Genomic DNA, 57,671 nt, shown 5'->3' with positions numbered 1-57,671 from the left:
CACCACCGCCCCGCCGCCCGGCTGGACCGTCGCGCCGGCCGACGCGGTGGACGGGCTCGTGGTCGCCCTGCGCGGCGGACCGGCCAACGGCGCGCCCGGCGATGCCTTCTGCGCCGTCACCACCTCGGGCAGCACCGGCAAACCCAAGATCGCGCTGCTGCCGCAGGAGGCGCTGGCCAACCTGGTCCGCTGGACCTGCGACCGGCTGGAGATCGGTCCCGGGTCCCGGGTGGGCCTCTTCGTCGGCACCACCTTCGACGCCCACCTCAAGGAGCTGTGGGAGGCGCTGTCGTCGGGCGCCACCCTGCACGTCGCGCCCGAGGACGCCCGCGGCTCGACGGCCGAACTGTTCCAGTGGTGGCGGGAGTCGGGCCTCACCCACTGCCTGCTGCCGACCCCGCTCGCCGACCTCGCCTTCACCCAGCCGTGGCCCGCCGGCCTCGCCCTGCGCCACATCCTGGTGGGCGGCGACCGGATGCGGGTGCGGCCGCCCGCGCAGTGCGCGGCGGTGGTGCACAACGTGTACGGTCCCGCCGAGGCCACCGTGCTCACCACCACCCACCGCCTGCAACCCGGGAGCGACGACCCGAACGCCGTCGTGCCGATCGGACGGCCGCTGACCGGCTACGCCGTCTTCGTCACCGACGAGGACGGCCGGATCCTGCCCAGGGGACACGCCGGAGAGGTCCGGATCGGCGGTGCGGGCCTGGCGCTCGGCTACCTGGACCCGCAGCGGACCGCCGAACACTTCGTGCCGGCCCCCGCAGGTCAGCCGTACGTGGACCGGGTCTACCGGACCGGCGACCGGGCGGTGATGCGCGCCGACGGGCCGCTGGAGTTCCTCGGCCGCATCGACGACCAGGTGAAGATCAGCGGCGCCCGGATCGAACCGGCCGAGGTCGAGGCCGCCCTGGAGACCCATGACTCGGTCCGGCGCGCCGTCGTGGTCCCGTACCAGGGCACCGGCGGCGGTCTCCGGCTGGCCGCCTTCCTCCTGCTCGCCGAAGGCGCGCGGGCCGACCGGGACGTTGTGCTGGCCGCCGCCCGCTCCCGGGTGCTGAAGCAGGCGGTGCCCGCCCTGGTCCGCTTCGTCGACGCCTTCCCGCTGAACGCCAACGGCAAGGTCGACCGCGCCCTGCTCGCCCGGCAGGCCGCCCCCTCGGCGTCCACCGCGCCCGGGGCAGCGCCGACCCCGCAGGCGGAGGACACCGAGGCGTTCCTGCTGGTGGCCTGCCGCCGGCTGCTCGACCAGCCCGACCTCACGCCCGCCGACAACTTCGCCGAATCGGGCGGGACTTCGCTGGCCGTCGCCCGTCTGATCGCGCTGATCGAGAGCACCTACCCGATCCGGGTCAGGGCCGCAGAGGTCATGCGCCAGCCCGACCTGGCGGCCCTGGGCGCCCTGGTCGCCACCCGCCGCGCGGAGTCGGCGCGCGGCTGAACCCGCCCGCCGCCACCGCCCACCCGTCCCCCGAGAGGACCTTCCGTGGACCGCCCCACCCTGACCGAGCGGTATCTGGCCGAACTGAGCGAGAGCACGGCCACCGCAACCGAACTGCTCGGTCGTGCGCAGCACGACGCCCTGCTCGGCATCGACTTCGAGAACCGCTTCCTGGCCCGCCCGCTCTTCCTCGGCCACCAGGAGCACGAGCAGCTGATGGCAGACCTGGACACGCTCCACGCCGCGCTGTTCAGCCTGCCCGACCGGCTCTTCGACGGCGACCTCGGCGCGTTCGCCCGGGCCGTCGGCATGACCGAGACCCAGATCGAGGTGATCCTGCGCAGCCAGGGCGCCGCCGCGGTCCGCCTGGCCCGTACGGATCTGTGCGTCGACGACAGCGGATTCAAGGTCGTGGAAGTCAACATGACCAGCTCGCTCGGCGGCCTGGGCAACGGCGTGATGGCCCGGGCCCTGCTGGAACACCCGCTCCTCGCCGACTTCGCCGCCCGGCACGGCCTCGGCTTCGCCGACACCGCCGCGGAACTGCTGCACACCATGTACGCCGCCACCGGGTTCGACCCGCGGTCCCGGCCGGTCATCGCGGTCGCCGACTGGCCGAGCAGCTACCTGACCGGCTGGGCCGCCTTCCTGGAGGAGTTCTGCGCCCTCCTGCGGACCCTGGGCGCCGACGCGCACCCCTGCCACATCGGCCAACTCGACTACCGCGACGGCCGGGTCTGGCTCGGTGACCGGGCCGTCGACATCATCCACCGGATCTTCCTCGCCGAGGACCTGCTCGAATCCCCCGAGGCCCCGGCGCTGATGGACCAGGTCGTCCGCGCGGCCGCGGCCGACCAGGTGAAGCTGTTCGTCCCGCTGGACGCCGAGCTCTACGCCAGCAAGACCACCCTCGCGATGCTCTCCGACGAGAACAACCGGCACCTGTTCAGCGCCGAGGAGTTGGCGGCGTTCGACCGCGTCCTGCCGTGGACCCGGACCGTCCGGCCCGGCACGGTGACGCTGGAGAACGGACACCGGGTGGAACTGCTCGAGTACGCCCGGGCCGACCGACACGACCTCGTCCTCAAACCGACGGTGCTGCACGGCGGCAGCGGGGTGATCCTCGGCGGGGACGTGACCGAGGAGAGCTGGGCCGCGCACCTCGACGCCGCGCTCGACAAGCCCTACGTGGTGCAGCGCCGGATCCGTCCGGTCACCGAACTGTTCCCGGACGAGAACGGGCAGTTGGAGCCATGGCTGACCGCCTGGGGCGTGTTCACCATGGCGCGCGGCTTCGCCGGCATCATGGCCCGCGGCACCCGCCTGGACGCCAACGTCGGCGTGGTCAACATCACCAACGGGGCACACGCCGGCACCGGACTGTACGAGCTGCCGCCCCGCGAGCGCACCGACGGGTGACCGACCCGGCCGAACTCCGGTCGGCTGTCCGGCAGTCGGCCGACTGCCGGACAGCTCCGCCCGGTCAGCTGATCGGGTTCGGGGAGTCTCCGTTCAGCAGCATCTGCGGGACCTGGCTGAACGTCCAGCCGCTGCCGTTCGCGGTCAGCACCCAGACCACGTCGAAGCGGTCGTCCGGCCAGGAGGCGGGCGGCGCCGGGGTGATCGGGCCGAGGCCCGCCAGGATCGCCGGGATCTTCTTGTGCTCCCAGGCGACCAGCTGCGGGCCGGTGGACGCGAGCAGCGCGGTCGCGAGGCCGGCCTCGTCGCCCTTGGCGTACTGCTCGTCGGGGGTCAGGCCGAGCGCGGCGGCCACCACGGAGATGGTCTCCGCCGGCCGCTTGCTGCCTCCGGTGGTCGGGTCGGCCGCGAAGACCCCGGCGGGCCGGGTGAGTCCGGCCGGCACCGGGGCGGGGTCGCCGGTGGCGGTCCGCGGCGCGAACAGCGCGACCAGCGCGCCGGCCCGGGTCCAACCCTGCACCGTCAGCGACTCGCTGTCCTTCTTCCCCTGGTCGGTCACGCCGTAGGGCGCCCCGGAGTCGGTCGGCTTCTCCGCGTGCCGGATGAGCATGATCACGTTCGGGCCGGCGGCCGACTCCCGCTCGGCGGACGCGTCGACCGCCCGGGCCGCCCCGGCCGGACCCTGCGGCGCCGCAGCCGCGCCCCAGGCGCCGACGACGGGCACCGCCGCCGCGGCGGCGAACGCGCCGAGGACGGACCGACGGCCCGGCTTGCTGTTCATCGTCATGATCCTGACATCCTGTCCGATAGAGGGATTCCGATAGCTGGACGGCGAGGGAGTCCGGCCACCGCGTGACCGGAGCGTCACGGTAACGGCCCGGTCTGTGTGCCGGATGAGCGTGGCGTGATGATCGTGCGGACATTCCGCGCAGAAAATCCTCCTCCCGGGATCCGGTCCCGCCACTGTGCCCCCACGCGGCCGTGCGCCACCGTGCGCAGCGCTGGAAGTGATCATCCCCACCCCCGCGCGACCGCTCATCCGGGCCGATCCACCGGTGCACCGGCGATAGGTTGACGGTGTCTCACCGGATTCCGCACCGGGACGAAACGGGCGGCCCCGCGCCGACCCCGTCGGCCCGTCGACACCGGCCCATCGACGCCGTCGACCCCGGCCGCAGGCGACGGAATGCGGCGGGACGCCGCCACGTCGGGCGGCGCGAAGGAGGAATGGGGAATCGTGCAGGATCAGACCGTGATCGACGTCACCGGCGCCGGGGCACCCGCGCCGGGCCACCGCCCCGAGGACGGGGGCACCGACTTCGACCAGCACGTCCGGGCCATGACGGCCTGGCACTTCAACGAGGCGACCGGCTCGCCGTTCTGGCTGGCCAAGCGCGCCGAGCTCGGCTTCGACCCGCTCACCGAGGTCACCGGCGCCGCCGACCTGCGCCGCTTCCCCGACGTCAGCGACGAACTCAGGACGGTACCGGCCGCCGAGCTGATACCCCGCGGGGCGGCCCCCGGCCAGGCCTTCCGGGTGTACGAGTCCGGTGGCACCACCGGCCTGCCCAAGCGGGTGGTCGACGGCGGCTACCGCAGCCGGATGGTCGACTGGGCCGTCGACCGGCTCCGGGCCAACGGCGTCCCGCAGCACGGCAACTGGCTCCACCTCGGCCCGGCCGGGCCGCATGTGATCGCCTTCGACGTCGCCGGATACGCGGCCCGTAGCGGCGGCCTGTGCTACACCGTCGACCTGGACCCCCGCTGGGTCAAGCGGCTGCTGTCCACCGGCCGGCGGCGCGAGGCCTCGGACTACCTCGACCACGTGCTGGACCAGGCCGAACTGGTGCTGCGCAGCCAGCCGGTGGCGGTCCTGAACACCACCCCGCCGCTGCTGGAGGCGATCTGCGCGCGCCCCGACCTCCGTGCCCTGGTGGCCGAGCGGGTCGGGGCGATCGTCTGGGGCGGCACGGCCTTCAGCCGGGAGAGCCTGCAGCTGGTCGAGCGGGAGATGTTCCCGGGCGTCCCGCTGGTCGGCGTCTACGGCAACAGCCTGATGGGCGTGGCCCCGCAGCGCCCGCGCCGGGACGACGACGTGCACCCCTGCGTCTTCGAGCCGTTCGCGGAGACCACCCGGCTGGAGCTGGTGGACGGCGACGGCCGCCCGGTCGGGTACGGCGAGCGCGGCCAGGTGCGGCTGCACCTGGTGAGCGAGGAGATGTTCCTGCCGAACATCGCGGAGCGGGACACCGCGATCCGGGTGGCGCCCGCCGCCGGCTCCGCGGTCGACGGCCTCGCGGAGGTCGCCAGCGTCGCCCGCTTCGAGGGCGCCGACGTGGTGGAAGGGGTGTACTAGTGGCCGCGACGGTCATCGACCCCCTGGTGGCGGGCGTGTCCGCGCCGAGCTCCGACCGGCAGCTGCTGACCGACGTGTTCGGTGCCGCGCTGGCCGATGTCGGGGTGGCCCCCAGGCTGGGCGCCCAGCTGGCCCTGGACCGGCTGCGGGCCGCGGCCGACGGGCTCCGGCCGGCTGCCCGGATCTTCCCCGAGGCGGCCCGGTTGTTCGCCACCGCGGAACTCGACGGGGAGGACCCCGAGGCCTACGTCGACCGGGTCGTCCGCAGTTCCGGTCTTCCGGTCCGCGCGGTCCGCCTCGCGGTGGCGGACGTCGTCGCCGAGATCGAGGCGCTGGACCGGACCGTCGCCGCGGAGCTGCCTCCCCCGCTGCCGGGCTCCACCCACCGGGTGGAATGGGTGCCCGGCGGGCGGGTGTTCGCGGCCGTGATGGCCGGCAACCACCCGCTGCCGCACGTCTCCTGGGTGCACGCGCTGTTCGTCGGCTACAGCGTGCTGGTGCGCCCGGGGAGCCGGGACCCGTTCACCCCGCGCCGCCTGGTCGCGGCACTCCTGGCCGCCGGACTGCCGCCGCACAAGCTCGCCCACCTGCCGTGCGACCACCGCGCGGCCGCCTTCCTGCTCGACTCGGCCGACCGCGGCATCGTCTTCGGCGGCGACCAGGCGGTGGCCTCCTGGCGGGACGCCCGGCACGTCGCCACCCGTGGCCCGGGGCGCTCCCGGGCCCTGCTCGACACCGCACCGACCCCGGAGCTGCTGGACCACCTGGCCACCGCGGCCGGCTACGACGGCGGAACCCGCTGCACCAACCTGTCCGCCGTCCTCACCACCGCCCCGGTCGCCCGGGTCGCCGACGAACTCGCCGCGAGACTGGCGCGGTTGCCGGTGCTGCCCGTCACCGACCCGGAGGCGACCCTGCTGGTGGTCGGGCGCGAGCGCGCCGAGGCGCTGCGCCGCCACGTCGCGACGCTGGCGGACGGGCTGACCGACCACAGCACCCCGCACTACGACGGGGACTTCGTGGTCGACCTCGGTGACGGCTCCTTCCTGCTCCGCCCGCTGGTGCTGTCCGCGGACCGCGCCGACCACCCGGCCGTGGGCACCGAGCTGGGCTTCCCGTTCGTCGTGGTCGCGCCGTGGTCGGCGGACCGCGACACCGGGGCGCTCGGCCCGGCGCTGGTGCTCAACCTGCTCACCGACGACGACGCGCTGGTGGCGCGGGCCGTCCGGGACCCGCGGATCCGCAAGGTGACGGTGGGCACCGCCCTCCCGTGGGACCTGGTGCCGGGGCTCCCGCACGACGGCAGCCTCACCCAGTTCCTCCTCGAACCCAAGGGCGTCGTCGTGCCGAGCGCCGTCGTGCCGGGCACCGACGGCCGGTAGCCGACCACCGGTAGCCGACCACCTTTCACCGACACCGCCCCCGGGAGACCGCTCCCGGGGGCGGTCCGGTTTCCGGGGGCGGCCGTCCGGTTTCCGGCCAGTGAGTGACAGGTTCACGACAGGGTTGTGATCTCTCCGTCACTGTCCGTACCAGGACCGCCATGCTGTTCCTGCCGGAACCGTACGTCCCCGAAGCGCAGCCGCGCCACGGTGGCCACCCCCACTCCGGCACCGACACCGCCCCGGCCGGGGCGGCCGTCGGCCCGTCCTGCCGTCGGGCGCCAGCAGGTCCGGCGCCGCACCGCCCGCCGCGACCGAGGCGCGCGAGAAGCCACCGCAGGGCTCAACCTCCCCATCCAGCAAGGAGATCGCTCAATGCTGCCCACCATGTCCCCGCGTGCCCGGGAGCTCTTCCTCGCCGAGCGCCGAGTCGGCGTGCTGAGCGTCGCCGACCCCAGAGAAGGCGACCGCGCACCCCTGAGCGTGCCGGTCTGGTACGACTACCGGCCCGGCGGCGAGATCCTCGTCCAGACCGGACGCGAGACGGTCAAGGGCCGACTGCTGCGCGCCGCCGGCCGGTTCAGCCTCTGCGTGCAGGACGAGCGGCGGCCCTACCGGTACGTCAGCGTCGAAGGGCCGGTCGCCACGATCGAGGACCCGGTGCCGCCCGCCGTCCGGGACGCCCTGGCGCACCGCTACCTCGATCCGGACGAGGCCCGCGGCTACCTCGACACCACCGCCGACCAGCTCAAGGACGACATCCTCTTCCGGCTGCGCCCGCAGCGCTGGCGCACCGCCGACTTCGCCGCCTTCGCGGCCGACTTCACCGAGCCCGCCGAGCCCGCCGAGCCGGCGCGGTCCACCGGACCCGCCCGGCCCACCGGCCCCGCCGAACCCGCCGCCGACAGCGCGGACTGACCCGACGCGCCGTCGGCACCGGTCCGCAGCCGCGGCCGACGGAGCCCCCTCCCGAGAAGGACCCATGACCGACATCGACGTCTCGTCACGCCCGCTCCACCTCCCTGCCCCCCGCGCCGCCCGCTCCGAGGACCGGCTGCAGCACCTCACCCTCCCGGAGCTCTTCGCCCGGCAGGCCGCCGCCCACCCCGACGCACCGGCCGTCCGGCACCGCGACCGCACCCTCGGCTACGGCCGGCTCGACACCCGCTCCACCGCCCTGGCCGCCCGGCTGCTCGCCGCCGGCCTCACCCCCGGCGAACCCGTCGGCGTGTGCGGCGGCCGCTCCCCCGAGGCGCTGATCGCCCTGCTGGGCATCCTCAAGGCCGGCTGCGCCTACGTACCGCTGGACGACGACCTGCCCCCGGCCCGCCTGCGCGCCATGGCCGAGGACGCCGGACTGCGCGCCGCCGTCACCCTGCCCGGCACCGAACGGCCGGTCCGCGGCCTGCGGGTGAGCATCCCGGTCACCGTCGACGACGCGGACACCGCTCCGGCGCCCACCGGCGCGTCGACAGCGCCCGCCGCCCCCGCCGACTGCGCCTACATCGCCTTCACCTCCGGCACCACCGGCCGCCCCAAGCCCGTGGCGATCCCGCACCGGGGCATCGTCCGGCTCGTCCTGGCCGACCGCGAACTGCCGCCGCCCGGGCCCGGCGACCGGATCCTGCACGGCTACGGCCTGTCCTCGGACGCCTCCACCATCGAGATCTGGAGCGCCCTGCTCACCGGCGCCTGCCTGGTGATCGCCGACCGCGAGGAACTCCTGTCGCCCACCGCCCTGGAGGACCTCCTCCGCACCCGGGGCGTCACCGTCGCCTACCTCACCACCAGCGTCTTCCACCTCCTCGCCCGGACCCGCCCGCAGGCCATGGCCGGCCTGCGGTTCGTCTCGGCCGGCGGCGAGGCGATGGACCCGCGGCTGGCCAACGCCGTCCTCGCGGCCTGCCCCGCCACCACCGTGGTCAACTTCTACGGCCCGACCGAGAATTCGGTGGTCTCCACCGCCCACCGGGTGCGCCCGCTGCCCGAGGACGCCACCCAGGTCCCGATCGGCCGCCCGTACGCGGCGACCACCTGCCACGTCCTGCGCCCCGACGGCACCCCCGCGGCGCCCGGCGAGGAGGGCGAACTGTACGTCGGCGGCGACGGGTTGGCCCTCGGCTACCCCGGCGACGACCAGCTGACCGCGCAGCGGTTCGTCCGTCCGCCGCGGGCCGACCCGGGCGCCCGCCTCTACCGCACCGGCGACCGGGTCGTCCGCGACGCCGACGGCCTGCTGGAGTACCGCGGCCGCGCGGACCGCCAGGTGAAGCTGCGCGGGGCGCGCATCGAACTCGACGAGGTCGAGGCGCGGCTGCGCGCCCACCCGTCCGTGGCCGAGGCCGTCGTGGAGACCGACGGCGCCGGACTGACCGCCTACGTCACCCCCGTGGCCCCGGGCCACCCGCTGCCGCTGCCCGGGTTACGCGGCTACTGCTCCCGCTGGCTGCCCCCGCAGGCCGTCCCCTCCCTCGTCGCCCTGGACCGCCTCCCGGTGACCAGCGGCGGCAAGGTGGACCGCAAGGCGCTGCGCGCCGCCGCCGCGGTGGCCGTCCGGGCGCAGACGCCGGACCCGCGGCCCGCCGAAGGACTCGCCGGCCTGCTCGCCGGGATCTGGCAGCAGGTGCTGCGCACCCGGCCCGCCCCCGAGGACGACTTCTTCCACCTCGGCGGCGACTCCCTGCTCGCCTCCGAGGCCGTCACCCGCACCCTCGCCGCCCTCGGCCTGGACGCCGCCCTCAGCTCCACCCTCATCCGGGCGCTGCTCACCGCCCCCACCCTGGCCCGCTTCACCGACGCCGTCCGGGCCGCCCGCGACGGCTCCCCGACCGGCCCCGCCGAGAGCACCGTCGACTTCGCCCGCGAGACCGGACTCGGCTTCCGCCTCCCGCCCGCCCAGGGCCCCGCGCCCTGCCCCCAGGACCCCAAGGAGGTGCTGCTCACCGGCGCCTCCGGCTTCGTCGGCGCCTTCCTGCTGACCACCCTGCTGCGCCGCACCGCCGCCCGGATCCACTGCCCGGTCCGCGCCGCGAGCCCCGCCCACGCCGAACAGCGCGTGCGCACCGCCCTCGCCCGCTACGGCCTGCACCTGGACGAGACCGACCGGCAGCGCCTGGAGTGCTTCCCCGCCGACCTCGCCGAGCCCGGCCTCGGCCTGCCGGCCGGGCACCGCGCCGAACTCGCCGACCGCCTCGACCTGATCGTCCACAACGGCGCCCAGGTCAACTTCCTCTACCCGTACGAGCAGTTGCGCGCGCCCAACGTGGACGGCACCCGGGAGATCGTCCGGCTCGCCGCGCCCCGCCGGGTGCCGGTCCACTTCCTGTCCACCGTCGCCGTCGTGGCCGGCGCCGGGGCCGCCGGGGTGCGCGCGGTCGCCGAGGACGACGCGCTCGCCCACCCCGACGGGCTCACCATGGGCTACGCCGAGAGCAAGTGGGTCGCCGAAGGGGTGCTGCGCCGGGCCGCCGAGCAGGGACTCCCGGTGGCCGTCCACCGCCCCTACGAGGTGACCGGCGACCAGGTGAGCGGGGTGAGCAACACCGAGACCGCGATCTGCTCGCTGTTCCGGACCATCGCCGAGACCGGGCTGGCCCCGGACATCGCCCTGCCGATGGACTTCGTCCCGGTCGACCACCTCGCCGAGGCCGTGGTCCACATCGCCACCCGGCGGGACGCCGACGGCCGCACCTACCACCTCACCAACCCCCGCCCGGCGATGCTCTCCGACGTCATCGAGCGGATGCGCGCGGCCGGCTGCGCGGTCCGCACGCTGCCGTACCCGCAGTGGGTGGAGGAGCTGGTCCGCCACGTCGCGGCGAACCCGACCAGCGCCACCGCCCCGTTCGTGTCGCTCTGCGTGGACCGCAGCCGCACCGCCGACATGTCCGTCAAGGAGCTGTACTTCGAGGGCACCTTCCCGGTGCTCGGCCGGGACAACGCCGACGCCGCGCTGGCGGACAGCGGACTGCACTGCCCGCCGGTCGACGCCGCCCTGCTGGACCGCTACCTGGAGTACTTCTTCACCTCCGGGTACCTCCCGCGCCCCACCACCGTTGCCGCCGCCACCCCGGAGAGCGCCCGATGACCGATACCGCCGTCCCCGCCCCCGTCCCCATTCCCGTCCCCGAGGTGACGACCGGCACCGCCGGACCGCCCTGCGCCTACGCCCGGCTGCGCGCCGAACAGCCCGTCGTCCAGGCCCAGTTGCCCAACGGCGAGACCGCGTGGCTGCTCAGCCGCTACGCCGACGCCCGGGCCGCCTTCGCCGACCCGAGGCTGGTCCGGCCGCTGCTGTCCGCCTGGCCCCCGGTCGAGGGCGACGACGCGCCGCCGCCCTGCCTGCCGACCTTCCTGGAGATGCGCGGCGAGCACCACGACCGGGTACGGCGCGCCGTCCTGCCGCTGTTCGGCCGCGGCCGGCTGGAGTTCATGCGCCCCCGCATCCGCGCCATCGCGCGGGAGCTGCTCGACACCATGACGGCCGCTTCGCCCGACCGCACCGCCGATCTGGTGGCCGGCTACGTCGAACCGCTGCCGCTGCGCGTGCTGTGCGAGACCATCGGCCTCCCGCACGAGGACCGCGACCGCTACCTCCCGCACACCCTCACCCTGCTCAGCGCCGCCGCGCTGACCATGGACGACATCCTCGCCGCCCTGAACGCCCTTCAGGACTACGCCTCGGAGCTGCTCGACCGCAAGGAACAGGACGGCGAGGCGGCGGACGGCGACGGGGACTACATCCGGCTGCTGCTCGCCGAGACCCGCCGCCCCGGCAGCGAGCTGGTCCGGGACGACGTGGTCAGCTTCGTCGTCACCATGCTGATGGCCGGCTACAAGACCAACATGCAGCACACCGGCAACGCCCTGCTCACCCTGCTCAGCCACCCCGACCAGCTCCGCCGGCTGCGCGAGGAGCCCGCCGGGATCACCGCCGCCGTGGACGAACTGCTGCGCCACGTACCGCTGATGAACGCGATCAACATCCTGGTCGCCGAGCAGGACCTCACCCTCCACGGGCAGCTGATCCGGGCCGGCGACGCCGTCGTCCCGGTGCCCGCCTCCGCCAACCGCGACCCCGCCGCGTTCACCGACCCCGACCGCCTCGACCTCACCCGCACCCCCAACCCGCACCTCGCCTTCGGCCACGGCCCGCACGCCTGCACCGGCGCGCACCTGACCCGGATGCAACTGGCCGTCGTGATCCAGGTGCTGCTGGAGACCCTGCCCGGCATCGAACTCGCCGAGCCCGCCGAGTCCCTGCCCTGGGACGAGACCACCCCGCTGCGCGCCCCGGCCCGCCTGCCGGTGCGCTGGTGACCGCGCCGCACCGCCCCGCAACCCCGATTCCCGCCCAGAGAGGACCGCGCCACGTGAGCGCATCCCAGGCTCCCGCCACCACCGACGGCGCCCCGGACGACCGGCCACTGCCCCGCTACCCGTTCAGCACCGACGGCGACCGCCTCGCCCCCGAACTGGACGAGCTGCGCAGCCGCTGCCCGGTGGCCCGGGTCCGGACCAACTCCGGCGGCGAGGCGTGGTTGGTCACCGGCTACGAACTGACCCGCGACGTCCTGCGGGACCGCGCCTTCGCCCGCTCCGTGCTCGGCGAGTCCGACAGCCCGACCCAGGACGCCCCGATCCTGGCCCCCGAACTGATGGGCGCCATGAGCCACCTCCAGCAGGCCGGACTGCGCGACGAGGTGCTCACCGCCCTCGGCCGCAACCAGCCGGAACTGCCCGCCGACTGGGTCGCCGAGGTCACCCGGGAGGGCCTGGACCGGATGGCCGCCGAGGGCTCACCCGGCGACCTCCAGCGCCACTTCGCCGAGTGGGTGGCCGCGCAGTGCCTGTGCCGGCTGCTCGGCCTGCCCTTCGCGGACCGGGAGTGGCTCGCCGAACGGGCCGACAAGGACCTCACCATGGCGACCTACTCCGACCGGGAACTCGCCGACAACTGGGAGGAGATCCGCGCCTACATCGCGGCCCACCTGGCCGCCCGCACCCCCGGGCGCCCGCGCGGACTCGCCGACCGGCTCGCCGACCTGAACGCCCGCAACACCACGGAGCAGGGGCTGAGCGACAGGCAGCTGTCCAACATCGTCGCCGTCCTGTTCGTCAGCGGCTACGAGGACTTCGCCAGCTTCCTGGGCGTCGCCGCGGTCAACCTCCTCCGCCGCCCCGAGGCGATGGCCGCGCTGCGCGAGGACCCCGGGACGACCCCCCAGCACGTGGAGGAACTGCTGCGGTGCAGCGTCGTCCTGGGCAACGCGATCCCGCGCTTCGTCACCGAGCCCACCTCCCTGGCCGGCCAGCAGGTCGAGTCCGGCGACCTGGTCCTGCTCTCCCTGGACGCCGCCAACTTCGACCCGGCCGCCTTCACCGACGCCCAGCGGTTCGAGCCCGCCCGCTCGCCCAACCCGCACCTGCGGTTCGGCCACGGCCGCCACCACTGCCCCGGCGCCCACCTGGTCCGCCGCCAGTCCGACACGGCCTTCCGGGTCCTGCTCCAGCGGTTCCCCGACCTGCGCCTGGCCGTGCCCGTCGACGAAGTGCCCTGGCAGCCCAACCGGATGGCCATCACGGCCGCCGCCGTCCCGGTCACCTGGTGACCGCCGGGGTGCCGCACCGTACCGTCGCGGTGCGGCACCCCGTCCGACCGCCCCACCTGCCCTCTTGCGGCCGCGGACCGGGGCGGTGACCCTTGGGGGGAGCGACGGCCCGCACTCCCTCCCCCCGAAAGGGCCCGCCATGCCCCAGGACACCGCGTTCACCCTGCCCTTCGGGGCCGTGACCAGTCCGGACGCCGACGCCGCCCGGCACCGCAGCCTCCACTGGTGCCGCCGGCAGCGGCTCGTCGAGGATCCCGTCGACGAACTGCGCCTGCTGCACTGGGACTTCGCCGGACTCATGGCGGGCTGGAACCCCCGGGCGGGCGGCGAGCAGCTGGACCTCACCGTCGACGCGGTCGTGGTGGCCGCCCTCCTGAACGACCACATCGACGACCACGTCCACGGCCCGCTCGCCGGCCCCCTCCCCGACCGGCCGGACCGGATCGCCGCCCTCTGCGCGGAGCTCGGCGCCGTCATCGCCACCGCAGGGCGGCCCCCGGCGGCCGCCGGGCCCCTGGTCCGGGCCTTCGCCGACGTCTGGCGCCGACTCGCCGACGGCGCGTCACCCGGGTGGCTGGAGCACACCGGGCAGCACTGGCAGTGGTACCTCGGCGCCCACCTCCAGGAGGCACGCCACCGCGCCCGGCACCACGCCCACCACCCCGCCCGCCGCCGCGTCCCGACCCGCGCCGAGTACGCGGAGCTGCGCCGCCGGTCCGGCCCCGTCCCCGCGATGATCGACCTCAGCCAGAAGGCGTACGGCTTCGAACTCCCGCGCCGGCTCGCCACGGACGTCGTGGTCCGCCGGATGCTCGACCTCACCGCGGACGTCGTCGGCGCCCTCGGCGACGTGCACTCCGTGGAGCGGGACGAGTCCCGCGGCGACCTCCACAACCTGGTGCCCGTGATCGAGCACGAGCTGAACTGCGGGCGCGTCGAAGCCCTCCAGGAGATCCAGTCCATGATCACCTCCTGGTGCGAGGAGTTCCTCCTCCTGGAGACACGGCTGCCGGACACGGTCGGGCACCGGGACGCCCCGGCCGCCCGGCGGATCGCCGACTGCCTGCGCACCGCGATGAGCGGCTACCTGGAGTGGAGCCGGACCACCCGGTACCACTCCCTCCTGGTCCCGGCCGGGGACCCCGCCCCCGCCACCGACCACCTCGGGCTCGACCGAGGATGACCGACCGCCACCGGGCCCTGGTCGTCGGCGCCGGCATCGCCGGACTGCTCGCCGCCCGGGTGCTCGCCGACGCCTACACCGAGGTCGAGGTCCTCGAACAGGACACCCTCCCCGACCGGCCCGCCCAACGGCCGGGCGTGCCCCAGGGCCACCACGTGCACGGGCTGACGGCCCGCGGCGCGGAGGTCATGGAGGACCTCTTCCCGGGCCTGCGCGCCGAGTTGACGGCGGCCGGCGCCCCCGGTGGGGACTTCGGGCAGATCGTCGCCTTCCGCTTCCCCGACTGCTGGTCACCGCGCACCCCGACCGGGATCCCGCTGCAGACCTTCAGCCGTCCGCTGCTGGAGGCACACCTGCGCCGGCGCGTCACCGCGCTCGGCAACGTCCGGATCCGGCCCGGCGTACGGGTGACCGCACTGGCCGGCGGTGCCCGGCGGGTGACCGGGGTCCTGGTCCGGGAGACCCCCGGCGGCGACACACCCGGAGGCGACAGACCTGGAGGCGACAGACCCGTCGACGCCGATCTGGTGGTGGTCGCCGACGGACGGAGCTCACACCTGCCGCAGTGGCTCACCGGACTCGGACTCCCGCAGCCACGGCGGACGGTGATCGACGCCCGCGTCGGCTACGCCTCCCGCCTGTACACCACCGGCGACGCCGACGGCCCCCCGTGGGCGGCCGCCATGGAGCTCCTCCAGGCCCCGCACGTCCACCGCGGCTTCATGGCCACCCGGATCGAGGGCGACCGCCTCCTCGTCACCCTCCAGGGCGCCGCCGGCGACCACCCGCCCCACGACCCCGACGGCTTCACCGCGTTCGCCCGCAGCCTCCGCACCCCGCTGGCCGAACTCCTCACCGGCCTCGACCCGTTGACCCCCGTCCGCCGCTACGCCCACTGCACCGACCAGCGCACCCACTACCACCGCCTCCCCCACTGGCCCGACGGCCTGCTCGCCCTCGGCGACGCCGTCTGCGCGTTCAACCCGCTCTACGGCCAGGGCATGGGCATCGCCGCCATGGCGGCCGACCTGCTGCGCACCGCGCTCACCCGCCCCGACACCCCCGGCTCCGCCCAGGCCTACCAACGCCGGCTCGCCCACCTCACCCGCCGCCCCTGGCTGATGTCCACCCTCCAGGACCGCGGCTGGCAGCAGCCCCGCCCCGACCGCGCCGCCCGTCTCGTCGCCGCCGTCCTGCCACCGGTCCAGCGGGCGATGGCAGCCGAACCGGAGGTGTTCCGCCGCTTCCTGGAAGCGATGCACATGACCCGCAGCAGCACCGTCCTGCTCCACCCCCGCGCCCTGCTCCCCGTCCTCTCCGCCGCCCTCCACCCCACCCACCCCGCACCGCCCGACCACCCCCACCTCTGGTGGGGCCACACCCCGTCCTGACCGCCCCGACCGGCCGTCGGATACGGTGCCGGTCGACGAAGGGAAGCCATGGAGGACCCGCAGTTCACCGTGACGCTGGCCGGCGCCTCACCCCGCGGGGCGGCCCGTCTCCGAGCGGTCCGCAGGGCGACCGGGCTGAGCCTGTGGCGCAGCGGCCTGCTCCTGGACAGCGGGACGTCCGTGCTGCTCGCGGAGGTCCCGTTCGAGCACGCGGCCCGCACTGCCCGCGAGCTCCGCCGGGCGGGCCTGGCGGTCGCCGTCAGCTGCGACGTGTGCCGACGCACCCTGCCCGAGGACGACTCCCCCGTCGACCCGGGCCCCTGCGCCGGGCGGTACTTTCCCACCGCCCACTGTCAGGCCAACTCCCTGACCAGCTGCGACTGTTCGTACTGCGTCGAGTACGGCCCGCTACCCGGCACGGCCGGGCGCTGAGCCCGGTTCGCCGGTGCCCGCCCGCCGGCGGCGCCACAGCCACCAGGTGCCGACCGCGCCACCCGTGCCGAGGGCGGCGGCGGTTCCCACCAGGGCGAGCCGGCGGCCGTCGCCGCCCTCCTCCGGCGGCGGTGCCGCCGCCCGGCGGCCGGCCGGCAGCAGGTCGAGGTGGCTGGCGCAGACCAGTGGCTGCTTGGCGTCGCCCTGGTAGGCACAGGCGGTGCTGGAGGAGCGCAGCACTTCGGGCCCGGTGTCGGCGAGTTCGGCGGTGGCGGTGAAGGTGCGGGTGGCACCCGGGTCGAGCGTGAGGTCTGTCCAGCTGGGCCGGTCGGCGTGGGCGGCCGCGTCGCCGGAGGCGGAGAGCGGACGGGCCGCGGCGGGCAGTTGCTGGGTGACCCGCAGTCCGGTCAGCGGCTGGGCACCGAGGTTGTGCAGGGTGACGGTCCAGGTGAGCCGGTCCCCGGGCCGGGCCTCCTGCCGCCCGTCGTCGAGCGCGATGGCGAGGTGCGGTCGGGCGTGCGGGTCGGCGGTCTCGGCCGCCCGGGCGGCCCCGGGCGCGAGGGCGCAGCCGGCCAGGACGGCGGCGGCGGCGAGCAGGTGACGGTGGCCGGGCATGCGACAACTCCTCGGGGCGGTACGCGGATCGGCCTCATTCGAGCAGCCGGACCGGTCACGGGTCGGCGCACCGCACGGTGGCGCCGCGGGGTTCCACTCACTCGGCCCAACACGGCGGCGGAGCCGCCCCCTTACCGGGAGCGGCTCCGCCGTGCGCTGGTCCGTCGATCGGACCGTCGGGTCAGCGCATGGTCCTCCTGCGCCGGACCGTCAGCCACAGTCCGGCACCCACCGTGATCAGCACGCCCGCAAGACCGAGCAGCGGTCCGGCGGGGGTGCCGCTCCCGGTGTTCGGAAGCGGGCCCGGGCCCGGCGAGGGCGAGGGCGAGGGCGAGGGGCTGGGCGAGGGGCTGGGCGACGGCCCGGGCGGTTCCGGGGTCACCGTCGCCGAGCAGGCCGGGTCGGTGGAGCCGGGCGGGCAGTTGGAGTCCGGGGCGGTGACGGTGTTACGCAGCTGCGCCGTGCCGGTGCTGGTCACCGAGTAGCGGACGGTGGTGCTCTCACCCGCCGCCAGCGCGCCGGTCCAGCTGAGCACCGGTCGCGCGTAGTCGACCCGGCCGGTGCCGGCGGTGGCGTCCGCGTTGTAGGTGGCGCCGGTGAGCACCTGCCCGAGGTCGTCGCTGAAGGACGCGTCGGGCACGTCGGTTCCGCCGTCGTTGGTGACGGTCACCGTGTAGGTGACGGTGTCACCCTTCTTGGCCTGCTGCCGGTCCGCCTTCTTGCTGAGGCTGAGGTGCCGTCCGTTCAGGTGGGTGCCGCACCGGGGGTCGACGTCACCGCTGGCACGACGGCCTCCCGGCATCGGCACCGGGCAGTTGCTGTCGGGCGCGGTGACCACGTTGTCCAGGCTTCCGGTGGCCGGGGTGCCGACGGTGACCGTGTAGCGGATCACCGCCTGCGCGCCGACCGCGAGGCTGCCCTGCCAGGTGAGTCTCGGCGCGGTGTAGTCGACGCTGCCGGTGGTGGCGGTGGCGTCGCCGTTGTAGCGGGCGGCGGCGAGCACGCCGGTCAGGTCGTCGGTGGCGGTGGCGTCGGTGTAGTCGGTGCCGCCGGTGTTGGTGACGGTGACGGTGTAGGTGACCAGGTCGCCGGACTTCACGGTGGTCCGGTCGGCCTGCTTGACGACCTCCAGTTTCCTCAGCGGGGTCTCCCGCGAGCAGGCCGGGTCGACCGAGTCGGCCGGGCAGTTGCTGTCGGGGGCGGTGACGGCGTTCTTCAGGGACTGCCCGGCGGGCACGGGGCTCTTGACCGTCACGCTGTAGCCGATGGTCGCGGCGGTGCCCGGTGCCAGGTCGCCGCTCCAGCGGAGGGTGCGGCCGTCGAGGGTGACGCTGCCGGTGGAGGCGGTGGCGTCGCCGTTGTAGTCGGCGGCGCCGAGCACCCCGGTGAGGTCGTCGGCGGCGGAGGCGCCCGGGTAGGCGACGGGGCCGTCGTTGCGGACGGTGAGGGTGTAGGTCACCTTGTCGCCGGGCTTGGCCTCGGTGACGTCGGTGGTCTTGGCGACGATGAGGTACCGGACCGGGACGGTGGTGCCGCAGGCCGGGTCGGTGGAGCCGGGCGGGCAGCTGCCGTCCGGTGAGGTGACGGCGTTGACCAGCTTGCCGTCCCCGGTGACCGGGCTGTTGACGGTGACGCTGTAGGTCACGGTCGCCGTCGCCCGGCCGGGGAGGTCGCCGTTCCAGCTGAGCACGGGCGCCCGGTAGCCCACCGTGCCCGCCGTGGCGGCGGCGTCGTCGCCGTATGTCGCCTTGTCCAGGACCTTGGTGAGGTCGTCCGTGAAGGACACCCCGGCCGCGTCCTCCTCGGCGAGGTTGGTGACGGTCACGGTGTAGGTGACCTTCTCGCCGGGCCGGGCGACGGCCGGGCTCGCGGTCTTGCCGATCCTGATGTTGCGGGCCGGCACGGTGTTGGTGCAGTCCGGGTCGGTGGAGCCGGCCGGGCAGTTGGAGTCGGGCGCGGTCACCGTGTTGACCAGCTTGCCGCTGCCGGTGATCGGGTTGTGCACGGTGACGCTGTAGGTGATGCGCGCCGAGGCGCCGACCGCCAGGTCACCGGTCCAGGTCAGGGTCGGCGCCGTGTAGCCCACCGTCCCCGCCGTGGCGGTGGCGTCGTCGCCGTACGCCGCGCCGTCCAGCACCTTCGACAGGTCGTCCCGGAAGGCGGCGCCGGGGTAGTCGGCCTGGCCGTCGTTGCTGACGGTGACCGTGTAGGTGACCTTCTCGCCGGGCTTGACCGAGGTCCGGTCGGCGCGCTTGACCACCTTGAGGTGCTTGACCGGCACGGTGTTGGTGCAGGCCGGATCGCCGTTCTCCGGGCGGCAGTTGCCGTCCGGGGAGGTGACGGCGTTGACCAGTTTGCCGTCGCCGGTGAGCGGGTTGTTCACCGTGACGCTGTACGTCACCTTGGCACTCCGGCCGGGCTGCAGGGCGCCGGTCCAGGTGAGCCGGGGCGCCGCGTAGGAAACGGCCCCGGTGTCCGCGGCGGCGTCACCGTCGTAGGCCGCACCGCCGATCACCTTGGTGAGGTCGTCGGTGAAGGTGGCGTTGGGGATGTCGGCCTGGCCGTCGTTGGTGACGGTCACCGTGTACGTGACCTTCCCGCCGGCCGTGGCCACGGCCGGGTCGGCGCTCTTGACGATCTTCAGCGAGCGCACCGGCACCGTGTTCGTGCAGTCCGGGTCGGTGGACCCGTCCGGACAGTTGCCGTCCGGCGAGGTCACCGCGTTGACCAGCTTCCCGCTGCCGGTGACCGGGTTGTCGACGGTCACGCTGTAGGTCACGCGCGCCGAGGCGCCGACCGCCAGGTCACCGGTCCAGGTCAGCGTCGGCGCCGCGTAGGCCACCGCACCGGCCGAGGCGCTCGCGTCGTCGCCGTACACCGCGCCGTCCAGCACCTTCGACAGGTCGTCGCGGAACGTCGCCCCGGCGATGTCCGTCTGCCCGTCGTTGGTCACCGTCACCGTGTAGGTGACCTTGTCGCCGGGCCTCGCCACGCTCGGGCTCGCGCTCTTGACGATCTTCAGCGAGCGCACCGGCACGGTGGTGCCGCAGGCCGGGTCGGTGGACCCGGCCGGGCAGTTGGAGTCCGGCGCCGTCACGGCGTTGACCAGCTTGCCGCTCCCGCTGATCGGGTCGTTGACGGTGACGCTGTAGGTCACCGTCGCCGAGGCGCCGACGGCCAGGTCACCGGTCCAGGTCAGGGTCGGCGCCGCGTAGCCCACCGCGCCCGCCGTGGCGGTCGCGTCCTTGTTGTAGGCCGCGCCGTCCAGCACCTTCGACAGGTCGTCGCCGAAGGTGGCCCCGGCGATGTCCGTCTGCCCGTCGTTGGTCACCGTCACCCGGTAGGTCACGGTGTCGCCCGGCTTGGCGACCGCCGGGCTCGCGGTCTTGGCCAGCCTCAGGTGCTTCAGCGGTACGACGGTGCCGCAGGCCGGGTCGGTGGATCCCGGCTGGCAGTTGCCGTCCGGCGAGGTGACGGCGTTGGCGAGCCTGCCGTCCCCGCTGATCGGGTCGTTGACGGTGACGCTGTAGCTGACCCGGGCCGAGGCGCCCACCGCGAGGTCCCCGGTCCAGGTCAGAACGGGCGCCGCGTAGGAGGCCGTTCCGGTGGTGGCGGCGGCGTCCTGGTTGTACCGGGCGTCGTCCACGACCTTGGAGAGGTCGTCGCTGAAGGTGGCTCCGGCGATGTCCGTCTGCCCGTCGTTGGTCACCGTCACCGTGTAGGTCACGGTGTCGCCCGGCTTGGCGACGGCGGGGCTGGCGGTCTTCGCCAGGTGCAGCGAGCGGATCCGTACGGTGTTGACGCAGTCGGGGTCGGTGGAGCCGGGCGGGCAGCTGCCGTCCGGCGAGGTGACCACGTTGACCAGCTTCTTGTCGCCGGTGGCCGGGTTGTTGACAGTCACCGTGTAGGTGACCCGGGCCGTGGCGCCCGCCGCCAGGTCGCCGGTCCAGGTCAGGGTCGGTGCCGTGTAGCTCACCGCGCCCGCCGTGGCGGTGGCGTCGTCGCCGTATGTCGCGTCGTCCAGCACCTGGCTGAGGTCGTCGCTGAAGGTGGCGCCGGTGACCGGGTCGGCGCCCTGGTTGGTGACGGTCACCGTGTAGCTGACCTTGTCACCGGGCTTGGCGACGGCCGGGCTGGAGGTCTTGACCACCTTGACGTCGCGCGCCGGGATGCGCGTCCCGCAGGCCGGGTCGGTCGAGCCCGCCGCGCAGTTGGAGTCGGGGGCGACCACCAGGTTGTCCAGGTGCTTGTCCCCGGTGTACGGGTCGTTGACCGTCACGCTGTAGACCACCGTGGCCGAGCTGCCGACCGGCAGGCTGCCGGTCCAGCTGAGCACCGGCGCCGCGTAGGCGGGGGTGCCGGTCGAGGCGGTGGCGTCGTCGCCGTACACCGCGTCGTCCAGCACCTTGGTCAGGTCGTCGCGGAAGCCGGCGTCCGGCACGTCGACCTGGCCGTCGTTGGTGACCCGGACGGTGTAGGTGACCTTCTCACCGGGCCGCAGCTCGGTGCGGTCGGCGGTCTTGCGCACGGTGAGGTGCTTGATCAGGACGGTGGTGCCGCAGGCCGGGTCGGTGGAGCCGGGCGGGCAGTTGGAGTCGGGGGCGGTCACGGCGTTGACGAGCCGGCCGTCGCCGCTCAGCGGGCTCCTGACGGTGACGCTGTAGGTGACGGTGGTGCTCGCGCCGGGCGCGAGGTCGCCGGTCCAGGTGAGCCTGGGCTCCAGGTAGGCGGTGCTGCCGGTGCCGGCCTTGGCGTCGCCGTCGTAGGAGGCGCCGGTGAGCACCCCGGTCAGGTCGTCGGTGACGGTGGCGCCCGGGTAGGGGGCGGTGCCGCTGTTGCGGACGGTCAGGGTGTAGGTCACGGTGCCGCCGACGCCGACCTGGGCCGGGCTGGAGGTCTTGGTGACCTCCAGGCGCTTGACCGGGACGACGGTGCTGCACGCCGGGTCGGTCGAGCCGGCCGGGCAGTTGGAGTCCGGCACGACGACGCCGTTGGCCAGCCTGCCGTCACCGGCGGTCACATCGGTCTTCACCTTGACCACGACCGTCACGGTGACCTTGCCGCCCTTGGGCACGTCGCCGTTCCAGACCACGGCCGAGCCGCTGAGCGCGGCGGTGCCGGCGCTGGCCGAGGCGCTGACGAAGTCGGCGTCGTCCAGCACCCCGCTGAGGTCGTCCGTCATGGTGGCGCCGGGGTAGTCGACGGTGCCGGGGTTCTCGATGACGATCGTGTAGGTGGCCGTCTCGCCGGGGCCGTAGCTGTCCTTGTCGGCGGTCTTGTGGGCGCGCAGCGCCTTGACCGGGACGACGGTGGTGCAGGCCGGATCGGTGGAGCCGACCGGGCAGTTGGAGTCGGGCGAGACCACGGTGTTGCCGAGCCGGAGGTCGCCGCGCGGCGGGCTGTCGACGGTGAAGGAGTAGCGGACCGTCACCGTGGCGCCCGCCGGGACGTCCCCGGTCCAGGAGATCCGCGGCTCCCGGTAGGCGACGGTGCCGGCGGTCGCGGTGGCGTCCCGGTTGTAGGTCGCGTCGTCCAGCACGCCGCTGACGTCGTCGGTGAAGGTGACCCCGGTGGCGGCCGCGCCGCCGGTGTTCTGCACGGTGACGGTGTAGGTGACCTTCTGGCCGGGCCGGGCCTCGGTGGCGTCCGCGGTCTTGGTCAGCTTCAGGCCGGTGACCACCACCGTGCTGGTGCAGTCCGGGTCGGTGGAGCCGGCCCGGCAGTTGCTGCCGGGCGCCACGACGGCGTTGACCAGCCGCTTGTCGCCGTTCGACGGGTCGTTCACCTTCACCGAGTAGGTGACGGTCGCGCTCTGGCCGACCTTCAGGTCACCCGTCCAGGACAGGGTGGGGCTGCGGTAGGAGACCGTACCGGCGCTGGCCCGGGCGTCACCAGCGTAGGCGGCGTCGTCCAGCACCTGGGTCAGGTCGTCGCTGAAGCTCGCCCCGGGAAGGTCCGTCGCGCCGGTGTTGGTCACCGTGACGGTGTACTTGACGGTGTCACCGGGCTTGGCCCGGGTGACGTCCGAGGTCTTCTTCACCGCCAGGCCGCCCACCGGGGTGTCGGTGGAGCAGGCGGGGTCGGTGGAGCCGGCCTGGCACTGGGAGTCCTTGGCGGTGACGGCGTTGCGCAGCCGCTTCGCGCCGCCGGAGCCGGGGTCGCCGACCGTCACCGAGTAGCTGACGGTGACGCTCTGACCGACCGCCAGGTCACCGGTCCAGCTGATCTTCGGCGCCGCGTAGCCCGCCGTGCCCGCCGAGGCCCGGGCGTCGCCGTTGTAGGCGGCGCCGGTCAGCACGTCGGTCAGGTCGTCGCTGAAGGCCGCGCCGGGGTAGTCGACCGCGCCGGTGTTCTTCACGGTGACGGTGTAGGTGAGGGTGTCACCGGGCAGCACGGTGGTCTTGTCCGCGGTCTTGCTCACCGTCAGCTGCTTCAGCAGGTTCTGCGAGGTCTGGCAGCTCGCCAGGTCGGTGAGGGCGTAGTCGCCGCCGGTGTTGGGCTTGGTGGTGCCCGTGGTGTTGCCGGAGTAGGTGCCGATGCTGACGGAGTCGCCGGTCTTCGGGTCCACCTTGAAGACCGTGCCGTCGTACTGGCCGAAGTAGATCGAGCCGTTCAGCCAGGCCATGCCGTAGTTGTAGGTTCCAGCGCTGCCGGCCGGGCCCTTCACCTGGACGACCCGCCGGGCCGTCCAGGTCGGGCCGGACATGTCGATCTGGTAGACGAAGAGCCCGCCGTACGAGACGGCCGTGTAGATGTTGCCGTCCGAGTCGACGAAGATGTCCGGCACGAAGGTGCCGTACTGCCACACGGTGTCACCGGGCAGGCCCTGGGGGTTCTGGGTGGTGGCGGCGCCGGTGGTGAGGTCCTCGCGGAAGATCAGCTTGTTGGCGCCGGAGTAGAGGTTGCCGGCGCCGTAGAGCACGGGCTTCGTCGGGTCCATGCCGAAGCCGCCCCAGACGTAGCCCGAGTTGGTCGGGGGGTTGGGGCTGGTGCGGGTCTGGCCGTTGTAGATGTCGGTGGTCACCGAGCCGGTGCCGTTGGCGACCTTGTAGAGCGGCTGCGGCGAGCTGCTGTAGGTCGAGGAGATGAAGGCCGGGCTGTTGGTGCCCGACGGGTCCGGGCCCATCGCCAGGTTCGCCGCCCAGGAGCCGGACGGACCGTTGTTGCCGGACTGCGCGGCGACGACGCGGTTGGTCGGTGTGGGGTTGCCGGCGGCGTCGTTCTGCAGCTCCATGATCGACTTGCCGGTCGCGATGTACAGGTGGCTGCAGTCCGCCTGCACCGGCAGCGTGTCGGAGACCACCGGCCACGCCTCCCCGGCCCGCACCTGAGCGCGCGCGGCGTCGGCGCCGGCGGCCGTGGCGCTCGCGGAGGGCGCCGCGGACGGCGTCGCGAACGGCGAGGGCGTCGGCAGCGGTGCGGCCGCCGCGCTCGGCGCCGCCGACGGGCCGGCCGTCGTGCTCGCCGCAGCCGCCGCTGTAGCCACCGTGGTCGCCGCAGCCGCCGTCGTCGCAGCACTCGTCGGGGAGGCCGTAGCCGCCGGGGATGGCGACGGGGTGGGCACCGCCCCGACCAGACAGGCGGCGGCCAGTGCCCCGGCCAACCACCTCCACCCACCGCGCTGCCACTGCCGTCTCGACCGGTCCATCATCGCCCTTCCCCTTCGGGGAGCCGTCCGCAGAAAAAGCTGAAGGATCAACAGATCCGTGCAGATCAGATGATGGAGGGCAAAACATCAGAATCCCGGCATTCACTCCGCCAGGTCACCGGTACGGCTGCGGCCACCCACCGAGCACCCCTGCCCGGTGGTCGCGGCGGCGGCCGGTGCGGGGGCCGGGCGGGCGCGGTGCAGGAGTAGCTGTTGGAGCCCGCGTACGGGTTGTTCCAGTGCACGGTGACGTTGCCGGCCCCGGCGGGGAGGTACTGGACCTCGCCCTCGGTGCCGGTCATGAAGCCGTCCGACTCGCTCTGCCACGAACCGCTGCGCCCCGGCGGGATGTTGCCCGGGGGCAGCTGGTTGTCGCTCCAGATGCCCCAGTTGAGGCGGTCGTAGGTGCTACTTCGCCGCGTACGAGGCTTGGGCCGAGCCCGAATGGCTCCTCCTGGTGGTGGCACTGGTCGTCGTCCTGATCCCGGTCACCTTCGTGTCGAGCCTCATCGACCCGGGGTGGTTCGGCGTGCTGGGCACCTCGGCGGCCGTGGTGCCCCGGTCGCTGGGTCTCGCCTGATCGCTACGGTCTCCGGGCGCTCCGCTCCGCCGCCCCGCTCGACGCGGAAGCGGGACAGCGGAAGCGCGACGGCGGAAGCGGGACGGTGGAGGCCCCGGTCAGGGGCGGCGCAGGGCTTCGGTGAGGTGCCCGGCCGCCTCGACGACAGCCTGGGAGAGGCGGGCGCCGGGGTGCCGGGTGAGCCGCTCGATCGGCCCGGAGACGGAGACCGCGGCCACCACCCGGTTGGACGGGCCGCGCACCGGGGCGGAGACGGAGGCGACGCCGGGCTCGCGCTCGCCGATGGACTGGGCCCAGCCGCGGCGGCGCACTCCGGCGAGGGCGGTGGCGGTGAAGCGGGCGCCCTGGAGGCCGCGGTGGAGGCGCTCCGGCTCCTCCCAGGCGAGCAGCACCTGCGCGGCGGACCCGACCTTCATCGGCAGGGCGAGGCCGACCGGGACGGTGTCGCGCAGGCCGAAGAGGCGCTCGGCGGCCGCCACGCAGATCCGGATGTCGCCCTGCCGGCGGTAGAGCTGGGCGGTCTCGCCGCTGACGTCGCGCAGGTGGGTGAGGACCGAGCCGGCGGCCGTCAGCAGGCGGTCGTCACCGGCGGCGGCCGAGAGCTCGGCGAGCCGCGGGCCGAGGACGAACCGGCCCTGCAGGTCCCGTCCGAGCAGGCGGTGGTGCTCCAGTGCGACGGCGATCCGGTGCGCGGTGGGCCGGGCCAGGCCGGTGGCGTCGACCAGCCCGGCCAGGGTGGCCGGACCGGACTCCAGGGTGCCGAGGATCGAGGTGATCTTGTCGAGCACGCCGACGCCGCTCGTGATCTCCAGGTTCTCCATGGACGGGTACTCCAGTCTCGGTTCCCGTGAGCGAAGGGTGGGTTCGGCTCACGGGTGCTCCACAGGGGGTGGGGTGGGGAGCGGGGGTGGTCAGCGAGAACAGGCCTGGAAAGTCGGCCACATGCCTGCGCCGGACACGAGACGGGTACGCGAAGGGGCCGGGGCGGGAAGCGCCCGGGCGAAGGACAGCACTGAGAGCACCGTGTCTCCTCATCTTTTCCCGCGCCACGTTGGCGACAGGCCGGAGTTGGCACTGACCCCGGACGGCACGGCGTGTACTTCGGACGCCGGGTCGAACGGGGAGTTGCCGGGGCTTCGTAGGGCCGGTCCCTCCACCCCTCTGGATGATTCGCGGAGAACGATACAAGACTTCCCGGGCATCTCGCCAAATCTTTTCCCGGCCCGCACACCCGGGACCCTGCCGCCCGGCCGTCTCAGGCCACCCGCGCCCCCTCCCCCGCCGGCTCGCCGAACCAGTGCCGCAGGGCCTGCCGGAGCCCGTCGGGGTCCTCCTGCCCGGCATCGCGCAGCAGCCAGCCGGTGTGCCCGTCCGGCCGGAGCAGGACGGCGCGGAGCCCGGGCTGCTCCGGGCAGTCCGCCGTGACGGTGGTCACCCGGTCCGCCCAGCCCGCCGCCGCCTCACCCACCGCCGCTCCGCGAACTCCCGCACCGCTTCCGCCCGTCAGGTCGAGCAGCACACCGCGGCCCGGGGCGAGCAGCTCGGACAGCCGGGTCGGGCCCGCGGCCGTGCTCAGGGTGAGGTCGGGGGCCAGCCGCCCGAGCCAGGGGTGGGCGGTGTCGGGGTGCGTGCCGTAGCGGGTGTCCAGTCCGGTGACGGTCTCGGCGAGGGCGCGGTTGCCCGCGGGGTGGCGGGCGACCCGGGTGAACAGGTCGACGAGCGGCCCGAGTCGGTCGTCCGCGGTGCCCAGCAGCACCTGGGCCCGGGTGGAGGCCAGGACACGCGCGCCCGCCGCGTGGCGTTCCTCGTGGTAGCTGTCCAGCAGGTGCGCGGGGGCGGTGCCGCGCACGGTGGCGGCGAGCTTCCAGCCCAGGTTGAACGCGTCGTCCAGGGCGAGGTTGACGCCGATCGCGCCGGCCGGCGGGTGGATGTGCGCGGCGTCCCCGGCCAGTACGACCCGGCCCCGGACGTACTCGGCGGCCTGCCGGGCGGCGTTGCCGAACCGGGTGGTCCAGCGCGCGGCGCGCAGGTCGACGGGGCGGCCGAGCGCCTCGGCGACGGCGGCGCGGAGCCGGTCGAGGGTGACCGGCTCGTCCCGGTCCGCCGGGGGCTGCCGGTCGGCGGTGATGATCCTCACGTAGCCGGGGCGGGGGATCACGAAGACGCTTCCGCCGGGGCCGGTGGACACGCCGAAGGGCAGTGCCGCCGGGTCGGCGGGTTCGACGTCGCCGAGCAGTGTGAAGGCCGTCGACGCGGTGCCGGGGAAGTCGATGCCGGCCTGTCGGCGGACGGTGCTGCGGCCGCCGTCGCAGCCGACCGCGTAGCCGGCCCGGACGCGGTGTTCGCGGCCGTCGGCGACGACCGTCGCGGTGACGCACTCGGCGTCCTGGGTCAGGGCGCGCAGCTCGTGTCCGCGCCGGATGTCCGCGCCCAGCGCGAGCGCGTGCGCCTCCAGCACCTCTTCGACCCGGGTCTGCGGGATGCCCGGTGAGAACGGGTGGTCGGTGTGGGCGCCGGCGAGGGTGAGCGTCACCGGCAGTCCGGAGAACGCGGCGTGCGGGACCTGCCAACCCTCGTCGATGAACCGGTCGGCGAGGCCGCGCCGGGCCAGCAGGTCCAGGGCACGGGCGTTGAGGTTGAAGCCCCGGCAGTAGGGCGGGCGTTGCGGGTGGCGTTCGAGGACGACGGTGTCGACGCCGGCGAGCCGGAGCTCGATCGCGAGCAGCAGGCCGGCCGGTCCGGCTCCGACGATCAGCACCTCGGTCATTCGGTGGTCCGCTCCCTCTTCGGATCGGGTGGCTCCTTCGGTCAGCACCTCGGTCATCGGGTGGTCCCCTCCCCGTCCGTCGGGCCGGTCCAGGTCCAGCCGTCCTCGGAGCGCTCGACCTCGGGCCAGGACAGGCGGCCGTCGCCGATCTCGGCGACGGTGCGCCGGGTCCACGCCAACTCGGCCTCCCAGGCGTGCAGGGCGCACTCGACCTCGATCATGAACAGCCGGGGCGCCTTCCCGGCGCCGACCGTGTCGGCCAGCACCGCCTTCGTCTCCTCGATCCGCCGGACCAGGTGCCCCGCCCGCTCGGTCAGTGCCTCCGCCGCGCCGTCGGGGCCGAGCGCACCGAGGTAGGACACCGCGGCCATGAACTTCGGGTACTCGGCGACGGGCCTGCGGAGGAGTTCGTCGATCCAGCCGACGAACTCGCTCCGGCCCAGTTCGGTCGTCGCGTACACGGTGCGTTCGGGCCGCCGGCCGTCGCGCGCCGTCTCCACCGGCTCGATCCAGCCGTGCCGCACCAGCGCCTCGACGGTGTCGTAGAGCGAGCCGGAGTTGACCTTGAAGCTGCTGTCCTTGTGGCGTTCCCGCAGGATGGCGGCCATCTCGTAGGGGTGCATCGTCCGTTCGAGCAGCAGGCCCAGTACGGCCAGCGCCAGGGTGTTGGAGATCTTCCGTCTGGTCATCACGTTCACCGATCCCTAGTAGTAGGAACCGACTATACGGCGCCGACCATCGGCCCGGAACAGGAACGGTCGGACTGCGTACGGAAATTGACGGCCAATGAGCGGACACCCGACCTGCTTGTCCGTGGAGCCGATTGACCGATGAGCCGCCCTCCGTCAACCCGTCCAACGACAAGTTCACCTGGTGAGGTGGTTAGGGCTCGATTATTCGTAGGTAGCCGAACCGGGCCCGTAATTCAGGCCTGGTACGAATACGGAACGACGGAAGAAGGACGGAACACAGCCAGAAGATCCGTAACGGACGGGGGAGTTGACACGGATGAAGGTGCAGAAGGAGACGACGGAGACCCGGACGGTCGCCGTGGCCGGGGTGGAGTTCGGGTGGGGCAGCTCGGGGAAGCTGGGCGCGGTGCTGTCCGCCCTCCGACACCGCGGCGGCGACCGACTGAGATTCATCGGCCTGGCCTCCGGGTTGGGCAGAGCGGTGCTCGCCGACCATCCGGTGGAGCGCTGGTTCGACCTCCCGAAGGCGCGGTCCGAGGAGGAGCTGCGCCGGATCGTCCGGGCACAGCGCGTGCAGGCCGCACTGGTGGTGCTGGACGGCGAGTTGGCGAACGCACTGCGTTCCTGCGGGGTGCCGGTGGTGTTCGTCGACAGCCTGCCGTTCCTCTGGACGGAGGGCGACCGCATCGACCTCCCGCTGGACGCCGAGGTGTACTGCGCCCAGCGGTGCGTGGAGCTGCCGCCGGAAGGCGCCCGGTTGCTGGCCGACGTGCGCCGACTCCGCTGGGTGGACGCCGTGATCGCCGACGGCACGGCCGCCCGCAGAGCCGCGCCGCCGCCGCACCCCCGGCGTGCGCTGCTCAGCCTCGGCGGACTGCGCGCACCCCAACTCACCGACTGGGCCTCCTATCCACGGCTCGTCCTGCCCGCGGCGCTGGAGGCGCTCACCGCGAGCGGGGTCACCGAGGTGCACATCGCGGGGAACCTGCCCGCCTGGCTGGCCGCGCAGTTGGTGGACTCCTGCGCCCATCCACCCGTCACCACGGTCGGGGCCCTCCCCCACGAGGAGTTCCTGCGCCGCCTGGCCGACTGCGACGTGCTGCTCACCTCCCCGGGGTTGACCACCCTGCTGGAGGCGGGCCGGCTCGGGACTCCCGCCCTCTGCCTGCCGCCGCAGAACCTCAGCCAGATCTTCAACGGCCGCTTCCACAGCCGGGCGCTCGGCGCCGACGTCCGGATCCGCTGGCCCGTGGAGGTGTTCGACGAGGACGAGGCGCTGGCGCTGCGGGCGCACGGCGAGGGGAAGGCGCTCGACCTGATCTACGGCGGCATCGCCCGCGCCGCCGACCTCGGCCGCCATCGCACCACGACGGCCGTCCGGGACGCCTTGGTCGAGCAGCTCCGACGCCTGGCCGAGGGGATCGGCCCCGGAGCCGCCGGGACCGGCTCCGATCGCCCCGGACCCGACTGGAGCGCCCTGACGAACACGGTCGGCACGGCCGGTGCGGCGCAGGTCGCCGACGCCCTGGTCCAGTTGCTGGCCGGCCGGCCCCCGGGAGCCGCCGACCCGGTCCGCTGACGTGTCCCCGCGCCGCCGACGGTACTGCCCCTCGACAGACCAGCCGGACCAGACGGAAAGGTCACAGGTGTCCCCGTGTCCCCCACCACGCACTCGCGCCCGCGCTACCTGTTCATCCGGATCCTCGAAGCCTGCAACGCCGACTGCTTCATGTGCGACTTCGCACTCTCCCGCGACGCCTACCGCTTCTCCTCCGCCGAGTTCGCCGAGCTGCTGCCGAAGGCCCGCGCGGCCGGGGTGGCGTACGTCCGCTTCACCGGCGGCGAGCCGCTGATGCACCCGGAGGTGGTCGAGCTGGTCCGGGCCGGGGCGGCGGCCGGGATGAAGATGTCGATCATCACCAACGGCTCGCTCCTCCCCAAGCACGTCAAGGACCTGGCGGCGGCCGGGCTCGCCCAGGTGATCGTCAGTCTGGACGGCGCCTCGGCCGGCACCCACGACGTCTACCGCCGCTCCCCCGGGATGTTCGAGGCCGGGCTGCGCGGGCTGCGGCAGGCCGCCGACCTCGGCGTGCTGCCGCGCGTCAACACCGTGGTCGGGCCGCACAACTACGCCGAAATGCCGGAACTCCAGCGGGTGTTGACGCAGGCCGGGGTCCGCCAGTGGGAGCTGTCGGCACTCAAGCTGGACCGCACCATCCGGTACCCCGACCCGGAACACGTGCGCGCCGTCTGCGACCCGCTGTACCGGGCCGACCCGGCGGCCCTCCTGGTCCCGATGGGCAAGCGCTTCTACGGGGACACGCCCGAGGAGCAGTGGCAGTACTTCGAGGACTCCACCCCGCCCCGGGCCTCGCTGCCGCTCTGCCACGTCACCGACGACGTGATCTACCTCGACGGCCGGCGCGGCCGGCTGCACGCCTGCAGCTGCATCCCGCACCGGGACGAGTCCGACGGCCCGGGCGGCGCGCCGCTGCGCGAGAACGGCGTCGTCCTGCTGGACACCCCCGCCTTCCGGTCCCACGCGGACCACTTCCGCGAGCAGGGCCCCCAGGTGTGCAGCGGCTGCTCCACCACGGCGGCGGGCTACAGCGACGACGTCGCCCGGCTGGGGACGGTGACACCGTGGCAGTACTGACCGACCGGCGGGCCGTGCTGCTCGCCTGCCGCGAGGAGCAGTTGGACTCCCTGCTCGCGCTGCGTCGGATCGCCGCCCATCTCGGGGACCTGCCCCGGCTCGGGCCCATCGACGCCCAGCGGCCCGACGGCCGACGGCCGGGTGCCGCCCTGGTCTGCGACGACGAGGCGACCACCGCCCACCTCGTCCGGCTCGGCGTGCCGGTGCTGCACCTGTCCTCGACCCCGTTCGCCCCGGCCGCGACCACCCCGCCCACTCCGCTCTCCTCGCCCACTCCGCCCGATCCCACCGGCGCCGTCCTCTCCCGCGCCCACTGGCCCGGCTGGCTGGACCGCCCACCCGGCGTCCGCCCCACCGGCCTGCTCGCGCCGACCCGGCTGACCCGCAACCGCGACCGGCGCGGCACCCTGCTGCTGCTCTCGCTCTGGGGCGTCCCCGGGTCGGAGGCCGAGTCCTTCACCGCCCGTCGGCTGCCGGCGCTGATCGACGAGGCCGTCCGCCGCACCGGCTGCTGCACCGTCATCTGCGACACCTCGCTCGACCTGGTCCGCGCCGCGACCGCCGGTCTGCCCGGCACCACGGTGGTCCGTGCCGCGGACACCAACGTCGACGCCCGGCACGCCGAGTCCGAACTGCTGCTCGCCTCCCCGACCATGGCCGCCCTGGCACTGGCCCGCGCCCGGCGCGCCCCGCTCGCCTTCCTGCCCCCGCTCGGCCCCACCCAGCGGGCCCTCGCCGAACAACTCTCCCGGCTCCTCCCGATCCCGACCCTCGACCCGACGACCTCACCGGACGTCGCGCAACCGACCGACCCCGGCGCTCCGGCCCGCCCCACCGACCGGGCCGTCTGGCTCCCTCCCCCGCCGGAGGTCCAGTGGGCCCCGCTCGGACCCGAGCTGGACGACCTGCGCGGGGCCCAGGCCGTCGCCCGTACCGTCCGCCAACTGCTGCTCGCGCCGCTGTAGGCCACCGCGCCGCCCGACCCGGGCGCCCGCACCGGCAGTCGGCCGGGAGGCGCCGGCCCTCGGCACCCCCGGCCGTCAGCACACAGCACCCCGACCCCGAACACCCGACACCCACAGCCCCGTACGGAGCCACCGTGTCCCACTCCGCCCGCACCGAACGCAACCTCAGCACCTCCGAACCCCAGCCCACCCCCGCCGAGTGGGACGACTGGCGCTGGCACATGCGCAAGCGCATCAACACCGCCGAGAAGGCCCGGCAGTGGATCAACCTCACCGCCGACGAGGAGCGCGCCATCGCCGGGGTGGCCGGCCGCTACCGCTGGAGCGTCACGCCGTACTACGCCTCGCTGATGGATCCGGACGACCCGCTCTGCCCGGTCCGCCAGCAGGCCGTCCCGGCCGCCGAGGAGCTGCTGGAGTTCCCTGGCGCCGAGGTGGACCCGGTCGGCGACACGCTCTACCGGCGGACCAACCGGGTGGTGCACAAGTACCCGGACCGGGTGATCCTGCTGGTCACCGAGGCCTGCCCGGTCTACTGCCGGCACTGCACCCGCAAGTTCCACACCACCGACCTCCAGGGCAGCTACTTCCGCGACGACGAGGGCGGCGCCTACGACGAGGACCTGCGCTACATCGCCGACCACCCGGAGATCCGGGACGTGCTGCTCACCGGCGGCGACCCGCTCTCCTACCAGGACGGCCGGCTGGAGGAGATCATCGCCGGTCTGCGGGCGATCCCCAGCGTCGAGATCATCCGGATCGGCTCCCGCTTCCCCGTCCTCCTCCCCCAGCGGATCACCGACGAATTCTGCGCGATGCTCGCCCGCTACCACCCGGTCTGGCTGAACACCCACTTCAACCACCCCAAGGAGATCACCCCCGAGGCCGCCGCCGCCGTGGACCGGCTGCTGCGGCACGGCGTCCCGGTCGGCAACCAGACCGTGCTGCTGCGCGGCATCAACGACGACGTGCCCACCATGCGCCGCCTGATGACCGAGCTGCTGCGGATCCGGGTGCGCCCGTACTACCTGTACCACTGCGACAACGTGACCGGCGTCGCCCACTTCATGACCTCCGTCGAGAAGGGCTGGGAGATCATGGACGGCCTCCAGGGCCACATCACCGGCTTCGCCGTGCCCCAGTACGTGCTGACCACCAAGATCGGCAAGATCCCGGTCGCCCGTCCCTCCTTCACCGAGACGCCCGACGGCGGGCTGCTGCTGCACAACTTCCGCGGCCAGCAGCTGCGCATCGACGCCGCCACGCACCCGATCACGGAGACCGACGCCCGATGACCCTCCACGACCGCCAAGGCCAGCGCTTCCTCCCCTACGGCGCCAACTACCTCGACTGGCAGGACATGCCGGAGCTGCGCGAGGTGATCGAGCACCAGGTGCTGTTCCGCTACCAGACCGAGCAGGAGAGCATGGCCTCCCGGCTGGAGCGCCTGGTGAGCGCACGCCTGGGCGTCGCCCGGACGCTGGCCGTGCACAACGCCACCGAGGCGCTGCGGCTGGCGCTGATCTCCACCCGCCCCTCGGTCGGCGACCTGGTGCACATCCCGGCGGTCACCTTCGTCGCGGTGGCCGGCGCGGTGCTCTCCTGCGGGCTGATCCCGGTCCTGGTGGACGCCGACGAGTCGCTGTCGCTGGACCCGACCCTGCTGCCCGCCGACGCCGAGCGGGTGATCGTCGCCCACATGGAGGGCTCGGTGGCCGCCCTGCCGCAGGGCGTGCCCTATGTCATCGAGGACTGCGCGCAGACCCTCGGCGGGCGCTTCCCGGACGGCCGGGAGGTCGGCACCGCGGGCTACGCGGGGGTGTACAGCTTCCACCACAACAAGGTGCTGACCTCCGGCGAGGGCGGGTTGGTGGTGAGCGACGACGAGCAGGCCTGGGCGAGGATGCGCTGCTACCACGACCACGGCTCGGCCCGGGTCCCCGGCCGCTACCCGACCTGGGACCAGGACGCCCACTACGGCGAGAACTTCGTCACCAGCGAGGAGGTGGCCGCGATCCAGTGCCAGCAGTTCCGGCACCTGGACGAGGTGCTGGCCGGCCTGGAGCGGATGTACGGCCTCGCCCTGGAGGCGCTGCCCAACCGCACCGACCTCCAGGCGCTCCCGCGCACCCGGGGCGACGTCAAGGTGAGCCTGCGGTTCCGCTGCGAGTCCCGCGAGCTGCGCGACGCCGCCGTGGCCGCCCTCACCGCCGAGGGCATCGCCAACTGGACGCTGGGCAAGTACCTGCTGCCCGAGCACCCGGTGCTGACCGGGCGCCGCTCGCTGTACGCCGACGGCTTCCCGTGGAGCCTCGCCCCCGAGGGGCAGGCACTGGCGCTCAGCCGGGACGGCTTCGCCCGCACCCGTGACCTGCTGGAACGCACCCTGTGCATCCCGCTGTCGCCCGAGCTGCCGCAGGAGCAGCAGGCGGTGGCGGTCAAGGCGATCCGACGCGTGCTGGAGGCGGTATGAGCACCCCCGCCCCGCGCGGCGCCCCGCCCGGCGGGTCCTTCGGTCCCCCGTCCGGCAGCCCGCCCGGTGGATCGCCCGGCAGCCCGCCGGACGCCCCGGTGCTGCTCCTGGTCGACGACCGACCATCCTCCTTCACCCGGTACGCGGTCCGGACGATCCCCGACCACCTGGTGCTGCTGCGCTTCGAGGAGGTGCGGGACGACCTGCCCGAGGAGCACCTGCGCCGCACCGCGCACCTGCCCGTGTTCTGTGTGCGCGCCGGGGCCCCGATCGCCCGGGAGGCGACCCGCTACCGCGCGTGGGCGAAGGGACTGCCGGCCCCGCCGAGCAGGTTCTGCAATCCGAGCGAGCCGCGCCAGGCGGTGGCCCAGCGCTTCGCCCAGCTGATCGGACTGCCGCACCTGAGCGGCCAGCAGGTCGCCTGGGTCCGCGACAAGGCCGAGATGAAGCGACGCTTCCGCGAACTCGGGCTGCGCACCGCCGAGTTCACGCGGGTCCGGACGGCCGGGCAGGTCCACTGGTTCGCCGCCACCCACGGCTGGCCGGTGGTGCTCAAACCGGTGGACTCCTTCGCCTGCGTGGACACCCACCGACTGGACGGGCCGGAGTCGCTCGCCGGCATCGACCTCACCGCCCGGGACTGGATGGTCGAACAGTTCCTCGGCGGCACCGAGTGGGAGGTCTGCGCCGTCATCCACCGGGGCGAGGTGCTGGACGCCTGGCCGAGCGCGATGCCCTGCCGCCCGCTGGACATCGTCGACGGTGCGATGAACGCCAACATCAGCGTCGGCACCGCCGAGGCCCCGCCGGTCGACCTGCGCGGGCTGGTGCAGCGGATCGTCACCGGCATGGGCATCGACCACGGCTACGCCCACATGGAGTTCTTCCTGATCGACGACCGGCTGTTCGCCGGGGAGATCGGGATCCGGCTGGCCGGCTGCGAGATCCCGGCCAACCACGGGCACGCGTACGGCTTCGACGTCTTCGGCGCCACCCTGGACGTCTACCGGGGCATCCGGCCGAGCCTCGACTACCTCCTCCGCCGCTGCGCGGGAGACCTGCTGCTCCCGTTGCCGGGCTCCGGCACGGTCCGCCGGATCACCCCGACGGAGGACCTGTTGCGTGTCCCCGGGGTGGTCGAGGCCGTTCTCAAGGTCGGTGTCGGCGACACGGTGTCCGCCCGGCGGGCCTCGCACAACGCGTCGGGGTACGTCCACGTCGTCGGCGCCTCGATCGAGGAGGTGGAACGGCGGATGCGCGAGGTGCTCGGCGCGTTCACCATCGAGCTCGGCCCGGCGGGCGAGGGCACGGCGACCGACGGTCCGACCGCCGACGCCGACGACACAACCTCGAACGGCACGGCCCCGAACGACACCGCCCCGGACGACGCCGCCGGGACCCCCGCGATGGAAGGCGCACGGTGAGCGACACCCCGCCCGCGGCGCCCCCCGCCGACACCCTGGCCACCCGCGTCGGCGCGCTGCTGCGGCGCCCGCAGGTACCGGCGGTGGCCGGGTGGAGCGTGGTGTCCCGGCTGCCCGTCTACCTGATGTCGTTGGCCACCGTCCTGGTGGTGCGCGAGCAGGGCGGCAGCTTCGCGCAGGCCGGGCTGACCAGCGCGCTGTACACCGCCGGGATGGCGGTCGGCGGCCCACTGGTCGCCCGGCGGCTGGACCGTGCCGGGCGCCGGCCGGTCCTGCTCGCCACCGGCCTGCTCTACCCGGCCGCGCTGGCCGCCCTCGCCTGGGGCACCCGGCCCGGCGGCTGGGCCCAACTGGTGGTCGCCGCCCTGGCCGGGATCGCCCTGCCGCCCGCCAACGCCTGCATGCGCTCGCTCTGGGCCCGGCTCCCGCTGTCCGACACCGAGCGGGACACCGCCTACCTGTGGGAGGCCGTCCTCGCCGAGGTGCTGGTGATCGGCGCGCCACTGATGCTGGCCGCGCTGATGCTGGCCGGGTCGGCCGCGCTCGCGCTGACCGTCGTCGCGGCGCTGGGCGGCACCGGTGCGCTCGGCCTGGCCCTGGTCCGGCTGCCGACCGGGACCGATCCCGCGCCGTCCGCCGAACGGCGCGACCTGCTCGGCCCGCTGCGCAGCCCGGCCATGCTCGCGCTGACCGCCGTGATGGCCTCCTGCGCGGTGCCGATCGGGCTGCTCACCCTGGCCATCCCGGCCTTCGTCGCCGCCCACGGCTCCCCCGGCGGCACCGGCGCGGTCTACGCCTGCTGGGGCGTGGGCAGCGCGCTGGGCGCCGTCTGGCTCGGCCGTTCCCAGTCCGACGTCCCCGCGCCGACCCGCTTCCCGCGCCTGGTGCTGGCGTACGCGCTCGGCACCGGCCTGACCCTGACCGCCACCTCCCAACCGCTGCTCGCCCTCGCGCTGGCGCTCGGCGGTGCGCCGATCGCGCTGGTGTCGGCGGTGGAGATGACCCTGGTCGGCGCGGTGGCGGACGGCCGTTCGCTGGCCGAGGCCTTCACCTGGGCCTCGCTCGCCTCCGTGCTGGGCGACGCGGTCGGCCAGCAGGCGGGCGGGCTGCTGGTGGAGCCGGTCGGGGCGCGCGGGGTGTTCGCCGTGGCCTTCGGCGCCGCGCTCGCGGCGGCCGCCCTGGCCTTCGCCTGCCGCCCCCTGCTCACCCGCGCGACCACCGCCCCCGCCGCCCCCGATGCCACCTCCGACGCCACCCCCGCCGCCATCGCCACCCCCTCCGACGCCACCGCCGCCACGGTCACCGAGCCGGAGCGCACCGCATGACCACGCTGCCCACCCACCCTTCCCCGCCCCGAGGTCACCGACGATGAAGCCCGCAGGCCCGCTCTTCCGGCCGGTCAAGTTCACCCAGCTCCCCACCGCCGTCAAGGAGTTCCTCGACGCGACAGCAGCCCCGGAAGCAACGGACGCAGGAGGTGAAGCAGCCGCCGTCCCCGTCCCGGTCGAGGGCCGGGAGGACCTGGTGCAGAGCCTCGACCTCGCCGCCCGCCTCTACCGCACGCTCGGCCGCCCCCACCCGGTCGACCACGGCGTGCTGCTCGGCGCGGAGCAACTCCCGGACGGCGTCGCCGACCTGGCCCGCCCGCTGGCCCGCCACTGGCTGACCGAGGAGCAGCTCGCCGACGCCCCGGCCTTCCTCCGCGACCACCCGGGCAGCCTGCTGCTGGTCGGCTGCTACGACCGGCTCACCCTCGACCCGGTGCGCTCGCTGCTGCTCGCCACCTACCGCAGCCGCACCCACGCGCTCACCCTGCTCAGCGGCCGCGACGCCGCCTCGCTGGCCTGGAGCGTGGCCAAGCAGTACGCCCGCCCGGACGCTGAGGTGGACGCCGTCGGCCTGTTCACCGACACCGACCGGCCCCCGCACCTGCCCGGCGTGCAGGTCTTCGACGACCGGGACTTCGAGCAGGTGGACATCCAGTCCACGATCCTCGACAGCCGCTGGCGCAAGGTCGCCTTCCAGGGCCACGGCAAGGACGACAGCGTCAACCTGGGCGAGTTCACCATCTGCGGCCTCAGCCCGGCCGCCCCCGCCCGGCCCGGGCTGCTCGGTCCGCGCTGCGCGTACGGGCTGCCCTGCTACAAGCCCGAGGACAAGCTCGTCCCGCTGCACCGGGTGCCCGCCGTGGAGGTGGTGCTGAGCGCCTGCAACAGCGGGCCGCTGGCGGACCTCGCGCTCTACGATCCCAAGTACCAGCTGCTGCTCAACGCCCTGGACGGCCCGGCCCGTACGGTCGTCGCGGCGGTCTCGGTGCACGACTCCGACCGGCCGGAGAACGTCGCCTGGATGCGTTCGGCGCTGGCCGGCGGCGACACCGTGGACACCCTGAACGCCAGCCTGGCCGGCTCCCACCCCTACCCGGCCTTCCTGCGCTTCGGTCTGCCGGAGGAGCCCGAACCGGCCGCCGCCCGGCCCGCCTTCGCGGAGCACCGCCCGGACCCCCTGCTGCTCACCGTCGGACGCCGGCTGACCGCCCTGCTCGGCTCCGAACTCCTGCCGCACAACCACGTCCTGCGCCCCCGGCTGACCAAGCTGGCCCGCAAGGTGGACCTCTGGGTGGCCCGCCCGACCCACCTGGCCGACCAGTCGGCCGAGGAGATCCGCGTCTCGCTCACCGCCGACCTCCAGTCGCTCGACCACGTCATCGCCGGGCAGGTCACGGCGAACCCCGAGGACGAGCTGATGAACTACCCGGCGCACTTCGGCGACCGCAGCTCGCTCGATCCCGAGGTCCGCGAGGTGACCTGCCACTGCGGGCGCCCCTCCCAGGAGTTCACCCGGCGCGGCCTGCTGCCGAACGTACTCGACACCACCTGCGCGGTCTGCATGCGCTGCGGGGACGTCACCTTCCGACTGCCGGAGGCGCCCGCCCTGCTCGCCCACGCCGAGGACGAGGTCCGCCAGGGCGGTGTGCTGGAGGTGCGCGCCGCGCTCACGGCGCCCCGCGGCGGCCCGGTCCGGCTGGGCCTGTTCGTCCCGACCTACCTGCGCGAGGAGGTCACGGTCGAGCCCGGTTCGACGAAGGTCCGGGCGGTCGGCGGCCAGGCGCAGGACGTGCACTTCCGGATCCGCTTCGACCCGGCCACCGCCCCGCAGGCCTACTACTTCACCGTCTTCGCCGTCCAGGACCTCGCCGTCTCCACGGCCCGGCGCCACTTCGGCGTCCTGCCCCGTTGACCCCCCACCGGAGGACAGTGCCATGACCACCACCCCCACCACCGGCACCGACACCAGCGGCAAGCCCGAGATCAAGCTCGTCGAGCAGGACGGCGAGGTGACCCTCAGCATCGGCGGCGAACAGGCCATGCAGGCCTGGGAGCGCGATCTGATGTGGGCCAGCGCCGACCTGCTGTGCGAGTACGGCCGGGACTTCTACGAGGTCGGCCTCGGTCTCGGCCTGTCGGCCCTGCGGATCGCCGGGAACCCCGCCACCCGCAGCCACACCGTGCTCGAACTCTTCGACGAGGTGGAGGAGTTGTTCCGGGCCCAGCACCCGCGGCTGCCCGCCAACCTGGCCGTCGAGCGCGGCGACTTCTTCCGCCGGATCTTCGAACTGCCCTCGGCGAGCATCGACGGCATGTTCTTCGACCCCGCCCTGGACATGGAGGTGTGGACCGACACCGAGCTGTGGGCCCGCACCATGCCCGAGGTGGTCCGGGTGCTGCGCCCGGGCGGCGTGTTCATCCCCTTCTTCAGCACCAAGCCCGAGCTGCGCTGGCAGTACACCCCGCACTTCCGCCGGATCCGCGTCGAGCGCCACCAGTACACCGCGTACGACACCACCGAGTACACCTACGGCACCAGCGGCGACGCCTACATCCAGTGCTTCCTGAAGGACTGACCGCCATGACCGAGCGCACTCCCGAGTCCGACCGGGTTCCCGGCCCCGACCACACGCCCGAATCCGACCGCACGCCCGAATCCGACCACGCCGCCGCCGCGCCCCGATCCCTCTTCCTGGCGGGCCCGTTCATCCAGCTGCTCGACCCGGCCACCGGTGCGATGCCGGACGACGCCCGGGCGCCGTTCGACCTGCTGATCAAGCACTTCGAGGCCCAGGGCACCGCCGTCCACAACGCCCACCGCCGGGAGGCCTGGGGCGCCGAGCTGATGCGGCCCGAACAGTGCACCGGACTGGACCAGGACGAGATCCGCAAGGCCGAGCTGTTCGTCGCCCTGCCCGGCTCCCCGGCCTCGCCGGGCACCCACATCGAGATCGGCTGGGCCAGCGCCTTCGGCAAGCCGATCGTGCTGCTGCTGGAACGCGGCCGGGAGTACACCTTCCTGGTCCAGGGCCTGCACACGGTGGCGACGGTGGAGGAGGTGGTCTACACCGACCTCGCCACCGCGCTGCCCGCCGTCGACCGGGCGGTCCGGCGGGTGCTGGCCCGCCACCGCGGCTAGCCCCAGCCCACCCCGATTCGACCCGCCCCCTCAACTTCCCTCAACTCCCCTCAACACCCCTTCCACCGACAGGAGTTCACGGCGTGCGACGCCCTCTCCCCCTGTTCGCCGTCCTCGCCGCACTCCTGTCGGTGGCCGCCGCCCCGCCGGGCCGCGCCCCCACCGACCCGACCCGCACCCCCGGCACCCCCGCCTACACCGTCGAGCTCAGCAGCGACGCGACCGGCGCGCACTGGCGCGGCCACGAGCGGATCACCTTCACCAACACCTCGCCCGAGCCCCTCCAGGAGCTGTACCTGCGGCTCTGGGACAACTTCCGCGGCGGCTGCACCACCCCGTCCGTCCGGGTCACCGGCCTGGACGGCACCGCGGAGGTCGACTGCACCGCCCTGCGCGTCCCGCTGTCCCGCCCGCTGCCCCAGGGCGCCGCCGGCACCGTCGAGTTCGACCTCGCCGTCGACGTCCCGGACGGCATCGACCGGTTCGGCCGCGACGGCGCCTTCAGCTACATCGGCAACGCCCTGCCGGTCCTGGCCGTCCACGACGGGACGGGCTGGCACCTGGACCCGTACTCCGAGCTCGGCGAGTCCTTCTTCGGCCTCTCCTCGGACTTCGCCGTGACCCTCGACCACCCCGACGACGTACTGGTCCCCGCCACCGGCACCGCCGTCGACACCCCCGGCGAGCCGGGCCGCACGATCACCCGGATCGGCGCGCGGAAGGTCCGCGAATTCGCCTGGGCCGCCGGGCCGTTCAGCCGGATCGCGGGCACCTCCGCCGACGGCGTGCGGATCGCCGTCTACTCGGCCGCCAACGTCACCGCGGCGGACGCCCGGGCGATGCTGGACCTCTCCCTGCGGACCATCGACTCCCACTCCGCCCACTACGGCGCCTACCCGTACGGGGACCTCGCCACGGTGATCGACAACGCCTTCGAGTTCGGCGGCATGGAGTACCCGGCCTTCGTCCTCGACCGGGTCCGGCCCTCCGCGGTGATCCACGAACTGGCCCACCAGTGGTGGTACGGCATCGTCGGCGACGACCAGTACCGCGCGCCCTGGCTCGACGAGTCCTTCGCCGAGTACGCCATGGACGTCGAACTCGGCAACACCAAGGAGGGCTGCACCGCCGCCACGCCCTTCAAGACCCCGGAGGAACGCCTCACCGGCCCGATGCGCTACTGGGACGCCCACCCCGACCGCTACGAGGCGGTCATCTACGACCACGGCTCCTGCGCCCTGCACGAACTGCGCCGCCTGATCGGCCCGGAGACGATGTCCACCCTGCTGCACGACTACGCCCGCGACCACTGGTACGGCGTCTCCACCACCGAGGAGTTCAAGGCCGCCGCCCAGGCCGCGACCCCCGTCGACCTGGCACCTTTCTGGCGGGAGCACCGCATCGACTGAGCAGCCCCCGAAGCTCCGCCGCCGCCGTTAATCGCTGGCCCGCCCCGCGCACCGGCTCCTACAGTGTCCGCCGGATCAAGGACACCAGGGAGTCGGTCATGCGTGTGCACTACCCCCGGACGCCGCATCTCCCCTGGTCACCGGGGGCGGCGGCGGACGACGTACGGAGCGGGGACGTCTCCGGCCTGGCCGGGGCGGAGGTCGTCGTCACCGAGAAGCTGGACGGCGAGAACACCACCCTCTACGCCGACGGCCTGCACGCCCGCTCACTGGACTCCGCCCACCATCCCTCCCGGGCCTGGGTGAAGGGCCTGCAGCACCGGATCGGCCCGCGGATCCCGGCCGGCTGGCGGATCTGCGGCGAGAACCTGTTCGCCCGGCACTCCATCCCGTACACCGACCTGGACAGCTGGTTCTACGGCTTCTCGGTCTGGACGGACCGGGACCACTGCCTGGACTGGGACGCCACCGTCCGCTTCCTGCGCCGCCTGGGCGTCCCGGCACCCCGGGTGCTGTGGCGCGGCCGGTACGACGAACGGGCCCTGCGCGCCCTGACGTTGGACCTGGACCGGCAGGAGGGCTATGTGGTCCGGACCGTCCGGGGCTTCCCCCGGGCCGAGTTCGGCGAGCGGGTCGCCAAGTGGGTCCGCCCGCACCACGTCCGCACCGACACCCACTGGATGCACGCCGCCGTGGTGGCGAACGGCCTCGGGCCCGATGCCCCGCTCTGGGAGGCCCGTTCCGGCCGGCTGCCCGCACTCCCGCAGCTGGCCGCGGCCCTGGGCCTGGACGTGGCAGAACTCTCCTGCGAGCCCGATGAGTTGGCGGAGGTCTCGGCCCGACTGGACGAGCTCGGCCGGACCGGCGACGCCCGGCTGGCCGGCCTGCTCGCCACCGCGCTGCGCACCGCCCGCCGCCAGTCGCTAGCCCCCCGGCTGGCCGGCCGGCTCGGCCTGCCGCTGGCCCGCCGGGTCGCCGACCTGGTCGGTCTCCACCCCGGCCTGCACCAGCCCTACCCGGACGAGGAGCGCCGCGCCGGGCTGGTCCGGCTGACCGGCGCCACCGACCTCGGCGTGCTGCACGCGGTGGCCGCGACCGCCGCCCCCGGACCCGCCGAACGCGAGCAGGTCGCCTGGTCCGCCCTGCACGCCGAGGACGCCGGACTGCTCGCCCCCGACCCGCTGGCCTGGCTGCGCACCGGGCTGCGCGAGGCCCTCGCCGAGGTCGACCGCCTCGCCGCCGACCGCTGCTGGGCGCAGGCCCGTGAGGCGTACGCGCTCGGCCGCCTCACCGCCGTCGAGGAGGCGGTCGCCGCCACCTGGCGCTGGCGGGACGGCCGGTTCCCCCACCTGGTCCACCTCTGCGGCCCGTCCGGCAGCGGCAAGAGCACCTTCGCCGCCGCGCTGCCCGGGGTCGCCGCCCGGATCAGCCTGGACGACCTGCGCGCCGCCCTCGGCTCGCGCGCCGACCAGCGCCACAACCCCGAGGTACTGCGCACCGGCCTGGCCCGCCTGGACACCGCCCTGGCCGCAACGGCCGCAACGGCCGCAACGGCCACACCGACCGGACCGGCTCCGGCGGCCACCGCCGTGATCTGGGACGCCACCTCGCTCAACCGCGAGCAGCGCTCCCAGGTCCACGCCGCCGCCCGGCGCCGCGACGCCCTGCTCACCCAGGTGGTGCTGCTGGTCGGCGAGGAGGAGCTGCTGCGGCGCAACGCCGTCCGCCCGCACCCCGTACCGCCCGAGGTGCTCACCGCCCAACTGCACCGCTACCAGCCGCCCTACCCCGGCCACGCGCACCGCACCTGGTACGTCGGCCCGGCCGGCACGGTCGAGGACACCGCGGGCACGCTCGACTCCGAGGAGGACTGATGCGCCCCACCGAACAGGTCTGCCAGCGCGTCCGCTGGGACGCCCGCTTCGACCCGGCCCGGTTCACCCTGGGCGTGCGCCAGCGCGACGACCGCACCAAGCGCGTCCCGCTGGAGGCCTTCGCCGCCTCCGGCGAGGTCCCCTGGCACCGGGTCCGCTGGGTCGAGGCCGACGGCGTCCTGGTGTGGGACCGCAGCACCGGCCTGGACCTCCTGGACACCACCGAGGCCGGGCGCCGCACCGAGCCGCGCCACCTGCCCGCGCCCTTCTTCACCGCCACCACCCCGTACGCCTGGCGGCCGGACGGCGGCTGGCAGCCCCACCGGGCCACCGCCGACGCGCCGACCACGGACACCCTGCGCCTGGTCACCTGGAACACCCTGTGGGACCGCTACGACTCCGACCGGATCGCCACCGCCCGTCGCCGTCCGCTGCTGCTCGCCGAGTTGGCGGCCGCCGACGCCGATGTGATCGCCCTCCAGGAGGTCGAACCCGCCCTGGCCGAGCTGCTGTTGGCGGAACCCTGGGTCCGCGACGGCTACACCCTCGGCGCCGACCCGACCGGCCGCGACGTGCCCGAGTACGGACTGCTGCTGCTCAGCCGTCTCCCGGTGCTGGCCGCCGGACGGCACGTCCTGGGCCCGCACAAGGCCGTCGCCGCCGTCACCGTCCAGGCCGGCGACACCCCGCTGACCGTCGCCGCCGTCCACCTGAGCAGCGACCACTCGCCCGACGGACCGGCCCGACGAGAGGCCGAACTCACCGTCCTGGCCGAGGCGTTGGCCGGCGTCGAGGGCGAACTGCTGCTGCTCGGGGACTTCAACGACACCCGTACCGGCCCGGACGGCCCCGCCGCCGCCCTCGGCCTGCGGGACACCTGGACCGAGGTGTACGGCCCGGCCGACGGCACCCCCACCTTCGATCCGACCGTCAACCCGCTCGCCGCCGTCTCCTCGCTCACCGGCCGGGCCGGCCGGATCGACCGCGTCCTGTACCGCGCCGACCGGGCCCGCGCCACCGGGGCCGCCCTGCTCGGCGACCGGCCGACCGACGACGGCCTCCACCCCTCCGACCACTACGGCCTGGCCGTCGACCTCACCCTCGGCGGCGCCGACTCCCCGGAGACCCTCGACGCCGCACCCACCGTCCGCACCGCCGTCGCCTGGCTGCCGCCCGAGGAACTCCGGCCGCCGGTCCAGCGGTTGCGCGCCGCGTACGACCCGCAGCTGCACCGCTGGCCCCCGCACGTCAACCTGCTGTTCGGCTTCGTACCGGAGTCCGACTTCGACCGCGCCCTGCCGCTGCTCGGCGCGGCCGCCGCCGAAGTGGCCCCGTTCACGGCCCGGTTGGCGGGCGTGCACACCTTCGGCCACCGCGAGGACGCGACCGTCTGGCTGGACCCGGCCGCCGCCGGGCCCGAGCCCTGGGGAGCCCTGCACCACGCCCTGGAACGCCGCTTCCCCCGGTGCCGGGGCCGCGCCGAGGGCTACACCCCGCACCTGACCCTCGGACGCAGCGCCGACCCCCAGCGGGTGGCCGCCGACTGCGCGGCCCGGCTGAGCGGCATGGACGCCCGGGTGGGCGAGCTGGTGGTGCTGTCCCGGCGGGGCGACGAGCCGATGCGCCCGCGCGCCGTGGTCTCCCTCGGGACGGGCGAGGTGCGGGAGCTGCCGGAGCAGCCGGTGCTGTCGCTGCACCCCGAGTCCCCCGAACGCACCTCCCGGGCCGCCGAGTTGGCCCACCGGATCGCCGCGGCGCTGCCGGAGGGCGTGGTCCACCAGGTCGGATCCCGTCGGCTGGGCTGCCAACTGGACGGCGGTGACGTGGACTTGGTGGCGGCCCTGGCCGGACCGACCGACCTGCCGGGGGTGCTGGCCCGGGTCGCCGCCGCCCTGCCGCAGGCCCGACAGCTGCGCGAGGTGCGCGGCGCCCGGGTCCCGGGGCTGCGACTGGAGGCGGACGGGCTGACCGTCGACCTGGTCGTGGTCTTCACCGGCGCCCTCGATCCCGCCCAAGCCGTCGCCCGCCGCGCCGAGTTGGGCGAGGCCGCGGCGGTCGCGCTGAGCGCCGTGACGGATGCCGAGGCGATCCGGTCGGCGCTCGGCGGGCGCCACCGGTCCTTCGTCCGACTGGCCCGCGAGGTCAAGGCCTGGTCGCGGGCGCGCGCACTGGACGGCGCGCCGTTCGGTCAACTGCCGTCGCTGGCCTGGTCGGTTCTCGCCGCCCGGACCGTCCTGGACGCCGCCCCGGACACCGCCGACGAGGACCTGTTCCAGCGCTTCACCGAGACCTGGGCCTCCTGGGACTGGCGCCGACCCGTCTCACTCGGCGGCGAGTTCACCGCGCCGCAACCCTCCGCCGTGCTGACCGTCCTCACCCCCTCCGCCCCGGTCCGCAGCTGCACCACCCAGGTCGGCCCGGACACCCGCGACCTGCTCACCGAGGAGCTCTACCGCGCCTGGGAGCTCAGCACCGCCGACCCCGACCCCTGGCCCGCCCTGCTCACCCCACCCCCGCTGCACCGCCGCCACGCCGCCTGGGCCGTGGTCACCGCCGCCCCGCAGTCCGAGGGCCCCGCGCGCGGCCGACTCCGCACCCTGCTCACCGCACTCGAAGCGGCCGGCGCCACCCACCTCCACGCCTGGCCCCGGCCCTACCGCGGCCGCGACGGCCACACCCGTTTTCCGATCGGCCTCGGCCCCGCCCCGCTCCCCCGCGCCCAGCTCACCGCCGTCGCCGACGCCTGGTCCCGCGGCCTGCCCGGTGTCCAGGTCGCCCACGTCGACGGCGGCGCCGTCCCGACCCTCTGAGACTCGCGAGTAGATCCGAAAGTTTTATTGCGCAGTTTTCATTGCGCAACTTTTCCTTCGGATCTACCGTGGAGGCATGCCCCAGGACCCCCAGCACCTCCAACGCCCCCATCCGGACGAGCGGATCACCGACCTCTCCCGCCTGAAGGCCTTCACCAACCCGCTCCGCATGCAGCTCTACCGCCTGCTCTACGCCGCCGGCACCGCCACCGCCTCCCAGCTCGCCGAGCAGGTCGACCAGGCGCCGTCCCTGGTCAGCTACCACCTGCGCAAGCTCTCCGAGCACGGCTTCGTCACCGAGGCCGCCGCGCAGAGCGCCGACGGGCGGGAGCGCTGGTGGCAGGTCGCCTCGGAGGAGGGCTGGGGCTTCCGGGAGTCGGACCTCGCCGGTACGCCCGAGGGCGCGGCCGCCGTCGGCGCGGTCACCCGCGGCCTGGTCGACAGCCGCACCACCCAGTACCGCACCTACCTGGACCAGAGCGCCGCCTGGGGCGCGGAGTGGACCGACGCCGCGTTCACCTCCGAGTGGCTGCTCGACCTCACCCCCGCCGAACTCGCCGAACTGGGCGAGGAGTTGCAGGCCGTCAGCCGCCGCTGGCGGGAACGCGGCAAGGCGGCGCGGACGGCCGGCGACACCGAGCGGCGCGAGCACGTGTCCGTCCACCTGTACGGCTTCCCGTTCCGCCCCTGAAACCCCTGAGCCGCCGAGACACCAGCCAGCCAGCCAGCCGCCAAGTCACCGCCGACCCGCCGGAGTTCCCGCATGGCCACCGTCGAGACGCCCCCCGCCCCCGCCCTGCGCCCCGCCGCCCACCGCGACGCCAACGTCCTGCGCTGGCTCGCCGCCTACACCGCCTCGCTGGTCGGCGACAGCGTCTACTTCGTGGCCCTCGGCTGGTCCGCCCAGCGCGCCGCCGGCCCCACCGAGGTCGGCCTGGTGATGGCCGCGGGCGCGCTGCCCCGGGCGGTGCTGATGCTCGGCGGCGGGGTGGTCGCCGACCGCTTCGATCCGCGCCGGGTGATCCTCGGCAGCGACGCCCTGCGCTGCCTGCTGATCCTCGCCGTCGCCGCCGTCATCGCCCTGACCGCGCCCGCGCTGTGGCTGCTGGTCGCGGTCGCCCTGGTCTTCGGTGCCGTGGACGCCCTGTTCGTGCCCGCCGTGGGCGCCCTCCCGCCCCGGATCACCGGCCCCGACCAGCTGGCCCGGGTCACCGGGCTGCGCTCGCTCGCGATGCGCCTCAGCCAGATCGCCGGCCCGCCGATCGGCGGCCTGGCCATGGGCCTCGGCGGACCGGCCGTCGCCTTCACCGTCGCGGGCGCCCTGTTCGCCCTCTCCCTCCCGCTCCTCCTGTCGATCCGGATCGCACCCCTCGACCACCCGTCCGAGGCCGTCGAACGGGCCACCGCCCGCACCGACCTGCTCGACGGCCTGCGCTACATCCGCCGTCACCCCCTGCTCGGCCCGCTGGTCCTCGCCGGTGCGGTCTGCGAACTCGGACTGGTCGGCACCCTCAACGTCGGCATGGTGCTGCTCAACGCCGAGCGCGGCTGGGGCCCGTCCGGCTACGGCCTGATCGTCGCCTGCTTCGGCGCGGGCGCCGCCGCCAGCGCCGCCCTGCTCGCCGTCGCCGGCTGGCTGCCCCGGGCCGGCCTGACCATGGTCCTCACCCTGCTGCTCGGCAGCGTCGGCGCGGCCGTCCTGGGCCTGGTCCCCGCCCTGGGGGCGGCCGCCCTGCTGGCCGCGCTGGTCGGCCTGAGCGCGGGCGTCTTCGGCAGCCTGAACGGCGCCCTCCTCCAGACCACCGCCGACCCCGGCTACCTCGGCCGGGTCACCTCGGTCATGATGCTCACCATGGTGGGCCTCGCCCCGCTCAGCTACCCGGTGGTCGGCGCCGCCATCGGCACCTGGGGCGCCGCCCCGGTCTTCCTCGGCTGCGGCACGCTCTCCTGCCTCGGCGCGCTCTACGCCCTCGCCTCCCGGGCCGTACGCCGGGCCGAACTCCCCCGCCGCCAGGGCGCTTCCCAGCCTCCCTACGGGCGCGGCCAGGGGCGCCCGTCGATGCCCTCGATGCTGGTGTTGAAGCGGCGCAGGTAGTCGGCGAAGCCGAGGACGTCCGCCTCCGACCAGTCGGCCATCACCAGGTCGAGGGCGCGGACGTGGGCGGCGCGCTCCTCGCCCAGGCGGCGCCGCCCCTCCTCGGTGAGGCGGAACTTGCGGGCCATCCCGCCGTCGGGGTCGGGGATGCGCTCCAGCAGTCCGGCGCCGGTGAGGGCGGCGGTCTGCCGGTTGAGGGTGGAGACGTCCAGGCCGAAGGCGTCGCTGAGCTGGCCGATGGACATCGGCCCCTGGGCCTCGACCCGGCTGAGCAGGATGTACGCGCTGCGCTCCAGCTGGCTGCCCTCGGGGCGGTTGCCGACCTGGCTGAAGTCGCGGTGACGGCCGAAGACCAGGAATTCGAGGGCGACCTGGTGCGTGGGGCTGGTCATGTCGAAGTCCCTTCGATGCCGCGTGACCTGCGGATTCCTCGGTGCGCACCCAGTATGCCAGAGCAGTGCAGCCCACACATGATGTGCACGATGCACAACAGCGGTATGCTCGCCGACGAAGCAGCGATGTGCATGATGCACATTCCATGCATGAGGCACATCCACCTCCGCCACGCCAAGCGCCCCGAACCCCAGGAGGCCCGCCATCAGCGGTCCAGCCCCCACCCTCCGCACCGGTCCGATCGTCGCCACCCTCGCCTTCACCGGCACCGTCGCCGCGATCATGCAGACCCTGGTCACCCCCCTGATCAGCGAACTGCCCCAACTCCTGCACACCACCGCCTCCAACGCCTCCTGGGTCATCACCGCGACCCTGCTCTCCGCCGCCGTGTTCGTCCCGATCAGCGGACGCCTGGGCGACCTGCTGGGCAAGCGCACCATGCTGATCGCCTCCTGCGTCCCGCTGCTGGTCGGCTCGGTGCTGTGCGCGCTGTCCTCCTCCGCGCTGCCGATGATCGCCGGCCGGGCGCTGCAGGGCATGGGCATGGGACTGGTGCCGCTCGGCATCAGCCTGCTCCGGGACGTCCTGCCGCCGGAGCGGCTGGGCTCGGCGATCGCGCTGGTCAGCGCCTCGATGGGGATCGGCGGCGGACTCGGCCTGCCGATCGCCGCCGCCGTCGCCGACTACGCCAGCTGGCGCGCCCTGTTCTGGGGCACCGCCGTGCTGACCGTCGTCATCATCGGGATGATCCGCACCGTCGTCCCCGCCGACACCCCGGCCACCACCCGGCCGGCCGGCGCCGCCCGGCGCTTCGACTTCGTCGGCGCGGCCGGCCTCAGCGTCGGCCTGGTCTGCCTGCTACTGCCCGTCTCCAAGGGCGCCGACTGGGGCTGGGGCAGCACCCGCACCCTGGGCCTGTTCACCGCCGCCGCGGCCGTCCTGCTGCTCTGGGGCCGCTGGGAACTGCGCGTCGCCGCCCCGTTGGTGGACCTGCGGGTGACCGCCCGCCCACGGGTGCTGCTCACCAACGCGGCGTCCGTCCTGGTCGGCTTCGGCATGTACGCCCAGGCGCTGATCGTGCCCCAACTGCTGCAACTGCCGAAGGCCACCGGCTACGGGCTGGGGCAGTCGATGCTGGCCATGGGCCTGTGGATGGCCCCGGGCGGTCTGATGATGATGGTCGTCTCGCCGCTGGGCGGACGCCTGTCCGCCGCGCGCGGCCCCAAGGTCACCCTGATCGCCGGTGCCCTGGCGATCGCCGCCGGCTACGGGCTCGCACTGCCGCTGATGGGCTCCACCTGGGGCGTACTGGTCGCCACCGTCGTCTCCAACGGCGGCGTGGGGCTGGCCTACGGCGCGATGCCCGCGCTGATCATGAGCGCGGTGCCACTGTCCGAGACGGCCTCCGCCAACAGCGTCAACACCCTGATGCGCTCGCTGGGCACCTCGACCTCCGCGGCCGTGGTCGGCGTGGTGCTGTCCCAGCTGACCACCACCCTGGGCGGCCACACCCTCCCCTCGGAGAGCGGCTTCCGGACCGGCCTGGTGATCGGCTGCGGGGTGGCCCTGATCGCGGCCGCCGTCGCCGCGGCGATCCCGGCCCCGCCCGCCCCGCCGGCCACCACCACCGCCGGGGAGGCCGGAACCACCGACGCCGACCGCAGGAACCCGGCCACCGCCTGAACCGCCCGGGGGGGGCGTGACCCGCATCACCGCCCAGGCCACCGGTGGCGGATTGGCCCGCGACGCGCTCTCCGTCCTCCCCTACCGTCGGCCTGACAACCGATCAACGGAGAACCCCCCATGCACCCCGAACTCGCCGCCGACCTCGACCAGTTGCCCGCCCTGCTGGAGGAGGCCCGGCAGCGGGCCGTCGGCTTCCTCGGCGGGCTGGACGAGCGGCCGGTGATCCCGCCGCAGAGCAAGAGCCCGACGACCGCCGCACCGACATCCGCCGCGCCGACGACCCCAGCGCCGACGGCCCCCGCGCCGCTGCCCGAGGACGGCGGCGGGCTGCGGGCGGCCCTGGCGGAGTTCGGCGAACGCTGGGAGCCGAGGCTGTCCGCCAGTGCCGGGCCGCGCTACTTCGGGTTCGTGACCGGCGGGGCGACCCCGGCCGCGCTGGTGGGCGACTGGCTCACCGCCACCGCCGACCAGAACTCCAACTCCTCGCTCGACCCGACCGGTCAGCACCTGGAGCGGGAGACGGTCGACTGGCTGCGCGAGCTGTTCGGCCTCTCCGTCGCGCACAGCGGCACCTTCGTCAGCGGCGCCACCATGTCCAACACCGTCGGCCTGGCGATCGCCCGGGAGTGGCTGGGCGAGCGGCTCGGGGTGGACGTGGCCGAGGACGGGGTCGCGGCGCTCGGCCGGGTGCGGGTGCTGTCCGGCAGCGCGCACTCCAGCATCGCCAAGGCGCTGTCCGTCCTGGGCCTCGGCCGCACCGCGCTGACCACCGTCCCCACCCTCCCCGGTCGGGAGGCCGTGGACCTGGCCGCGCTGGAACGGGCGCTCGCCGAGGCCGACGGCCCGTGCATCGTGGTCGCCAACGCGGGCACCGTGAACACCGTCGACTTCGACGACCTGCGGGCGATCGCCGAACTCCGGGACCGGTACGGCTGCTGGCTGCACGTGGACGCCGCCTTCGGCGCGTTCGCCGCGCTGTCCCCGCTCCACGCCGGGCTGGTGGCCGGGCTGGACCTCGCCGACTCGGTCTGCGTGGACCTGCACAAGTGGCTCAACGTCCCGTACGACAGCGCCGTGCAGTTCACCCGCCGCCGCGACCTCCAGGCCCGGGTCTTCCAGAACGCCGCCGCCTATCTCGGCCCGATCGGCGACCACCCCGACCTGGTGCACCTCACCCCGGAGAACTCGCACCGCCTGCGCGCCCTGGCCGCCTGGTTCACCCTGCGCGCCTACGGCCGGGCCGGCCACCGCGAGATCGTCGAGCGCTGCGTGGCCGGCGCCGAGGCGCTGGGCGCGGCGATCGACGCGACCGACGGACTGCGGCTGCTCGCCCCGGTCCGCCTCAACGTCGTCTGCTTCACCCTCGCCGAGGACCCCACGCCCGAGCGCCTCGCCGCCCTCGCCGACCGGATCTCGGACCAGGCCTTCCTCACCCCGACCCGCTACGCCGGACTGCCCGCCCTGCGCGCGGCGTTCAGCAACTGGCGCACCACGGCGGCGGACGTCCGACGGACGGCCGACGCGCTCGCCGCGGCCCTGCCCGCCGTGAAGGCCGACTGACCACCGCAGGACGTCCCCCCGACGGGTCCCGGACGGACACGGCGGGCGGAACTCAGGGGTGCGCACCGTCCCCGTACACGCCGCCCGCCGTGTCGGTCAGACTCGCCATCAGCTCGGCGTGGGCGAGGTTCACGAACCGCAGCGCCCGCCACCGGGGGTTGTGGTCGGGGTGGTCGCGGAAACCGTCGGCGGTCTCGCACAGCCGCTGCCACCACAGCATCACGTCCTGGCGCAGCCGCTGGATCCCGCCGGGCACGTCCACCCGGCCCGCGACCACCACCTCCCCCCAGCCGCCGAGCATGTCGGACAGGTGGATGCAGTCGTGGAGGGTGAGGTCGGCGAGGCGTTCGGCCGCGAAGCGGGTGGCGCTGCCCTCGGGTTGCGCCTCGACGATCTCGCCGATGCGGGCGGCGAGGAACTCCTGCAGCGGGGTCACGTCGTCGTGGTGCAGGTCGTCGGAGAACTCAAGCAGTTCCCTGGGCCGGTACTCGGCAGCCATCGTGGGTGCTCCCTCGGTTCGGATCAGCACGCGCCCGGGTCGGCGCCCGGACCGGCTCTCGGTGACGGTTCGTCGACGTTTCGTCACGCCCCGTCGCCTCCCGACCCTAGACCCCGACCGGCCGTCGCCACCGGCGATTCCGCAGATCCCCACTCTCCGGTGCGAACGCCCCCGCAACACGCCTGCCGGGCCTTGACCTTCACACCGGTGTGAGGTCCGATGATGGCCCCCATGACCGCCACTGCTCACGACCCGTACGCGCTGCTCGCGCAGAGCCGCCTCGGCATCCTGGCCACCATCAAGGCGGACGGGCGGCCCCAGCTCTCCCCCGTCCTGCCCTTCTACGACCGCGCGGCGAACGCCGTCCTCGTCTCCACCCGGGAGGGGCTGGCGAAGACCGCGAACCTGCGCCGCGACCCGCGGGTCAGCCTGGAGGTGACCGGGCCGGAGGGCCGCTCCTGGGCCGTCGCCGAGGGCATCGCCACCCTCACCGGCCCCGGCACCGACCCGGACGGGCCGGAGGTGGAGGCGCTGGTGGACTACTACCGGCGGGCCGCCGGGGAGCACCCCGACTGGGCGGAGTACCGCGCGGCGATGGTCGCCGACCGTCGGGTGCTGCTCACCATTCCGGTCGACCACGTGTACGGCGCCCGGATCTGACCGGCTGTCCCGGCCACCGACGCAGGGGAGCGGTGGCCGGGACGGTCCAACCCGGGGCCGTTGATCTGAACAACGATCTGAATAATCGTCAACTCTGCCTGGCCGTCACCACTGTGGCGTCCAGCTCCTCCTCCCGGCGGACCTCCGCCGCCAGACCCGCCGCCCGCGCCACCGCCAGCGCGTCCGCCGCCTGCCGCTCGCTGGTCTCGAACAGCAGCGCGCCGCCCGCCGCCAGCCATCCCGGCGCCGCCGCGGTCACCCGACGCAGCACGTCCAAGCCGTCCGCCCCGCCGTCCAGCGCGGGCCGCGCCTCGTGCAACCGGGCCTCGGGCGGCAGCAGTTCGATGTCACCGCTCGGCACGTACGGGACGTTGGCGATCAACACCTCGACCCGTCCGCGCAGTTCCTCGGGCAGGGCGGCGAACAGGTCGCCCTCGAAGACCCGGGCAGCCGTCCCGGCCAGGTTGCGGCGGGCGCAGCGGACGGCCGCCGGGTCCAGGTCGGCGGCGTACAGATCGACCGGGTGCCCGGCCCCGGCCGCGACGGCGGCACCGAGGGCGCCGCTGCCGCAGCACAGGTCGACCACCACGGCGCCGGGCCGGGCGATTCGGGCGGCCTCGGCGGCCAGGAACTCGCTGCGCCGGCGCGGGACGAACACGCCGGGGTCGACGGCGATCCGCAGTCCGGCGAACTCGGCCCAGCCGACGACGTGTTCGAGCGGTCGGCCAGCGGCGCGGGCCAGGACCATGGCGGCCAGCTCGGCGGGTGTGCCGGCGGCGGTGAGCAGGATCCGTGCCTCCTCCTCGGCGAACACGCAACCGGCGGCGCGCAGTCGGGAGACGACGGAGGAACGGAGGGCGTCGGAGGTGAAGACCGGCAAGGGGACCCCTAGGGCAGGACGGGAGGAGAACGGAGGACTCCGTCAGGGCTCCCGCCAGGGTCGACGCCGCGTCGGCGCGCCCGCGCTATCCGCGCGGTGCGCCCGCACGGCCGCGCTCCGGGAGCACCCGCTCGGACGTACCGGTAATGGGACTCACCTCCTGGATCGCGGTCGTGTTCGGCGTCGGTCACCCTACCGCACCGCGGCAGTTCGGCTCACCGCGCCCCGGCCCATCGGCCCGACGGGCGGTTCAGCCGAGGAAGTCGGCCACCAGTGCGGCGAACTCCTCCGGGGTGGTGACCGGCACCCCGAGCTCCTCCGCCTTGGCGCGCTTGGAGCCGGCCTTCTCCCCCGCGACCAGCAGGGTGGTGCGCTTGGACACCGAGGAGGAGGCCTTTCCGCCCGCGCGTTCGATCAGTTCGTTCATCGCGTTGCGGGAGAGCTCGGCCAGGGCGCCGGTCATGCTGCCGGTCACCACGACGCTCTGCCCCGCCAGCGGACCGGCCGCCACGACCGCACCCGCCGTACTCGTGCCCGCGCCCGCCGTGCCCTCTTCCGCCGTACCGGCAGGGCCCGTTGCCGCCGCCGGGAGGACCGGCGCGGACACCTGGGTCCCCACCCCCTGCTCCGTCAACCGGTCCAACAGCCCGGCCACCTCGGCCAGTTCGGCCACGATCACGGCCGCCTTCTCCGCCCCGATGCCGTCCACGCCCGCCAGTGCCTCGGCGTCGGCGGCCCTGATCGCGGCCATGCTGCCGAAGTGTGCGGCGATCCGGCGCGACATCGTCCGCCCGGTGCCGCGGATGCCGAGCGCGCAGAACACCCGGTTCAACGGTCGGGTCCGGGCGGTCTCCAGCGCGGCGAGCAGGTTGTCGGCGCTGGTCTCGCCCATCCGCTCCAGGGTGAGCAGTTGTTCCTTGGTCAGGGTGAAGAGGTCGGCGAGGTCGGCGACCAGCCCGGACTCGACCAGCTGGACGGCCCGGGTGCCGCCGAGGCCCTCGATGTCGAGCTGGTCGCGCCCGGCCGCGTAGATCACCGAGGCGACGGCCTGGCAGCCCCGGCCGCGCACGCAGCGCCAGCGCTGCTCGCTGCGGTCGATGGCGTCGCCGCAGCGCGGGCAGACCTCGGGGAAGGCGATCGGCTGCTCGGCGCCGGTGCGCTCGTCGACCAACGGCGCCTCCACCCGGGGGATGACGTCACCGGCGCGGTAGACGAACACCTGGTCGCCGATCATCAGCCCGCGGCGCTCGATGTCGGCGGGGTTGTGCAGCGTCGCGTAGGTGACGGTGACGCCGTCGATCACCACCGGGTCGAGCACCGCGCGGGGCGCGATGATCCCGGTGCGGCCGACGTTCCACTCCACCCCGAGCAGCCGGGTGACCTTGTGCTGGGCCTGCAGCTTGCGGGCCACCGCCCAGCGCGGTGCCCGGGAACCGGAGCCCGCCTCCGCCTGGTCGGCCACCGCGTCGGCCTTGACCACGACGCCGTCGATCCCGAAGGGCAGCGCGGCACGCAGGGCGGCGATCTCCTCGATCCGCTGCTCGGCCTCGGCGAGCGTGGCACAGCGCCGGGGCGCGGCCTGGGTGCTGGCGGCGGTGTTGGCGCCCAGCTCGGCGAGCCGGTCGAGCAGCGCGGCATGGTCGAGGCCGGGCAGGCCGTGGGCGTCGTAGCCGAAGAAGGTGAGCTCGACCCGGTACGGGCGGTCCTTGGCGCGCAGGGTGCCGGCGGCGCCGCTGCGCGGGTGGGCGAACGGGGTGGCGCCGTGGGCGGTGCGCACGGCGTTGGCCTGTTCGAACTGCTCGTGGGTGAGCAGCACCTCGCCGCGCAGTTCGACGTCCAGCGGCTCGCCGAGCCGGGCGGGCAGACCGAGCACGGCGTCCGCCGCATGGGTGATGTCCTCCCCGGCCAGGCCGTCGCCCCGGGTGAGCACCTGGTACAGGCGGCCCTCGCGGTAGCGGGCGGCGACGGCCAGGCCGTCCAGCTTGGGCTCGACGCACCAGGCGGCGACCGGCCGGCCGAGTCTGCGCTCCAGTCCGGCGGCCCAGGACTCCAGCTCCTCGGCCGAGAACACGTTGTCGAGCGAGAGCATCGGCGTGCTGTGCGGGACGTCGCCGACCACCGCGCCGCCGGCCACCTTGCCGGTGGGCGACTCGGGCAGCACCCGGTCGGGGTGCGCGCGCTCATAGGCCTCGATCAGCCGGACCAGGGCGTCGTACTCGTCGTCCCCGAGCGGGGTGGACCCGTCGCCGTAGTAGGCCGCTGCGGCCCGTACGGCGGTGGCGACGGCGTCGGCGTAGGCCTCCGGGGAGGCGGGAGCGGCAGGGGTGGCCGTGGTGGCTGCGTCCTTCATACCGCCATCATGGCGAGCCGCACTGACATTCGACCTGCTGTGACCCGCCCACCGCCCACCTCCTCGCCGGTCCGGCCGTACGGCGACAGGCGGGCCGGGCGGCGGCGTACCGCGCGGGCCGGGCGGCGACAGGCGGGCCGGACTTACCGCGCGGGCCGGGCGGCGTCAGACGGTCCGGGGCGCGGCCGGACGGGTGCGGTAGCCGACCGAGCTGCCCGGTGGGACGAGGCAGGGCAGCAGCCAGTCCCACAGCGCGCCCACCCGGCGGGCGCGCTCCTCGCTGGGGCAGCCGTCGGCGAAGACCACCTCCAGGCCGCAGGCCGCCGTCACCACCAGCGTCTCCGGGCCCAATCCGCCCGAGCGGTCGCGCAGTTCACCCGCCCGGCGGGCACCGGACAGCAGGTCGCGGACGACTCCGGCCCAGACGCCGTGGAAGCCCCGCATCCCCGCGAAGGTCCCGGCGGGCGCCGCCGGGCGGGGCTCCTCCGGCCACTCGGCGCCGTCACGTCCGAGCCGGAAGGCCGCCCGGATCACCGCGTCCGAGCCCAGGGCGTCGACCAGCCAGTAGCCGGCGTCGATCAGGGCCTGGAGCGGTGAGTCCACGGAGCGCAGGGCGGCGCAGGCGGTGCGCAGGGATGTCTCGGCCTGCTCGAACACGGCTCTGGCCAGCTCCTCCTTGGAGGCGAAGTGGAAGTAGAGCGCCCCCTTCGTCACCCCGGCGGCCCCGGCGATCTCGCCGAGTGTGGCCCCGGCGTACCCGCAGCGGTCGAACAGCGTCGCCCCCGCCTCCACCAGCCGTCCGCGGGTCCGTTCCGACCTCTCCTGAACCACCCGTCCCACCACCCCTCACACCCACCGGCCCGTTCCGGCCGGACTCCGGCGACGCCCGTCCGGGCACCGCCTCCAGCGGCCTGCACCGCCCGTCGTCGGTCGGCCGTCCTCGGCCGACCGGG

At 74.4% G+C, this 57,671-nt stretch carries 42 protein-coding genes and 1 riboswitch (1 of these 43 running past the window's edge); of the genes, 30 read left to right on the top strand and 12 right to left on the bottom strand.

Annotated features, from left to right (window positions below; translation table 11 throughout):
• Both ABTZ03_RS27825 and ABTZ03_RS27820 read left to right on the top strand, forming a co-directional pair.
• Positions 1 to 1,441, top strand: partial view of a non-ribosomal peptide synthetase gene (locus ABTZ03_RS27825; protein WP_350515830.1) — the 3' portion only. The gene continues 440 nt to the left of window position 1, outside the view; the window shows 1,441 of its 1,881 coding nt (coding positions 441-1,881); its start codon lies off the left edge, out of view; it ends in the stop codon at positions 1,439 to 1,441.
• Positions 1,442 to 1,486: 45 nt separating this feature from the next.
• Positions 1,487 to 2,860: a hypothetical protein gene (locus ABTZ03_RS27820; RefSeq protein ID WP_350515829.1), complete on the top strand. Its 1,374-nt coding sequence runs from the start codon at positions 1,487 to 1,489 to the stop codon at positions 2,858 to 2,860.
• 64 nt (positions 2,861 to 2,924) lie between these two features.
• On the opposite strand, the gene ABTZ03_RS27815 is transcribed toward ABTZ03_RS27820, so the two are convergent.
• Complete coding sequence (locus ABTZ03_RS27815) at positions 2,925 to 3,647, bottom strand: hypothetical protein (protein WP_350515828.1); 723 nt, start codon at positions 3,645 to 3,647, stop codon at positions 2,925 to 2,927.
• Positions 3,648 to 4,097: 450 nt separating this feature from the next.
• Between ABTZ03_RS27815 and ABTZ03_RS27810 the strand changes: the two genes are divergently transcribed.
• The 9 genes from ABTZ03_RS27810 to ABTZ03_RS27770 all read left to right on the top strand — a co-directional run bounded on the left by ABTZ03_RS27810 (position 4,098) and on the right by ABTZ03_RS27770 (position 16,215).
• Positions 4,098 to 5,216, top strand: a complete 1,119-nt coding sequence (locus ABTZ03_RS27810) for a class I adenylate-forming enzyme family protein (protein WP_350515827.1) — start codon at positions 4,098 to 4,100, stop codon at positions 5,214 to 5,216.
• Positions 5,216 to 6,598, top strand: a complete 1,383-nt coding sequence (locus ABTZ03_RS27805) for an aldehyde dehydrogenase family protein (protein ID WP_350515826.1) — start codon at positions 5,216 to 5,218, stop codon at positions 6,596 to 6,598. Before ABTZ03_RS27810 ends, ABTZ03_RS27805 begins: the two co-directional genes overlap by 1 nt.
• A gap of 375 nt (positions 6,599 to 6,973) precedes the next feature.
• Positions 6,974 to 7,516, top strand: coding sequence for a pyridoxamine 5'-phosphate oxidase family protein (locus ABTZ03_RS27800; protein WP_350515825.1), 543 nt, complete (start codon positions 6,974 to 6,976; stop codon positions 7,514 to 7,516).
• 64 nt (positions 7,517 to 7,580) lie between these two features.
• Complete coding sequence (locus ABTZ03_RS27795) at positions 7,581 to 10,685, top strand: amino acid adenylation domain-containing protein (protein WP_350515824.1); 3,105 nt, start codon at positions 7,581 to 7,583, stop codon at positions 10,683 to 10,685.
• Positions 10,682 to 11,917 (top strand): cytochrome P450 family protein, encoded by a 1,236-nt coding sequence (locus ABTZ03_RS27790; protein ID WP_350515823.1) that lies wholly within the window; start codon positions 10,682 to 10,684, stop codon positions 11,915 to 11,917. Before ABTZ03_RS27795 ends, ABTZ03_RS27790 begins: the two co-directional genes overlap by 4 nt.
• A gap of 53 nt (positions 11,918 to 11,970) precedes the next feature.
• A complete protein-coding gene (locus ABTZ03_RS27785) occupies positions 11,971 to 13,209 on the top strand; it encodes a cytochrome P450 (protein WP_350515822.1) in 1,239 nt (412 codons plus the stop codon).
• Positions 13,210 to 13,348: 139 nt separating this feature from the next.
• Positions 13,349 to 14,392, top strand: coding sequence for a terpene synthase family protein (locus tag ABTZ03_RS27780; protein WP_350515821.1), 1,044 nt, complete (start codon positions 13,349 to 13,351; stop codon positions 14,390 to 14,392).
• Entirely contained in the window at positions 14,389 to 15,783 is a 1,395-nt protein-coding gene (locus ABTZ03_RS27775) for an FAD-dependent oxidoreductase (RefSeq protein WP_350515820.1), read from the top strand. The genes ABTZ03_RS27780 and ABTZ03_RS27775 overlap by 4 nt, the downstream gene beginning before the upstream one ends.
• A gap of 48 nt (positions 15,784 to 15,831) precedes the next feature.
• Complete coding sequence (locus ABTZ03_RS27770) at positions 15,832 to 16,215, top strand: hypothetical protein (RefSeq protein WP_350515819.1); 384 nt, start codon at positions 15,832 to 15,834, stop codon at positions 16,213 to 16,215.
• Here the strand turns inward: ABTZ03_RS27770 and ABTZ03_RS27765 are convergent.
• Both ABTZ03_RS27765 and ABTZ03_RS27760 read right to left on the bottom strand, forming a co-directional pair.
• On the bottom strand, positions 16,192 to 16,830 hold the full coding sequence (locus ABTZ03_RS27765; protein WP_350515818.1) for a hypothetical protein: 639 nt from the start codon (positions 16,828 to 16,830) through the stop codon (positions 16,192 to 16,194). The two genes, ABTZ03_RS27770 and ABTZ03_RS27765, sit on opposite strands and share 24 nt — an antisense overlap.
• 181 nt (positions 16,831 to 17,011) lie before the next feature.
• Positions 17,012 to 24,133 carry a DUF7927 domain-containing protein gene (locus ABTZ03_RS27760; protein ID WP_350515817.1) on the bottom strand — a complete coding sequence of 2,374 codons (7,122 nt, stop codon included), beginning with the start codon at positions 24,131 to 24,133 and terminating at the stop codon, positions 17,012 to 17,014.
• Between the two features lie 55 nt (positions 24,134 to 24,188).
• On the opposite strand from ABTZ03_RS27760, the gene ABTZ03_RS27755 reads away from it, so the two are divergent.
• Positions 24,189 to 24,521 carry a hypothetical protein gene (locus ABTZ03_RS27755; RefSeq protein ID WP_350515816.1) on the top strand — a complete coding sequence of 111 codons (333 nt, stop codon included), beginning with the start codon at positions 24,189 to 24,191 and terminating at the stop codon, positions 24,519 to 24,521.
• Between the two features lie 22 nt (positions 24,522 to 24,543).
• On the opposite strand, the gene ABTZ03_RS27750 is transcribed toward ABTZ03_RS27755, so the two are convergent.
• The 4 genes from ABTZ03_RS27750 to ABTZ03_RS27735 form a co-directional block, all read right to left on the bottom strand.
• Positions 24,544 to 24,945 (bottom strand): aegerolysin family protein, encoded by a 402-nt coding sequence (locus tag ABTZ03_RS27750; RefSeq protein ID WP_350515815.1) that lies wholly within the window; start codon positions 24,943 to 24,945, stop codon positions 24,544 to 24,546.
• Between the two features lie 211 nt (positions 24,946 to 25,156).
• Complete coding sequence (locus tag ABTZ03_RS27745; protein ID WP_350515851.1) at positions 25,157 to 25,870, bottom strand: IclR family transcriptional regulator; 714 nt, start codon at positions 25,868 to 25,870, stop codon at positions 25,157 to 25,159.
• A gap of 216 nt (positions 25,871 to 26,086) precedes the next feature.
• Positions 26,087 to 26,230: riboswitch (SAM riboswitch) on the bottom strand.
• 83 nt (positions 26,231 to 26,313) lie between these two features.
• The gene (locus ABTZ03_RS27740; RefSeq protein ID WP_350515814.1) at positions 26,314 to 27,825 is read right to left on the bottom strand and encodes an FAD-dependent monooxygenase; all 1,512 of its coding nucleotides are present in this window, start codon (positions 27,823 to 27,825) and stop codon (positions 26,314 to 26,316) included.
• 53 nt (positions 27,826 to 27,878) lie between these two features.
• Positions 27,879 to 28,514 carry a PadR family transcriptional regulator gene (locus tag ABTZ03_RS27735; RefSeq protein WP_350515813.1) on the bottom strand — a complete coding sequence of 212 codons (636 nt, stop codon included), beginning with the start codon at positions 28,512 to 28,514 and terminating at the stop codon, positions 27,879 to 27,881.
• 319 nt (positions 28,515 to 28,833) lie between these two features.
• Between ABTZ03_RS27735 and ABTZ03_RS27730 the strand changes: the two genes are divergently transcribed.
• The 15 genes from ABTZ03_RS27730 (at position 28,834) to ABTZ03_RS27660 (ending at position 48,690) form a co-directional block, all read left to right on the top strand.
• Positions 28,834 to 30,096, top strand: a complete 1,263-nt coding sequence (locus tag ABTZ03_RS27730; RefSeq protein WP_350515812.1) for a hydroxymethylcytosylglucuronate/cytosylglucuronate synthase — start codon at positions 28,834 to 28,836, stop codon at positions 30,094 to 30,096.
• Between the two features lie 75 nt (positions 30,097 to 30,171).
• Positions 30,172 to 31,173: a cytosylglucuronate decarboxylase gene (blsE, locus tag ABTZ03_RS27725; protein ID WP_350515811.1), complete on the top strand. Its 1,002-nt coding sequence runs from the start codon at positions 30,172 to 30,174 to the stop codon at positions 31,171 to 31,173.
• Complete coding sequence (gene blsF / locus ABTZ03_RS27720) at positions 31,161 to 32,138, top strand: CGA synthase-related protein (RefSeq protein ID WP_350515810.1); 978 nt, start codon at positions 31,161 to 31,163, stop codon at positions 32,136 to 32,138. Before blsE ends, blsF begins: the two co-directional genes overlap by 13 nt.
• Positions 32,139 to 32,272: 134 nt before the next feature.
• On the top strand, positions 32,273 to 33,433 hold the full coding sequence (blsG, locus tag ABTZ03_RS27715) for an arginine 2,3-aminomutase (protein WP_350515809.1): 1,161 nt from the start codon (positions 32,273 to 32,275) through the stop codon (positions 33,431 to 33,433).
• A complete protein-coding gene (locus ABTZ03_RS27710; RefSeq protein WP_350515808.1) occupies positions 33,430 to 34,611 on the top strand; it encodes a DegT/DnrJ/EryC1/StrS family aminotransferase in 1,182 nt (393 codons plus the stop codon). The genes blsG and ABTZ03_RS27710 overlap by 4 nt, the downstream gene beginning before the upstream one ends.
• Positions 34,608 to 36,035 (top strand): ATP-grasp domain-containing protein, encoded by a 1,428-nt coding sequence (locus tag ABTZ03_RS27705; protein WP_350515807.1) that lies wholly within the window; start codon positions 34,608 to 34,610, stop codon positions 36,033 to 36,035. The genes ABTZ03_RS27710 and ABTZ03_RS27705 overlap by 4 nt, the downstream gene beginning before the upstream one ends.
• Positions 36,032 to 37,360 carry an MFS transporter gene (locus ABTZ03_RS27700; protein WP_350515806.1) on the top strand — a complete coding sequence of 443 codons (1,329 nt, stop codon included), beginning with the start codon at positions 36,032 to 36,034 and terminating at the stop codon, positions 37,358 to 37,360. The genes ABTZ03_RS27705 and ABTZ03_RS27700 overlap by 4 nt, the downstream gene beginning before the upstream one ends.
• A gap of 43 nt (positions 37,361 to 37,403) precedes the next feature.
• On the top strand, positions 37,404 to 39,275 hold the full coding sequence (locus tag ABTZ03_RS27695; protein WP_350515805.1) for a hypothetical protein: 1,872 nt from the start codon (positions 37,404 to 37,406) through the stop codon (positions 39,273 to 39,275).
• A 22-nt stretch (positions 39,276 to 39,297) separates the two neighbouring features.
• The gene (locus tag ABTZ03_RS27690; protein ID WP_350515804.1) at positions 39,298 to 39,939 is read left to right on the top strand and encodes a class I SAM-dependent methyltransferase; all 642 of its coding nucleotides are present in this window, start codon (positions 39,298 to 39,300) and stop codon (positions 39,937 to 39,939) included.
• 5 nt (positions 39,940 to 39,944) lie between these two features.
• Complete coding sequence (locus tag ABTZ03_RS27685; protein ID WP_350515803.1) at positions 39,945 to 40,502, top strand: hypothetical protein; 558 nt, start codon at positions 39,945 to 39,947, stop codon at positions 40,500 to 40,502.
• Positions 40,503 to 40,585: 83 nt separating this feature from the next.
• On the top strand, positions 40,586 to 41,911 hold the full coding sequence (locus tag ABTZ03_RS27680) for a M1 family metallopeptidase (protein WP_350515802.1): 1,326 nt from the start codon (positions 40,586 to 40,588) through the stop codon (positions 41,909 to 41,911).
• A 98-nt stretch (positions 41,912 to 42,009) separates the two neighbouring features.
• Positions 42,010 to 43,785, top strand: a complete 1,776-nt coding sequence (locus ABTZ03_RS27675; RefSeq protein ID WP_350515801.1) for an RNA ligase family protein — start codon at positions 42,010 to 42,012, stop codon at positions 43,783 to 43,785.
• Entirely contained in the window at positions 43,785 to 46,595 is a 2,811-nt protein-coding gene (locus tag ABTZ03_RS27670) for an RNA repair domain-containing protein (protein ID WP_350515800.1), read from the top strand. Before ABTZ03_RS27675 ends, ABTZ03_RS27670 begins: the two co-directional genes overlap by 1 nt.
• A 76-nt stretch (positions 46,596 to 46,671) precedes the next feature.
• On the top strand, positions 46,672 to 47,286 hold the full coding sequence (locus ABTZ03_RS27665) for an ArsR/SmtB family transcription factor (protein ID WP_350515799.1): 615 nt from the start codon (positions 46,672 to 46,674) through the stop codon (positions 47,284 to 47,286).
• A 72-nt stretch (positions 47,287 to 47,358) separates the two neighbouring features.
• The gene (locus ABTZ03_RS27660; protein ID WP_350515798.1) at positions 47,359 to 48,690 is read left to right on the top strand and encodes an MFS transporter; all 1,332 of its coding nucleotides are present in this window, start codon (positions 47,359 to 47,361) and stop codon (positions 48,688 to 48,690) included.
• On the opposite strand, the gene ABTZ03_RS27655 is transcribed toward ABTZ03_RS27660, so the two are convergent.
• A complete protein-coding gene (locus ABTZ03_RS27655; RefSeq protein ID WP_350515797.1) occupies positions 48,627 to 49,082 on the bottom strand; it encodes a MarR family winged helix-turn-helix transcriptional regulator in 456 nt (151 codons plus the stop codon). The two genes, ABTZ03_RS27660 and ABTZ03_RS27655, sit on opposite strands and share 64 nt — an antisense overlap.
• A gap of 205 nt (positions 49,083 to 49,287) precedes the next feature.
• On the opposite strand from ABTZ03_RS27655, the gene ABTZ03_RS27650 reads away from it, so the two are divergent.
• Both ABTZ03_RS27650 and ABTZ03_RS27645 read left to right on the top strand, forming a co-directional pair.
• Positions 49,288 to 50,766, top strand: coding sequence for an MFS transporter (locus ABTZ03_RS27650; RefSeq protein WP_350515850.1), 1,479 nt, complete (start codon positions 49,288 to 49,290; stop codon positions 50,764 to 50,766).
• 120 nt (positions 50,767 to 50,886) lie between these two features.
• Complete coding sequence (locus ABTZ03_RS27645; protein WP_350515796.1) at positions 50,887 to 52,329, top strand: pyridoxal phosphate-dependent decarboxylase family protein; 1,443 nt, start codon at positions 50,887 to 50,889, stop codon at positions 52,327 to 52,329.
• Positions 52,330 to 52,381: 52 nt separating this feature from the next.
• On the opposite strand, the gene ABTZ03_RS27640 is transcribed toward ABTZ03_RS27645, so the two are convergent.
• Positions 52,382 to 52,828 carry a hypothetical protein gene (locus tag ABTZ03_RS27640; RefSeq protein ID WP_350515795.1) on the bottom strand — a complete coding sequence of 149 codons (447 nt, stop codon included), beginning with the start codon at positions 52,826 to 52,828 and terminating at the stop codon, positions 52,382 to 52,384.
• Positions 52,829 to 53,059: 231 nt separating this feature from the next.
• Between ABTZ03_RS27640 and ABTZ03_RS27635 the strand changes: the two genes are divergently transcribed.
• A complete protein-coding gene (locus tag ABTZ03_RS27635; RefSeq protein WP_350515794.1) occupies positions 53,060 to 53,488 on the top strand; it encodes a PPOX class F420-dependent oxidoreductase in 429 nt (142 codons plus the stop codon).
• Between the two features lie 88 nt (positions 53,489 to 53,576).
• Here the strand turns inward: ABTZ03_RS27635 and ABTZ03_RS27630 are convergent, their stop codons facing one another.
• The 3 genes from ABTZ03_RS27630 to ABTZ03_RS27620 all read right to left on the bottom strand — a co-directional run bounded on the left by ABTZ03_RS27630 (position 53,577) and on the right by ABTZ03_RS27620 (position 57,549).
• Entirely contained in the window at positions 53,577 to 54,368 is a 792-nt protein-coding gene (locus ABTZ03_RS27630) for a putative protein N(5)-glutamine methyltransferase (RefSeq protein ID WP_350515793.1), read from the bottom strand.
• 250 nt (positions 54,369 to 54,618) lie between these two features.
• A complete protein-coding gene (gene ligA, locus ABTZ03_RS27625; RefSeq protein WP_350515792.1) occupies positions 54,619 to 56,718 on the bottom strand; it encodes an NAD-dependent DNA ligase LigA in 2,100 nt (699 codons plus the stop codon).
• A gap of 165 nt (positions 56,719 to 56,883) precedes the next feature.
• The gene (locus ABTZ03_RS27620) at positions 56,884 to 57,549 is read right to left on the bottom strand and encodes a ScbR family autoregulator-binding transcription factor (protein ID WP_350515791.1); all 666 of its coding nucleotides are present in this window, start codon (positions 57,547 to 57,549) and stop codon (positions 56,884 to 56,886) included.
• Positions 57,550 to 57,671 lie beyond the last annotated feature (122 nt).

Origin of the sequence: Kitasatospora sp. NPDC096077, assembly GCF_040303245.1 — a bacterium.
GTDB lineage: Bacteria > Actinomycetota > Actinomycetes > Streptomycetales > Streptomycetaceae > Kitasatospora.
Note: the sequence above shows the minus strand (reverse complement) of the source record. Positions and strands in the feature narration are given on the sequence as shown.

Excerpts from the sequence above, each read along its gene's own strand:
- ABTZ03_RS27730 (WP_350515812.1), top strand. The coding sequence starts at position 28,834 with ATGAAGGTGCAGAAGGAGACGACGGAGACCCGGACGGTCGCCGTGGCC.
- ABTZ03_RS27640 (WP_350515795.1), bottom strand. The coding sequence starts at position 52,828 with ATGGCTGCCGAGTACCGGCCCAGGGAACTGCTTGAGTTCTCCGACGAC.
- ABTZ03_RS27815 (WP_350515828.1), bottom strand. The coding sequence starts at position 3,647 with ATGACGATGAACAGCAAGCCGGGCCGTCGGTCCGTCCTCGGCGCGTTC.
- ABTZ03_RS27705 (WP_350515807.1), top strand. The coding sequence starts at position 34,608 with ATGAGCACCCCCGCCCCGCGCGGCGCCCCGCCCGGCGGGTCCTTCGGT.
- ABTZ03_RS27660 (WP_350515798.1), top strand. The coding sequence starts at position 47,359 with ATGGCCACCGTCGAGACGCCCCCCGCCCCCGCCCTGCGCCCCGCCGCC.
- ABTZ03_RS27765 (WP_350515818.1), bottom strand. The coding sequence starts at position 16,830 with ATGCCCGGCCACCGTCACCTGCTCGCCGCCGCCGCCGTCCTGGCCGGC.
- ABTZ03_RS27675 (WP_350515801.1), top strand. The coding sequence starts at position 42,010 with ATGCGTGTGCACTACCCCCGGACGCCGCATCTCCCCTGGTCACCGGGG.
- ABTZ03_RS27695 (WP_350515805.1), top strand. The coding sequence starts at position 37,404 with ATGAAGCCCGCAGGCCCGCTCTTCCGGCCGGTCAAGTTCACCCAGCTC.
- ABTZ03_RS27790 (WP_350515823.1), top strand. The coding sequence starts at position 10,682 with ATGACCGATACCGCCGTCCCCGCCCCCGTCCCCATTCCCGTCCCCGAG.
- ligA (WP_350515792.1), bottom strand. The coding sequence starts at position 56,718 with ATGAAGGACGCAGCCACCACGGCCACCCCTGCCGCTCCCGCCTCCCCG.
- ABTZ03_RS27690 (WP_350515804.1), top strand. The coding sequence starts at position 39,298 with ATGACCACCACCCCCACCACCGGCACCGACACCAGCGGCAAGCCCGAG.
- ABTZ03_RS27635 (WP_350515794.1), top strand. The coding sequence starts at position 53,060 with ATGACCGCCACTGCTCACGACCCGTACGCGCTGCTCGCGCAGAGCCGC.
- ABTZ03_RS27655 (WP_350515797.1), bottom strand. The coding sequence starts at position 49,082 with ATGACCAGCCCCACGCACCAGGTCGCCCTCGAATTCCTGGTCTTCGGC.
- ABTZ03_RS27800 (WP_350515825.1), top strand. The coding sequence starts at position 6,974 with ATGCTGCCCACCATGTCCCCGCGTGCCCGGGAGCTCTTCCTCGCCGAG.
- ABTZ03_RS27645 (WP_350515796.1), top strand. The coding sequence starts at position 50,887 with ATGCACCCCGAACTCGCCGCCGACCTCGACCAGTTGCCCGCCCTGCTG.
- ABTZ03_RS27770 (WP_350515819.1), top strand. The coding sequence starts at position 15,832 with ATGGAGGACCCGCAGTTCACCGTGACGCTGGCCGGCGCCTCACCCCGC.
- ABTZ03_RS27710 (WP_350515808.1), top strand. The coding sequence starts at position 33,430 with ATGACCCTCCACGACCGCCAAGGCCAGCGCTTCCTCCCCTACGGCGCC.
- ABTZ03_RS27685 (WP_350515803.1), top strand. The coding sequence starts at position 39,945 with ATGACCGAGCGCACTCCCGAGTCCGACCGGGTTCCCGGCCCCGACCAC.
- ABTZ03_RS27795 (WP_350515824.1), top strand. The coding sequence starts at position 7,581 with ATGACCGACATCGACGTCTCGTCACGCCCGCTCCACCTCCCTGCCCCC.
- ABTZ03_RS27775 (WP_350515820.1), top strand. The coding sequence starts at position 14,389 with ATGACCGACCGCCACCGGGCCCTGGTCGTCGGCGCCGGCATCGCCGGA.
- ABTZ03_RS27780 (WP_350515821.1), top strand. The coding sequence starts at position 13,349 with ATGCCCCAGGACACCGCGTTCACCCTGCCCTTCGGGGCCGTGACCAGT.
- ABTZ03_RS27735 (WP_350515813.1), bottom strand. The coding sequence starts at position 28,514 with ATGACCAGACGGAAGATCTCCAACACCCTGGCGCTGGCCGTACTGGGC.
- ABTZ03_RS27670 (WP_350515800.1), top strand. The coding sequence starts at position 43,785 with ATGCGCCCCACCGAACAGGTCTGCCAGCGCGTCCGCTGGGACGCCCGC.
- ABTZ03_RS27665 (WP_350515799.1), top strand. The coding sequence starts at position 46,672 with ATGCCCCAGGACCCCCAGCACCTCCAACGCCCCCATCCGGACGAGCGG.
- ABTZ03_RS27740 (WP_350515814.1), bottom strand. The coding sequence starts at position 27,825 with ATGACCGAGGTGCTGATCGTCGGAGCCGGACCGGCCGGCCTGCTGCTC.